The following is a 57,671-nucleotide window of genomic DNA, read 5'->3' as shown; positions in this document are numbered from 1 at the left end:
AACACTTGCTTAACAGAATCCAGTGGTGGAATTAATGAAAATACTGTTCGTAAATATGCAGAATGCGGTGTAGATTATATAAGTAGTGGAGCTTTGACTCATTCTGTATATAATCTTGATTTGAGTTTGAAAGCAATATAAATATATGTCTAAGGCAGTAGAGGAAAAACTTAAGAAGATTCCTGTAATAAATATTCTTGTCAAAATAGGGAAGAAAATAATTCTTCCAGGTTTTGAGGGACTGTCTATTTATGATTTGGTAGAAATTTATACCATAGGTATTGTCAAAGGAACATTTTCTGCCAGAGCGAGTTCAATATCGTGGAGCTTTTTTTTGTCACTTTTTCCCTTTTTACTATTTCTACTGAATTTGATTCCATATGTGCCTATTGATAAATTTCAGGAAAACTTTTTTCTGTTTATCAATGAAGCCTTACCAAAACAATCAGCCATTTTTTTTAAAGATATATTTAACGATATTTCATCAAACCCCAGAGGAGGATTATTATCCACTGCCTTTATTCTTTCAATATTTTTAATGACTAATGGTATTAATGCTGTTTTTTCTGGATTTGAATATTCTTACCACGTAACACTTAACAGAAACTTCGTAAAGCAGTATGTAGTTGCTTTGGGCGTTTCATTGATAGTGGCATTGTTGTTGCTTGTTACGGTTATAGGAACATTGTATTTTTCATATTTGGTAGATGATTTAAATAAAATGGGAATGGTTGATGATACTGTTTTTTGGTTGACATTAGGTAAATATGCTTTATTTGTCTTTATGATATTTGTTATTATTGCAACCTTATTTTATTTTGGCACTTCTGAAGGGAAACAAAATAAGTTCTTTTCGCCGGGAGCATTTATGACCACTTTTTTAATAGTGATTACAACATATTTATTTGGAATATATATAGATAACTTTTCTAATTATAATCAATTATATGGCTCTATTGGGGCCATGTTGATATTAATGTTATATATCTGGCTCAATGCTAATCTATTATTGTTAGGTTTTGAATTAAACGCCTCGCTGATTCAACTAAGAAAAATTTTTTAATTTATTTATTACATACACAAACACTTAATTTATTTAAAAATGAAAAAACTAAGCGTATTACTTTTTGCATTAATTACTATTATTTCTTCACAAGCTCAGACTAAAGTAGGAGATGCCGTATTACCGGACCAGGTAACATTTAACGGAGAGAGTTTGGTGATTAATGGAGCAGGAATGAGAGAAAAATTCTTTTTTGATATTTATGCAGGAGGATTATACCTTAAAAAGAAAAGCAAAGATGCAAAGGCAATTGCTAATGCGGATGAGACTATGGCTATAAAGTTGCATATTCAATCAGGAATGATGTCTAGAAGTAAAATGGCTGGAGCTTTAAGAGATGGTTTTAAAAAGGCTACTAATGGTAATACAGAACCATTACAAGATAGAATAGACAAGTTTATAGGATTCATAAAAGAGGAAATAGAAGTAGATCAGATCTATGACATTGTTTATGAAAAAGGAAAAGGTAGTGTGATCTATAAAGATGGAAAAGAAAAAGGTTACGTTAAGGGACTTGATTTCAAAAAAGCATTATTTAATATATGGCTGGGTACTAAACCTGCAGATAAGGGATTAAAAAATGAAATGTTAGGGATGAAATAGGATAAAAAGCATTATTTTTGCGATAAAGTACTGAATTTTAACATAATTACATTGTTTTTGCTATGCAAGCATAACAAAAAAAGTTTATATTTGCAGACCTTGGAGAAGATTTATTAACATCCCAAATAAAACCATTGTTATACGATGAGAAAAATTACTTTAGTACTAATTGCACTAATTTCATTTACAGCGGCAAACGCGCAAATCAGAGTCGGAAGTAAAGCCGTACTTCCTTATGAGCAGACTTTTGCAGAAACTGAACTAAAACTTAACGGAGCAGGATTAAGAGAAGTTCTTTGGATAGACTTATATGCAGGAGGACTTTATTTACAAGGAAAAAATAAAGATCCTAGAGCTATTCTAGATGCAGATGAAACAATGGCAATTAAATTAAATATTGTTTCAGGTTTTGTAACCCAGAAAAAGATGATAAAAGCTGTAGAAGATGGGTTTCAAAAAGCTACTTTTGGCAATACAAAAGCATTAGATGAAAGAATAAAAAAATTCATAGGATTCTTTTCAGAACCAATAGTTAAGAACGATATTTTTGATCTGGTTTATGTAAAAGATGTTGGGGTAAAAGCTTTTAAAAATGATAAAGAATTAGGCCTTATAAAAGGACGTGATTTTAAATATGCCTTGTTCAAAATTTGGTTAGGTGATGAGCCTGCAAGTGAAGCTTTAAAGAAAGGAATGCTAGGTTTACAATAAAACTAGTTTATATAAATATGATATCAAGAAGGCTATTTGATTTTTTTTCAGATAGCCTTTTTTGTTGGGCTTTATAAAATTACTTAATAATTAAAACTTTAAACACAAATCTTAATTAATATGAATCTTTTTAAAACACTTCTTTTTGCTTTAATTATAATAATGAGCTATAACATGAATGCTCAAGAACAGATTGTTGGTAATTGGAAAACCATAGATGATAATACCGGTAAACCAAGATCAATTGTAGAGATTTATAAAAAAGGAGATAAGCTATACGGAAAAATCACTCAAATACTCGATGAAGCAGAAAGAGGAAACCTTTGTGTAGAGTGTAAAGGAAAAGATTATAATCAACCAATTGAAGGAATGGTAATCCTTAAAGGATTAGAAAAAGATGGTGAGGAGTATGAAGACGGTACTATTATGGATCCTGAAAACGGAAAAACGTATCGTTGCAAAATCTGGATAGATGAAGATAACCCAAACGTACTAAATGTAAGGGGTTACATTGCATTTTTATACCGCACTCAGCAGTGGGTTAGAGAGTAATACTTAGGTTAAAATCAATAATTTAACATTTTATTAGGTTAGGTTTTAATTTATAATAGACTAAACCGCTGTAATTAATAAAATACCAAACCATGAAAAAAATTATTACCCTGACAGTTGTATTACTATTTAGTCTATCAGCAGTAGCTCAAGTAAGAATTGGAGATATTGTAGTACCGGACACCATAAATTTTGATGGAGAAGAGCTAAGCTTTAACGGCGGTGCTATGAGAAAAGTATTATCATTTAAAACATATTCTGGAGCATTATATACAAAACAGAAGTATTCAGATGATAGAAAAGTGTTAGATTCTGATGAGACTATGGCAATTAGATTAAATATTGCATCAAAAAAAGTTACTAATGAGAGAATGATTAAAGTATTTAGAAAAGGATTTGATGATGCAATGTTTGGTAATACCCAAACCCTTGATGCAAGAATCGATGATTTCTTAAAACTATTCTCTTCTCCAATGCAGTTAAATGATTTTTATGATTTAGTATATTTAAAAGGAAAAGGGGTAAAAACCTATAAAAACGGAAAAGAACTTGGGTTTATCGAAGGACGTGATTTTAAATATGCATTATTCAAAATTTGGTTAGGTAATGAACCTGCTTGTCAAATTATAAAAGGAGGAATGCTAGGAAGCAAAAAATAACAATTTGGATTTAGAATAAAAATATATAGTGAATAAGGCCCGACTAATTGATAGTCGGGTTTTTTTATTGCTAAACTCAAATAAAGTTCATGGTAATTAATCGATTGTAAACTTGTATTTTTGCTAGGGAAACTTAAATAATCTACTTTCTAGTATAAATCTGAATGTCATATTTTATAGATGTAATTCTTCCTATTCCTCTTGACAAAGAGTTTACCTATAGTGTCAATAAAAATGAAGCTGCATTTTTAAAACCTGGTATACGGGTAGCTGTCCAATTTGGTAAAAGTAAAATTTATGCAGCTTTGGTTGTTAAGGTACATCAGAACCCTCCTAGAATATACGAAGCCAAGGAAATAGAACACATACTGGACGAGTCACCGATCGTAACAGATCATCAACTACAACTGTGGTCATGGATAGCATCATATTATATGTGTACCAGAGGAGAGGTTATGCGTGCTGCCTTACCAAGTGCTTTTTTATTAGAAAGCGAAACAATTATAAATAAGAATGATAAGGTTACTATAGATGATTCTCTTCTTAAAGATGATGAATTTTTGATTTATGAAGCATTACAATATCAAAGCCTACTTCGTATTCAAGAAGTAATGGATATTGTGAGTAAGAAAAATGTACTTCCAGTAATTAAAAGACTAATTGAAAAAGAGGTAATTACCGTTCATGAAGAGATTTATGAACAGTATAAACCCAAGGTTGTTAGGTACGTACAACTACACCCTGAGTATCGATCAGAAGAAAAACTTCGTTCATTATTAGATGAGATGAATAGGGCACCCAAACAACGAGAGGTATTAATGCATTTGTTTACATTACAGGCGACTAGTTCTAAAGGAATAAAAGTAAGCGACCTTATTAAATCAGCAAATAGCACTGCAGCTGTAATAAAAGCACTTGTAAATAAAGATATATTACAGGAGTTTCACAAACAAACCGATCGAGTTCAATTTAAGGGTGAAGGAGATAATAATATAAAAGAACTAAATAAATATCAACTTCAGGCATTTAAAGAGATTAAAGAGACGTTTAATGATAAGAAAGCCTGTTTATTACACGGAGTAACATCTTCTGGTAAGACAGAAATATATGTAAGATTAATTGATGAAATTATTCAACAGAGAAAACAAGTTTTATATCTATTACCAGAAATTGCTTTAACGACCCAGTTAATTACCAGATTACAACAATATTTTGGAGAGAAACTAACTGTATATCATTCTAAATACTCTGTAAACGAGAGAGTAGAGGCCTGGAATAATGTGAAGAATAATGCAGAAAAGGCTCAAGTTATTATAGGTGCTAGGTCAGCCATATTTCTTCCTTTTACAGATTTAGGACTAATCATTGTGGATGAAGAACACGAAAGTACTTTTAAACAATACGATCCGGCTCCAAGATATCATGCAAGAGATACAGCGATTGTCTTAGCAAATATGTTTAATGCTAGAGTGGTATTGGGATCGGCTACTCCGGCAATTGAAACTTTTTATAATGCCAAACAAGAAAAATTTGGTTTAGTACAACTTACCAGAAGATATGGAGATGTATTAATGCCAGAGATCAATCTGGTAGATATAAAAACGAAGTATAAAAAGAAAGAAATGAATGGGCATTTTAGTGATACACTATTAAATGCCATTCAAGAAGCTTTAAAAGAAGGAGAGCAGGTAATTCTTTTTCAAAATAGAAGAGGATATTCTCCGGTTGTAGAATGTAATACTTGTGGACATTCACCTCAATGTCCTAATTGTGATGTAAGTCTCACATATCATAATCATCGCAATCAGTTACGTTGTCATTATTGTGGATATCATATGGCAATGTTGCAACAATGTATGGCCTGCAATAGTACAGAACTGTCAACCAAAGGTTTTGGAACCGAGCAAATAGAAAAAGAACTACAATCCATTTTTGTTGATCATAGTATAGGTAGAATGGATCAGGATACTACCCGAGGTAAGCACGGATACGAAAAAATCATTAATAGATTTGAAGAAGGAGAGATTGATATTTTGGTAGGGACTCAAATGCTTACAAAAGGACTTGATTTTAGAAACGTAAGTTTAGTAGGTATTATGAATGCTGATAACTTATTAAATTTCCCAGATTTTAGAGCTCATGAACGAAGTTTTCAGTTAATGCAGCAAGTAGCTGGAAGAGCTGGAAGAACCCGTAAGCGAGGTAAAGTTTTGATACAAACATATAATCCATATCATCAGATTTTGCAACAAGTATCTGTTAATGATTATGATGGAATGTTTAAGGATCAGATAGAAGAAAGACATCAATATAAATACCCACCTTTTTATAGAATTATAAAAATTACGGGTAGGCATAAAGATTATAATAAGGTAAATGAATCTATGATGTGGTTAGCAAAATCTTTGAGAAATGTTTTTAAAGAAAATGTGCTGGGACCAGAGTTCCCTCCAATTGCGAGAATAAGAAATCAATATCATAAAAATATCCTTATAAAAATTCCGCAAGGACAATCTCTTCAAAAAACAAAGGATGTTATAAAGAAGATAAATACTTCTTTTTCAGGAATTCGCGAGTTTTCTGGAGTGAGAATAGTTATTAATGTAGATAACTATTAAGGGATAAGTAGGTGTAATATAAAAGCAACAAATCCTACGAATGTAGGATCTGTTAGTATTTTAAAGTAATATATTATTCCTTATTAAAATAAGGGGCTGCGTTTAACTAGCCGTTTAGTGCTTCTATTAAAGAATGCTTTTTATGTCTACTTAGAGGTATTTTTTCGTCAGCAATTTCAATATTTCTACTATTGTAACGCTCTACCTTATCCAGATTAACGATATAGGATTTATGAATTCTTAAGAAACGATCGCTTGGCAATTCTGCTTCAAAAGATTTCATAGTTGCTAAAACGACAATAGGATCTCCGTCTTCCATGATTAGTTTTACATAATCACCAAGAGCTTCTACATATTTAAGTTGACTCAAAAATATTTTACGTTTTTTAAGATTACTCTTTACAAAGATATAATCATCATCTTCGATGGCCGCATGTTCAGAATTTAAACGAGACATACTTAATGCTTTCTCAACAGCTGCGTTAAAACGATCTTTTTTGAGAGGTTTTCTCAAATAATCTACAGCATCATAATCAAAAGCTTTGAAAGCATATTTAGTCTTTCCGGTCACAAAAATGATATGAGGCTTATTCTCCAGGTCATCTAAAAGATCAAAACCAGTGAGTATTGGCATTTCAATATCCAAAAATAATAAGTCTACTTGTGTGTCCAGTAAACCGTTTTTAGTTTCAATAGCATTATTCCACTCAGCTACTAATTCAAGAGAAGAGTGCTCATCTATTAATTTTACTATAGCTAATCTTTGGAGGCGGGAATCATCTACTACCGCACATTTTAATTGTGATTGTTCCACTTGCTTAGGTTAATATTCAATACAATATTACTGAATATATATTATTTCCGCAAACATTTTAAGCTTTTTATCGATAAAAAAGGTGTTTCATCGAAGTGGTTTTTATGTTTGAAAATCAAAAAAATAGTGTTACTTTTGCAGCCAAATTTAATTAAAAATAGATTTTTTATGAATCATTATGAAACTGTTTTCATCTTGAATCCCGTTTTATCTGAAGACCAGATAAAGGAAACAGTTAAGAAATACGAAGACATTCTTGTTTCTAACGGTGCCAAGATGATATCAAAAGAGGATTGGGGGCTTAAGAAGCTTGCATATGCAATCCAACACAAAAAAAGTGGTTTTTATCACTTATTTGAATACCAGGTACCTGGTGAGGCTATCAATGCATTAGAAGTTGAGTTCAGAAGAGATGAGCGAATAATGCGTTACCTTACTGTACGTCTTGATAAGCATGCAATTGCTTGGGCAGAGAAAAGAAGAAACAGAAACAAACAAAAAGCTTAATTATGTCATCTATAGAACAACAAGCTAAAGGAAAAAAAGATGGAGAGATCAGGTATCTTACTCCTCTTAATATAGATACTACAAAAAATAAGAAATATTGTCGTTTCAAAAAATCAGGAATCAAATATATAGATTATAAAGATCCAGATTTTTTAATGGCTTTTGTAAATGAGCAAGGTAAATTGTTACCTCGTCGTCTTACAGGAACTTCTTTAAAATATCAACGTAAAGTAAGTGTTGCTGTAAAAAGAGCTAGACACTTGGCATTAATGCCTTATGTTGGTGATTTATTAAAATAAAATTCGTCATAACATTATGGAACTTATATTAAGAAAAGACGTTGAGAATCTAGGATTTGAAAACGATGTGGTAGAAGTGAAGAATGGTTATGGACGTAACTATTTAATTCCTCACGGTTTTGCCGTGTTAGCAACACCATCTGCAAAGAAAGTATTAGCTGAAACTTTAAAACAACGTGCTTTTAAAGAAAAGAAAGAAATCGAAGATGCAGAGAAAATAGCTAAGAAAATTTTAGGATTAGAAATTAAAATTGCTGCAAAAGCAGGTGCTGGTAACAAATTATTTGGATCAGTATCTAATGCAGATGTTTCTGAAGCTTTAGCTAAAGAAGGAGTTGAATTAGAGAAAAAATTCATCACTGTTAGAGGTGGAACTATTAAGCGTTTAGGACAATATGAAGCATCTGTACGTCTTCATAGAGCAGTAATTACTGAACTTCCTTTTGAAGTAATTGCACAAGCTAAGTAATAAATGGGTTAATAACCATTTGATAATATTATAAAAAATCGCCCAATAGGGCGATTTTTTTTGCTTAACTTTTACGGTAATTCACACAAATTACTCTTAAAAATGAAAAAAAAACTTCTAACACTTATTTTTGTGGTGGTGACACTCGTTTCCTATTCTCAGGTCACCACATCCAATATTTCTGGAGTGGTATATGATAATGCTAATCAATTATTGCCAACTGCAAATATTACCGCAATACATTCTCCAACAGGAACCACTTATGGGGCAACAACCAATTTTGACGGACGCTTTGACCTTATCAATTTAAGGGTAGGAGGACCATATCGAATTACTGTCAGTTATGTAGGTTTTAAGAAAAAAGTATTTGATGATGTTTTTCTTCAATTAGGACAGACCTATAATTTAGATGTAATAATGGTAGAAGATGCTAATCAGCTAGAAGAAGTAGTAATTACTACAGGTAAAAATTCTACTTTTAGTAGTGAGCGTACAGGCGCAGAAACGAGTATAGGTAACAGAGAACTAAAATCGTTGCCAACAATTACCCGTTCTGCTGCGGATTTTTATCGCTTGGAGCCTACTGCGTCAAGTAATGGTTCTTTTGGAGGGAGAAATGATCAGTTTAATAATTTTAGTCTCGATGGTTCAATATTTAATAATCCTTTTGGGTTAGATGCAGCTACACCAGGAGGACAAACAAATGCGCAGCCAATATCATTGGATGCAATAGATCAAATTCAAGTATCAACAGCACCTTATGATGTAACGCAAGCTGGTTTTACAGGTGCTTCTGTAAATGCTGTTACAAAAAGTGGAACAAATCAATGGAAGGGTACAGTATATGGTTTTTATCGTAATGAAGATATGACTGGAGATAAAGTGGGTGATGATGATATTATAGTTCCTGATTTATCTCAAGCACAATATGGGCTTAGCATAGGCGGACCAATGATTAAGAACAAGCTATTTGTTTTTGGTAATTTTGAACGAGATGATCGAGAAGACCTTGGATCTAATTTTTTAGCTTCCAGACCAGGTTTAACAGGAGCTAATGTATCAAGAGTCTCTGCAGAAGATTTGGATTATGTTTCTGAACAATTAAGATTATTGGGATATGAAACAGGTCCTTATGAAGGATATACTCATATTACGGAATCAACAAAAGGAATATTAAAGTTAGATTGGAATATTAGCGATAATCACCGTTTGGCGTTGATTTATAATTTTTTAGATGCATCTAGAGATCTTCCTGCGAACCGTGAAGCAATCGGTCGTCGAGGTCCTGATCTTACGACTTTACAATTTAGAAATTCGGGATATAGGATTAATAATAAGATTAATTCATTTTTAGTAGAATTAAACTCAAATTTTGCAGGCAATATATCGAATAAATTTCAGGCAGGATATACCTTTTTTGACGATAGCAGAGATCCATTTTCTACTCCCGCACCACCAATTAATATTGCACAAGATGGAGTGCGATATATTGTGGCAGGTCATGAACCATTTTCTATAAATAATCGTTTGGAACAAAAAGTCTATCAAGTAACGAATAATTTAAATATCGTAACGGGTAATCATACGATTACACTTGGAGGAAGTTTTGAGCGCTTTGAATTTGATAACTCTTTTAATCTAGGTGTTTATACTTTTTTTAATGCAAATGGAGGAGTGGGTACTTTTGCTCCTGATTTTGTTAGTGTCAGAAACGACCCTTCGTTAACAGGCTTAAGTTTTGAAGAAGCAATTAATAGTGGGCTTATAGCGGCAGCACTGGCTAATGCTCAAAATGTTTTTGATACAAATAATGCAAATAATGGTTGGGCACTTGCAGAAACCAATGTTGGTCAATTAGCATTTTATGCGCAGGATAAATGGAAAATAGATGATAAATTTACTTTAACCTACGGTTTGCGTGTAGATCAACCGTTGTACTTTGATACAGAAGATAAAATTGCTGAAAATATTGAAAGAGCGGCAGGAGGAACCTTTCCTGATGGTAATTATCAGCCAGGGATTACTTATTTTGATGAAAACGGAACACCTATTAATTTAAATAGCCTTGATTTACCATCGAGAAAGTTGTTGGTTTCACCACGTTTAGGATTTAATTATGATATAAAAGGAGATAAGACATTACAAATACGTGGAGGAACAGGTATTTTTACAGGACGTTTGCCTTTTGTGTGGATTGGTAATCAGGTAGCAAATCCTAATTTTTTCTTCTATACTACTTCTGCTCCAGATTTTCAATTTCCTCAGGTTTGGAGAAATAGCTTAGGAGTGGATTATAAGTTTAAGAATGGAATTGTTGCTTCAACAGATCTTATTTATACAGAAGACATTAATGCGCAAATGGTACGTAATTATGGTTTGTCCAGACCTAGAGGGACTTTAAATGGTGCAGATAATCGACCTATTTATTTGGATTCAGATAGAGCGGTAAATGAATTTGGCGGTACAACGAATGCATATGTATTTACAAATACTAATGTTGGATATTCATTTAACTGGTCTTTTAAATTACAGAAAAGTTTTGATAATGGATTATATGCCAGTATTGCATATAATTTCCTCGAAGCAGAAGATGCTAGTTCTCTGGATGCAGAAATTTCTAGTGATGCTTATGATAGAAATCCTGCTTTTGGTAATGTAAACCAAGCGGTAAGTTCTTCTTCTCGTTATGGTGACAAGCATAGAATTGTTGGGCAGATTAATAAATCATTTAGTTATGGTAACCGTAAACAATGGAGGACTTCTTTGGGAGCTTTTTATGAATATGCGCAAGGAGGAAGGTTTTCATACACTTATTCTGGAGATATTAATAATGACGGTTCTGTGCTAAATGACCTGATATACATCCCCACAACACAAGAGTTGAATACTTATAATTTTACAGGAACAGCTATTGAACAAGAGGCGCAAAGAGCTGCTTTTGAGGTGTATATACGACAAGATGAATATCTTAGAGAGCGAAGAGGTGATTATGCAGAAAAATATGCTATCTTAAGCCCTTGGCGTGGTAGGTGGGATGTTAAGGTTTTACAAGATTATGATATACAGATAGGAGAGAGAACCAATACAATTCAATTAAGTATTGATGTTCTTAACTTTGGAAATCTAATTAACTCTGATTGGGGTGTTATAGAAATACCAGTAAACGATCAACCGGTTGGAGTGTCTTTTGATCCATCTGATACTAATAGAGAAAACCCTATTTATACTTTTGATACTTCTCAAACACAAACCTTTGCCAATGATTTTAGTTTAGAATCAAGATGGCAGGCTCAGGTTGGGTTACGATATATATTTAATTAAAAATTTAGGCTAATTCAAATATTTAATTTTACTTAAAAATCAGTTTTCGAATTTTTGAAAACTGATTTTTTTTATTTGTTGATCAACCTATAGATTAAAATTGCCGTTCTTTTGGTGAGTGCTTCAAATGTGGTAAGATCAAGGGTTTCTTTTGGAGTATGAGCTCCTTTTCCCATAGTTCCTAACCCATCGAGACAATCTACGTATTCAGCTACAAATGAAGTGTCTGCAGCACCTCTTTTTCCAGGATCATAAGCTTCTACTTCACCTTGTCCAAGATTATGACTTACTTCGTTTAATAACTGTAATAAATTATGATTGCCATCTGTAGGTTGCATAGCAGGATAGCTGTCTTTAAAGCTTATTTTAGCACTGGTATGTGGTAGATTATTTTGTGTAATCTTCCTCATTTTTTCTCGGGCATTTTCTTTTTGTTCTTCAGAGATAAATCGTAATCCTCCTTCAACGACTACAGTTTGAGAAACTACATTGCTTTTCCCAAAAGCTTCCCCTTTATTTAATTCACTATTGAGACTTACCTCTGTTCCTCCTAGAATCACTCCGGGATTAAAAGTTAAAAACTCCTCGCCTTTAACTGTGGTGTAAAATTCATTTAAGATCCTTGAAGCCTCAAAAATTGCTCCAGCACCTATTTTATTATTAAAAATACCAGACGAATGTGCTCTTTTTCCTTTTACTTCTAATTTCCACCCAGAGGAACCTCTTCTAGCTACTGTAGCATAATTAAAGCCAGTAGATGTTTCAAAACCAAGTGCAATATCACTTCGCTTAGCGGCATCAATTAAATCTTTTCTGCTAACTGATAAAGGTTTACCTGTACTTTCTTCATCGCCAGTAAATGCTACTATTATCTGGGCATTGTTTAGTAAATTATTTTCGTGCAAAGCCTTTAAGGCGTATAAAATAATGACATCTCCACCTTTCATATCATTCGTACCCGGTCCATAGGCGATATCTCCATCAACAGTGAATTTTTGAAAAGGGCTATCTTTTTCAAATACAGTATCTAAGTGTCCGATCAATAATAATTTTTTACCCTTTTTTCCTGTAGTTTCTGCAAATAAATGGCCAGCTCTATTGACTTCTGGAGGCATTTTGATCCAGTTAGTTTTAAAATCCAGCGCATCAAATTGTTCTTTAAATACCATTCCCACCTTTTTTACACCTTGATGATTCATGGTACCGCTATTAATATTGACTACTTTTTCCAGAAATTTAATAGCAGACGGATGATTGGCTTCAACAGACTTAATAATTTTCTTCTCCATTTTGGCTAATTTTTGAGAGTAAATAGACCTTGAGTTCAGTAAAGAGAGAATACATATAATCGAAATGAATACGTATTTTGAAACTTTCATAGTATGTAAAATTGATGTGTGAGTTGTTTAAAGATAAAGACTTTATGTTTTAGTAAGATCAGTTTGATAATAATAATTACTTTTGCATCCATTTTAATCGAAAATAAACTGAGATTTGAAATATCAGAGACTTACTAAAGAGCAATTAGAAGAATTACATCAGGAGTTTATTAATTTTTTAGCTACCCAATCTATTACTGCTAAAGAATGGGATGATATAAAGACAAATAAACCCGAAGTAGCAGAAGAGGAAATAGATATATTTAGTGATCTGGTATGGCAAAAAGTACTAGACGGAGCAAAATATCTGGAGCATTTTTCTAAGGATCAAATTCATCTTTTTGAATTAAAAGAAGATCAGATGCATCTTATTGCTGTTAAGGTAGAGAATGATACCATAGATATTACAACTCCTGAAGGTTATGATTGGTTACGAAACAATTTGATGGATGATCAAGTGGTTTTTTATAATGCATCAAAGGAGTACAGTGATGATCCTAACCTGGATAAATTCAAGTTAATTGCTCAAGGCGCCAATATTACCAAAGGAGATTTGTATCAATATTTTGAAAAACTGATGCAAAAATAATTTAGTTGTTGATTGATAATTCTTAAGAATTCTCACTATTACTTAATTACTCATATCTTAAAGACTCAATAGGGTCTTGTCTTGCAGCTTTAATTGCGGGATATAATCCGGATACTACGGCGGTCAAAAATGAGGTGCCAAAAGCAGCAAAAATAGCTAACCAAGGAATGTTAAATTGAAAACTAGAGATAGAAGCAGCAATACTCCCTACGAGAATACCTAGAATGATACCTACTAATCCTCCTATTTGACCAATAAGTACGGTTTCAAGAAAGAATTGACCAGAAATAGTATGTTTTTTTGCACCCAATGCCTTGCGAACACCTATCTCACGTGTTCGTTCTGTAACAGATACTAACATGATATTCATCAAAGCAATAGAAGAGCCAAAAATAGTTATAATGCTAATAATAATAGCTGCATAATATAGATAAGAAGTAATACTAGAAATACGGTTGATAAGATCATCACTGCGTTCTAATCCAAAATTGTTTTCTTCTACAGGACTTAACCCTCTAATATTTCTGAAAGTAATGATAGCTTCATCCTGAGCGCCTTCAAGATATTGTTTGTCATCAACCTTTACACTAATGTTATAGTTGATATTAGGTAATGTATAAATAGATCTTGCAACCTGTAAAGGTATCAATACTCTTAAATCCTGATTATTTCTAAAAGTAGCTCCTTTACTTTCAAGAACACCAATCACTTTAAACTTTACACCTCTTATACTGATTGTCTTGTCAACAGGATTTGTATTTTTAAAGATACTTTTCTTAAAATCTGAACCGATCAAGCAAACATTATTATTGTTTTGTATGTCAAAAAAGGTGAAGTTTCTTCCCTTATCAATTTCAGTTCCTGTATTTTCAAGGTAATTTTCGTTAACACCAAGAACGGCAACTTCAGGATCGGTTTTTTCGTTCTCGAATTTTACTTCTGCATTTCTGGTTCCGGTAAAGGATATTGATGTTTTAGAAAAAGGATAAACAAATTTATCTTTAAACTGTTTGACATTGCGATAATTGATAATTGGATTTATCTTTTCTCTATCACGACTATTTCTTGTGGCAAATTCGTAGCGTTGTATATTAAAAGTATTTGCCCCCATAGAAGCAAAATCTCCGGCTATTGTTTTTTCTAAAGCTCCTAAAAAAGTAAGTATCCCTACTAAAGCAGTAATACCAATAGCAATAATTAAAACGGTAAGAATGGTTCGTAATACCTGGCCTTTAATAGAATCCAAAGCAATTCGAATATTCTCTCTAAAAAGTGAAAACATAGTGAGTAAATTAACCGGTTTGTATGATAAGACTACAAAACCTCTTTAAAGTTACTCAAAAAACCAGATTTTTATGAAAAGAAATAAAACTCTTTGCCTTTTGAGACTTAAAATTTTAATCCTTTTTAAGATATTTACACCCTAATAAGTTTAAAGTTTCGGATTATAAGTCTGAAGCGTTAAAATTAATCTATAAATTAATTTAATGGCACAAAAACCTTCTATACCAAAAGGGACTCGAGACTTTTCGCCAATTGAAGTGGCAAAGAGAAGTTATATTATGAATACGATTAAAGAGCAGTTTCAGCTATTTGGTTTTCAACCTATCGAAACACCAAGTTTTGAGAATAGTGAAACACTAATGGGTAAGTATGGAGAAGAAGGAGATCGATTGATTTTTAAGATTCTTAATAGTGGAGATTATTTAAGTAAAGTAGAAGAATCACTTTATACAAGTAAAGATAGTACCAAGATTACAACTAAAATAAGCGAAAAAGCACTTAGATATGATCTTACGGTTCCTTTTGCTCGTTATGTGGTACAACATCAAAATGATATAGGATTTCCTTTTAAAAGATATCAGATTCAACCGGTATGGAGAGCAGATCGCCCTCAAAAAGGAAGATTCAGAGAGTTTTACCAATGTGATGCAGATGTAGTTGGAAGTAAATCATTATGGCAAGAAGTTGATTTTATACAGCTTTATGATAGTGTTTTTGATAAGCTAGGCTTAAAAGGAGTAACTATTAAGATGAATAACAGAAAAATCCTTTCTGGTATTGCAGAAGTTATTGGAGCTAGTGATAAGCTAATTGATTTTACCGTTGCTTTAGATAAATTAGATAAAATTGGAGAAGATGGAGTGAAAAAAGAAATGTTATCCAAAGGAATTTCTGAATCAGCTATCGAAAAAGTAAAACCATTATTTAGTTTTACGGGTACTACGGCAGAAAAGATAGGTAAGTTAAAAGAATTACTAAATACTTCAAAAGAAGGATTAGAAGGAATAGAAGAGCTACAATTTATAGTAGATAATATGGAGCATTTGCCATTAAAAACAGCTCAATTAGATCTGGATGTTACTTTGGCAAGAGGGTTAAATTATTATACTGGAGCAATCTTTGAAGTATCTGGACCAGATACTGTTAAGATGGGGTCGATTGGCGGTGGCGGTCGTTATGATGATCTTACCGGGATTTTTGGACTTAAAGATATAAGTGGTGTTGGAATATCATTTGGATTGGATAGAATTTATCTGGTGCTTGAAGAGTTGGATTTGTTTCCAGAAACAGTAGCGCCGTCAGTAAAAGCATTGTTTATAAATTTTGGAGAAACAGAAGCTTTATATTGTACAAAAGCGATTAGATCTCTTAGAAATGATGGAGTGATTGCAGAATTATATCCGGATAATGTAAAAATGGCTAAACAAATGAAATATGCGAATAGGAGAAATGTCCCATTTGTAGTACTAGCCGGAACCTCAGAAGTTGAGAATGAAATATTTACCGTAAAAGATATGATTTCTGGTACTCAAGAAGAAAAAAGCTATGAAGAATTGAAAACTCTTTTGCAATAATTTATTTTGGATTTAAAAGGGATTAAATTTTGTAGTTAAGAATAAAAAATATAGATTTAATCTTCTATACTGACTATTAAATTACCCTAAAAAAACAATTATGAAAAAAAGTATTTTGACAACCTTTTTGTGCTTTACGCTCTTATCAATGATTTCTTGTAAAAAAGATGCTAAGGTAGAACAACCAGAGGTAGAAGAAGTGGTTGAGGATGTTCCTAAAATAACTGAAACAACCGAAGAGGAACCTGTCAAAAAGGTGAAAAAAACTCCTAAAAAGAAACCTAAGAAAAAAGAATCTGATTTACCTCCAGGAACACCAACCTTTAGTGATGCAGCTGCTAAAAAATATGTTAGAGATTATGAAGCATATATAACTAAGTATAAAAAGGCAATTAAAGATGATGATATGGATGCTTTGCTTGAACTAGGAAAAGCAAGTAGTAGCCTTAATCAACAGTATAATTCTCTTATTTCTAAGCTCTCTGGTGAGGAAATAGAAAAGTTGAGTAAATACGTTCAGACCAAATCAAAACAAATTGGTGAATTAACTAAAGACATGTAATTAGATTAAAAACTAAAATATATAAAAAAAGACTGTTTAAAAAACAGTCTTTTTTTATGCTCTTTAAAGAAGGATTTTAGTCAACTTCCCCTATTTTTTAACCATTTATCGATTGTTTTATATAACAACTAGATTTATTTTATCTTTATCATAAATCCCCTTATAATGATCTACTTTGATAAAATAACATTGAACGATGTTTTTTGCCTGCTTTTTTTTCTATTGATTAATTCTTTTTTTGGGTATGCACAAACCGGTCCTGGAGGTGTAGGAGCTTCTGATGGAACATCATCTCTTGCGATATGGTTAAGGTCAGATGATGTTGATGCGGATGGAGGTATAGCTGATAACCCTATAAATGGAGCTGCAATATCCCAATGGTCAGACGCTAGTGGAAATAATAATAATTTTAATCAAACAGGAGCAAATCGACCAAGTTATAATACTACTGGGGCTTTTAATGCGGTTAATTTTAATTCTAGTTTGGCAACCCCTCAATTTATGAACGGTACAATTGCAGGATCTTTCTCTAATGCAAGTACGTATTTTGTTTTAAACCCTGTCAATACAGGGAATTCACATTCTCTATTTGATAATACAACAATTTCATTAAGAGTAGAGCAATGGTTTAATACCGGTAGAGTAGGGATAACTCGTTACGGAGTTGCAGATTATGCTACTACTATTGGCTCTCCATTTAATCAAAATTCTATAATATCATATCATAAAACAGGTGGCTCTGCTAATGTAGATGTAAGAGTAAATGGTGTCACTCAGGTTTTGAATATAGGTTCGGCAGCAGCAGGATTACCGTATGATAGAATAGGTAGGAATTCTACTGGCGCAGATGAAGCTAGTGGAGATTTCTTTGAAGTTATACTTTATAATAACAGTCTTAATACTGCACAGACTATAATTGTGGATAATTACCTGAGTGCCAAATATGCCAGTATTTCAATTCCTGTAAATGTTTATAATGAAGATGATGTAGCAGCAGGTAATTATGATTTTGATGTTGCTGGTATTGGTAGAATGAATGCAAGTAACCTTCATACAGACGCGCAAGGAACAGGAATTGTGAGAATACTTAATCCTGGAAATTTAAATAATAATGAATTTTTGATGTGGGGTCATGATAATGGAAGTTTACTGTTTAATAATTCAACAGATATCCCTGCTAAGATTGTTAATAGATTAGATAGAGTATGGAGAATAAGTGAAGTTAATACATCTGGAGCTGCAGTTGATGTCGGAAGTGTAGATGTTAGATTTGACCTTACCGGATTGGGAACGATTACGGCATCAGATTTAAGATTATTAGTGGATACCGATAATGATGGTGTTTTTAATGATGAAACTCCAATTATTAATGCTGTTTCATTAGGGAGTAATGTTTATGGTTTTATAGGAGTAACATCATTTTCTGATAATGTAAGATATACGTTGGCAATAGGAATGCGTACTGTAATTACGAATAGAAATATTACCTACAGAGTGGATAATTAAAAAACATTCAGCAATTAATTGCCTTTGCTTCCTAAGAATGATAATAAATATGAATAAAAACCTTTTACAAGAAATAATCTTAAAGAGAAAAATTTAAGTTGAGGAGGCTAAAGGGTTGAGTAAAAACAAAGAAAAAAGGTTGTCAAATGACAACCTTTTTTTGTAGCGAGAGGGGGGCACGATCCCCCGACCTCCGGGTTATGAATCCGACGCTCTAACCAGCTGAGCTACCTCGCCAAATCTTTTTTTATATACTAATAAATCATAATTTCAGATTTATTATCCAAAAGAAACATTGGTATCGTTCCTTAGGCGGGTGCAAATATAAAAACAAAATGGATTGACGCAAACAATATCGAAGAATTAATTTTTTTTTTAATTCCTTTTAAAGTCGATAATTAATCTATATATTGGCTTACCAACAATTATTAATATGTCAGATAAAACAAAATACGAACTTGAATTTGTGGTTCAATCTTCTCCACAGTTATTATATCAATATATATCTACTCCATCTGGACTTTCTGAATGGTTTGCCGATAATGTAAACTCCAGAGGAGAACTGTTTACATTTATCTGGGACGACTCAGAAGAGGATGCGAAGCTTTTAAGTAAAAAAAGCGGAGAAAGAATTAAATTCAGGTGGGTTGAAGATGAAGAAAACGGTAACGACTATTTTTTTGAATTACGTATACAAGTTGATGAAATTACAAAAGACGTTTCTTTAATGGTGACAGATTATTCTGAAGAGGATGAAATGGATGAAAATAAAATGCTTTGGGAAAATATGATTGGTAACCTGAAACATGTTTTAGGATCAGCATAATTCCTTTATTTATAATGTATATTTGTCCCTTTTAACGATAAAAGTTTTAAGGGTTTTTTTTATGATCAACATCAATGGAAATTTGATACAAAGTAATGATACAAAATCATTGCAAGAAAATAGGGGATATGCATACGGAGACGCTTTATTTGAGACTATAAGAGTTAATTCTGGAACTATACTTTTTTGGGAAGATCATTATTTTAGACTCATGGCTTCCATGAGGATTTTAAGAATGCAGATCCCAATGGGTTTTACACCTGAGTTTTTACAAAAGGAAATTCTGGATTTAATTACAGAATCAGGTTTGTTAAATGCTTCTGTACGAATCAAATTAATGGTAAATAGAGCTTCTGGTGGATTATATACACCCTCTAATAATGAGATAGAATATAATATTTCTATATCTAAACTATCATCAAATTTCTATACAGTTTCTGAGGATGCTTATGAGGTTACATTATTTAAAGATCATTATATAGCACCTGATCTTCTTAGTACATTAAAATCAAACAATAAAATTATTAATGTTTTAGGAGGAATCTTTGCAAAAGAGAACGGTTTTGAAAACTGTTTGCTTTTAAATACTAATAAAATGGTTGTCGAAGCTTTAAACGGCAACTTGTTTTTGATTAAAGGTAATGTTATTAAAACTCCTCCGTTAACAGATGGGTGTTTAAAAGGAGTGGTGAGAACCCAACTTCTCAGAATTTTGGATAAGTTACCAGAATATGAAGTAGAAGAAGCTTCTATATCTCCTTTTGAACTACAAAAAGCTGATGAATTATTTATTACCAATGTAGTAATGGGGATTAAACCGATTACAAAGTTTAGAAAAAAAGAATATAATAATACTATTTCAAAAAGATTATTAGGTATTCTTAATTCTAGGATTAGACTAGGGAATTAAGTAAGATTATTTTGAAAATGATAAAGAATGGGTAGGAGATATAACAATAATTAATTAAAGCTTGGATTTTCAGGAGCATTAGACCATAATAGATATTCACCACCTAATTCGATCATTTTTTCTTTCCAAAAAGTATCATATGATTTGATGAAAATATTCATTTTATAACTATTTTCAACAATTACCCATGAATTGGCTTCAAGTTCTTGGTTAAGTTGTTCGGCATCCCAACCAGAATATCCGAGAAAGAATCTAATTTCGCTTGGTGTGATTTTATTTTCAGTGATTAATTTTGACACAACGGTAAAATCACCACCCCAATAAATCCCACCGGCAATCTCAACACTATTAGGGATCAAATCTGGGATTTTATGAATGAAATATAGGTTATCCTGTTCTACAGGACCTCCGTTATAAATTTTAAATTCGCTTTCAATTTCTGGAACCAGATCAGAAAGAAAATACTCAAGAGGTTTATTCATTATAAAACCAATAGAACCCTGATCACTATGATCAGCTAGCAATACTACCGAACGATTAAAAGATACATCTCCTATGATCGATGGTTCTGCTATTAATAAATGTCCTTTGGATGGTTTTAGTGATATCATGCATTGGTTTTGGTTATCTTAAAGCTAAATAAATATTTCTAATAATCAAAGGAGTTGCCTTACTTTTGTAGATTTATCAAAAAAAAAGCCCCTATAAATAGGAGCTTTTTGAATAATATTGAATAACTGATTAGTTTACTGAACTTGATAAATCAGCACCAGCCTTAAACTTCACAACGTTTTTAGCAGCGATCTTAATAGTTTTACCAGTTTGAGGGTTTCTACCTTCTCTTGCAGCTCTTTTAGAAACTGACCAAGATCCGAATCCAACTAAAGAAACACGATCTCCTTTTTTAAGAGTACCTTCAACATTTCCAAGGAAAGATTCTAAGGCTTTTTTTGCCGCTGCTTTAGTAATTCCAGCGTCAGCTGCCATTGCATCGATTAATTCTGTTTTGTTCATAATTCTGTTTTTAAATTAATTGTTGGTTAAACCAATTTTTTGTTAAACGCTCTACAAATTTATACGGATTTATGATTCATGCAAGGATTAGCCCAGTAAATACGGGGTTTTGTTGATAACTCAACCCGATTGTTAATAAACCTAGTTGTTTTTGTAAGGATTCTTACTCTAGTATTCATGGGGTTTCAGACCATTTTTGCATCCTTGTAAAAGGTATACCCATTCAATAAGGATTTGGAATCCATAGCTTTTTTCCCCGGTAATTGTATCTTATCAATAATAATGTATCCTTTTTTAACTACTACTTTAATAACAGAATCTTCTACAATCACTTTACCAACAGTAAATTGATGCTCTTCTTCTTCAATTTGTGCTTGATATATTTTTACAGATTGTTCTTCTCCTTTATTGTGTAAAATACTCCAGGCAGCAGGGTAAGGACTCAATCCTCTTATTAAGTTATGAGTAGTTTTAATATCATCATCCCATTTAATTCTTGTATTTTCTCTATTAAGCTTGTAAGCCGTTTTAAAAGTGTCTTCTTTTGGCTGAGGTTTTAATTCTACAGTATCTTTTTCAATAGCTTTGATAGTTTTTACAACTAATTGGGCTCCCGATACCATTAATTTATCGTGTAATATTCCAGCAGTATCCTGATCACCTATTTCAATTTCTTCTTGAGAGATAATATGACCAGTATCTATTTTTTCATCAATAAAGAAAGTTGTTATCCCTGATTTTTTCTCTCCATTAATAATAGCCCAGTTTATTGGCGCCGCTCCTCGGTAATCAGGCAACAATGAAGCATGTAAATTAAATGTACCATATGCAGGCATATCCCAAACTACTTTTGGTAGCATTCTAAATGCTACAACGATATTAAGATTTGCTTCTAGTGTTTTAAGTTCCTTTATAAAATCAGGATCTTTTAAATTAGTAGGTTGTAAAATATTTAGATTTTTAGATAAAGCATACTCTTTAACCGCAGATGCTTTTAATTTTCTACCTCTTCCTGCTGGTCTATCCGGCGCAGTGATAACGCCAACTACATTATATCCGTTTTCGATAATGTTTTTTAGGGTGGCTACTGCAAAATCAGGAGTACCCATAAATAGGATTCTTAAATTTCTCATGGAGTATCTATACTAATTGATAGTTATTGTCGTGATTGATCTTGATGATCTTGTGTTCATTCATTTGTCTTAAAACTTCTAAGATAATTTGCTCTGGATATTCTAATTGACCGACTAAATCTCTTGAAGATAATTTTTTTCCTTGTAAAAGCCTAATAATATCTTGCTGTATATTTTTTAGATCTCTCTTTGTTTTTATTTCAATATTTGCAGAGCAGACGCTACATACACCACAATTATTAGTGTCTTTTTCTCCAAAATAATGTAATAACTGTCTACTCTTACATAGGCTGTTATTTTTAGTAAAAGAAATCATGGCTTTTACCTTATTGATTTTAGAAGCATTTTGTTCTATCAAGTGATGCTTTACTCTATTAATAGTTCGTTTATCTTCACGCGGAACCAAGAAAATAATTTCAGCATCAGATTGTTTATAGGTAAACTCTAATAATTCTGCATCTTTTAAATCATTTAGAACCTTTATTACTTCACTTTCCGAATTATTTACTTTAGAAGCAATCAATGATATGTTTATAGGTATTTCTTCATCAAAAACGCCGCCATAGGTTCTTAATATGGCTTTGGTGATCATTTCATAATGAGTATGTTTTTCTAAAAAATATAAAAGGTTATTACTGGTTGTAGTAATGTGAATACTACTTTTTTTAGTATATCGTTGTGTAAATCTAATTACACCACAACGATCCAGAAACAACAAGGCATTATATGTTATAAGTGTATGAAGGTTATATGTTTTACAAAATTGGTTAAAGTTAAATTCATGAACGGTTTGCTCTCCTTCACCATAAGAAATTTGGAAGTAATTAGATAGTTTTCTGTAAACTAACTTTAAAGCTTCTGTATCTGGTAAAACTTTTATAAATTGATTTTGTAATCGTTGGATATCATTTTCGTTCTTAATAAGAAAAGCATATGCTTTTTTACCATCACGTCCCGCTCTTCCGGCTTCCTGAAAATAACTTTCTATACTTTCTGGAAGGTTATAGTGTATAACAGTTCTTACATTTGATTTGTCAATGCCCATTCCAAAAGCACTGGTTGCTACCATGACTCTAACTTCTTCTTTTATCCATTGATCAAACCTTTTAATTTTTTCTTTAGAATCAACACCTCCATGATAATAAGTAGCAGTGTATCCTTGACTATTAATAGTGTCACTAATTTCTAAAGCAGATTTTCGATTTCTGACATAAATAATTGAGCTACCAGGATATTGATTCAGAATTTGACAAATTTTGTGGTTTTTATCAGATACGTGTTCTATATGATATCCAAGGCTTGATCTAAAAAATGATTGTCTATAAATTTTAGGTTGAAAAAGATCTAACTCTTTAACAATATCGTCCACAACTTCAGAAGTAGCAGAAGCAGTTAAAGCTACCATTGGAACAGTAGGATGTAGTTCTCTTATGATTCTTATTTTTTTATAAGAAGGCCTAAAATCGTTTCCCCATTGAGAAATACAATGAGCTTCATCTATGGCAACAAGATTGATATTCATCCGCTTTAAGCGTTCCTGAACAATATCTTGTTGTAATCGTTCTGGAGAAAGATAGAGAAATTTGTAATTACCATAAATACAATTGTCTAAAAGAGTATCTAATTCAGAATATTTGATTCCGCTAGGTAATGCAATAGCTTTAATTCCTTTGGCTTGTAGATGTTGTACTTGATCTTGCATCAAAGCAATTAAAGGAGAGATTACAATACATATTCCTTCTTTGACAATGCCAGGTATCTGGTAACAAAGAGATTTTCCTCCTCCAGTAGGTAAAAGGGCAAATGTATCATTACCTTCTAGAATAGAATGAATAATTTCTTCCTGAAGTGGTTTGAAACTATCATACTTCCAATACTGTTTTAATATGTCTAAAGGAGTAGTCATTCTGGTTATAAAAGGATATCCAAAATAAATTGAGTTCTGTCTTCAACAGTTCCAAAAGGAACTTCAATGCACTTATATCCTAAATCAGTATAAGTGCTTAGAAGATGATTATATATTTGTTTTGCTTGTTCAAAATTTTCATAACGTTCATTATCAGTGATATGAATATCTTTCCAAGGAGGTAATAAGAAAACATAGTCATAACGATGCGTCATACACGCCTTCTTAAAGTGATCAGGACTCTTTTCATTAGCATAATTCATATAAGCAATTACATCTGGAATGCCTCTATCAAGAAACACCCTGGTTTCGGTAGACACTTCTGCTTCAGAGAATTGCTTAATGCGCCCTTCTAGTAGGCGTTGACTAAATAAAGTAGGATCTTCTAGAAATAACTGCTCAACACCTTGTCTCTGTGCTTCCAGTGTTACTGCTCTTGATATTTCATGGAGACAAGTTTCTCCTATTTGTTCTAGACGATTTATGATGGTAGTTTTTCCAGTAGAAGGTCCGCCGGTAATAACAATTTTTTTCTTTGCCAAAGGAATTATTTTGCTGCAAATTTCGGAATTATTAAATGAATTTGAAAATACTATTAATTTAAGTATAAAGGTCTGTTAAATTTGGATCACCATAATTATATTTTAGTAACTTCATTAACGATTCATAGGCTAAAGGCTTATTTAGACTAGTTAAAGATTAATCACTAAAACAAAAACTCATGCCGGTTTATAATTTAAATGTAAATGGTCAGTCTCATTCGGTAGAGGCAGACGATGATACTCCTCTTTTATGGGTGCTTCGAGATCACCTGGATTTGGTTGGAACCAAATTTGGTTGTGGTATTGGGCAATGCGGAGCCTGTACTGTACACGTAGATGGAACCGCTACTAGAAGCTGTCTATTAACTGTTTCTGTAGCAAAAGACATGAAGATTACTACAATCGAAGGTTTATCAGAGGATGCTTCACATCCGGTACAACAAGCCTGGAAAGAAGTAGATGTACCTCAATGTGGATATTGCCAAGCGGGACAGATGATGTCTGCAGCTGCATTTCTGGATCAAAACTCTAACCCTAATAAATCAGAGATAAGGGATGCAATGAGTGGCAATATTTGTAGATGTGCTTCTTACAATAGGATTGAAAGAGCTGTTGAGATTGCAGCGAGTAAAATGAGTTAACCAATAAATTCTAAAAACATGAAAACTATTAAAACACCTTCTTTAAGTAGAAGGTCCTTTATAAAAACATCAACTTTAGCAGGTGGTGGTATGTTAATAGGATTTAACCTGTTTCAAGCCTGTAAACCAGAAGCTGCTCCTCCAGTTGATATTTCTCAGCTTAATTTTAATGATTTTAATGCCTTTATAAAAATAGCAGATAATGGCATGGTTACCATATTTTCTCCTAATCCCGAAATAGGACAAGGAGTTAAAACATCTATGCCAATGCTTATAGCAGAAGAACTTGATGTATCCTGGGATAATGTACATGTTGCCCAAGGAGCTTTGGATACTAAGAACTTTACTAGACAAGTTGCTGGAGGAAGTCAATCGTTGCGACAAGGGTGGGAACCTTTACGTCAGACTGGAGCTACCGCAAGACAAATGTTGATTAATGCTGCTGCTGCTAAATGGGGAGTGGATGCTTCAGAATGTAAAACAGATAATGGGGTTATTATCAATGCCGCTGGTGATAAGTTAGGGTATGGAGAAGTAGTTAAAGATGCCGCTATTCTGGAAGTTCCGGAAAATATAAAGTTAAAAGACCCAAAAGATTTTAAAATTATTGGTAAAGATGCTCGAAATGTTGATATAGACAATATTATAAGCGGTAAACCTCTTTATGGATTAGATTATAAAAAAGAAGGAATGCTAATTGCTTCTGTATTGCGTCCACCAGCATTTGGAAATAAATTAGTAGATTTTGATGCAGCTACTGCTAAAACGGTTACAGGTGTAGAAGATGTAATTCAATTTGGAGATAAAATTGCCGTATTAGCAAAAAATACCTGGGCTGCTAAAAAAGGTAAAAAAGCATTAAAAGCTAATTGGACTGAAGGCTCAAAGGCAGAAAGCACAGAAGAACACGATAAAATACTTACAGATCTTTTAAATGGTGATACATTCGATACACTTAGAACTGACGGAGATGTAAAAAAAGCTTTTGCAGAAGCCGATCAGGTTATAGAAAGAGTATATGAGTCTCCCTTTCTCCCTCATAATTGTATGGAACCTATGAACTTTTTTGCAGATGTTACTGATGATAAGGTTCGATTAGTTGGGCCAATTCAAACTCCTGCCAGGACTCAGCATATGGTTTCAGAGTTATTAAAAAGAGATAAAGAAGATATTTCTGTTGAAATGACAAGAATGGGTGGTGGTTTTGGTAGAAGATTATATGGAGATTTTGCAATGGAAGCTGCAGAAATTTCTAGTATTGTCAAAAAACCAGTAAAAGTGGTATATTCTCGAGAAGATGATATGAGTGCCGGAATCTATAGACCACCAATAAAATATAAGATTAGCGCGTCAATTAAAGATGGTAAAATAACTGGATATCATCTTAAAGAAGCCGCAGTCAATTCTAATATGTATGGATTGATTCCTAACTTCTTTCCTGCCGGTGCTATTGAAAACTATCAGGTGGATGTCGCAAAATATAATAGTAATATAACGACTGGTGCCTGGAGAGCTCCGTATACTAATTTCTTATCCTTTGCAGAGCAAAGTTTCTTTGATGAATTATCAGAAGTATTAGAAGTAGATCGTATACAATTACGTCTGGATCTTTTACAAAAAGTCAAAGGAATTACCGATGAACGAATACAATATTCTCCAGAGCGCTTGGAAAAAGTTATCAAAGTTGCAGTAGAGAAATCTGGATGGGGTAATGCTAAAGAAGGAGTTTACCAAGGATTTAGTGCTTATTATTGCCATAATACTCATGTTGCCGAAGTAGCAGATGTGGTATTAGAAAATGATCTTCCTGTTGTTAAAAAAGTTACTTGTGTTGTGGATTGCGGAATCGTAGTAAATCCACTAGGTGCCAAAAATCAAATCGAAGGCGGAGTAATCGATGGTGTTGGTCATGCGATGTATGGAGATTTTTCATTTAAGGACGGAATTCCTCAAGACACCAATTTTAACACCTATAAATTAATTAGAATTAACGAAACACCAATCGTAGAAACTCATTTTATAGAGAATAATATTGCTCCTACAGGACTAGGAGAACCAACATTGCCTCCAGCAGGAGCGGCAGTAGCAAACGCGATTAAAGCAGCAAAAGGCGTTAGATTATATAAACAACCTTTTGCTAAATATTTGAAAACTAAAGCACCGCTTGGATAATATATGACACATGAGTTTATAGAAATTATAGAGTCGTATCGTATTGCTAAACAGCAGGGAATACCTGCTGTTATGGTTACAGTGGTAGATGTAGAAGGATCTTCATACAGAAGAGCTGGAGTAAGGATGTTGATACTGCAAAACAATAAAATGATTGGTGCGGTTAGTGGAGGATGTGTAGAGAAAGAAGCATTAAGACAATCTCAGTCAGTATTTAAGACTGGTGCTCCCAAAATAATGACCTATGACGGAAAATATAGATTAGGATGTGAAGGAGTATTGTTTATGCTGATTGAACCATTTAAAATTTCTGATCAAGTAATAGAAACCATTCAACAACATTTTAGATCTAGAAAACCTTTTATACTTCAATCATATTATTCTAAAAAACTGAAGGAATATAATCAAATGGGGTCTGTAATTCAGTTAAGTGATAATCAGGAATTTTCTTTCTCAAAAGAAACTAATCTTGATGAATCGTTGGATTGTTTTATAAACGAAATGAAACCTAGTTTTAGACTTATTATTATAGGTGCAGAACATGATGCGGTAAAGCTTTGTCAATTAGCATCTCTATCTGGTTGGGAAGTTACAGTTGTAGGATCTTCAAAAGATCCGAAAAAACTGGAAGATTTTCCAGGAGCATATCAAATAATAAACACCTCTCCCGAAGAGATTGTTATAGACAATATTGATGAACAAACGGCTATAATATTGATGTCTCATAATTTTGCTAAAGACCTTTTATATCTTCAGGCAATAAAAGATGAAAAACCTGTATATATTGGTCTACTTGGACCAGCAAAAAGAAGAGAAAAATTATTAAATGCATTTATTGATTATTTTCCAGATGTTGATGATGTGTTTTTGGATTCAATTCATGGGCCAGCAGGACTCAATCTTGGAGCAGAAACGCCTCAGGAGATAGCGATATCAATTCTGGCAGAGATTCTTTCTGTAATACGATCTCAAAAACCAATACCTCTTCAGGAAAAGAAAGGAGCTATACACGATGATCCGAAAAGGAAAAATATAAATGTCATCTCAACAAACATCTAAAATAGCAATATTAATACTTGCAGCAGGGTCTTCTAGCAGGATGAAGCGACCTAAGCAGTTATTGCCCTGGAATCATAGTACAATGATAGCTAATGCCATTGAACAGGCTTTAGGTGTTACAGGTAATGAAGCAGTGTATTTGGTTTTAGGCGCTTATTTTGATGCTATATTTGAAGAAGTAAATCAATATCCGATTACAATATTAAAAAATGAAGACTGGCATTCTGGTATGGGATCTTCTATTAGTAATGGTGTAAAGGCTATATATGAATATGATTCTGGATATGAAGGAGTATTGATTATGTTGGCAGATCAACCACTCATAAGAACGGATGATTTAAATGATTTAATAAAGAAATCTGAAAACTATCCTACTAATATTATAGTATCCGATTTTGGTGATGTTATAGGTGTTCCTGCTATTTTTCCGAATCAATATTTTAATGACTTATTTAAATTGAAAGAAGATTATGGCGCGCGATATTTGATACGCAATCACAAAGATCAGGTAAAAACAGTAAAGCTTCTTAATAAAGGCCAAGATGTTGATACTATAGAAGAATATCAGGCATTACTTAAAAAAAGGTGAATAGAAACCACAAAGGAGGGTTATTTAATATAAGAAAGGATATTTCAATCAGAACCCTTATATTTGGCCTAAAAATTGCCCGAATATATTTATGCCAGATCCAGAAGAATTTTATAAGAAATTAAAAACACAATTAGCAGATACTGCATTATGGCCAAGTGCGTATCTGTATAAATTTATTGTACCTACCGATACAACAAAAATTAGACTGATAGAAACGATATTTGATAATCTTGGAGCGGTAATTGACACCAAGCAATCTAAAAATGGAAAATATACAAGTGTTTCTATTAATGTTAGAATGAAAAACCCAGATGAGGTAATTTCTAAATACAAAGAAGTTGCTGCTAAAGTAGAAGGAGTTATATCACTTTAGCATAAAGTTATTTAACTTCTAAAAATAATTGATACTTATTTTATTTTAGTATTTTGCAAAGCGAAATGACTTTTGCTACAAAGTGTTTAGGCAAATACTTCACTATTACATACAATTTATGGATATTAATAATTTAGAATATAATACTGAGCGTGAAAAGCTCATCATTCCAGAATATGGACGTCATTTACAGAAGATGATTAATCATACTGTTTCTATTGATGATAAAGAAGAAAGAAATAAAATTGCTAAATCAATTATAGCAGTTATGGGAAATTTGCAACCTCATTTAAGAGATGTTCCAGATTTTCAGCATAAATTATGGGATCAATTATTTATAATGAGTGATTTCAAATTAGATGTGGATACTCCATTTCCGGTTTTGACTAAAGAAAAACTAGAAGAACGTCCAGAACCGTTAGAATATCCTCAGAACTTTCCAAAATACCGTTTTTATGGAAATAACATTAAACGAATGATTGATGTTGCTAATAGTTGGGAAGATGGTGATTTGAAAAACGCACTTACCTTTACGATAGCAAATCATATGAAAAAGTGTTATCTAAACTGGAACAAAGATACTGTAGAAGACGAAGTGATTTTTGATCATTTGTTAGAATTGAGTGAAGGTAAAATTAACCTAAAAGGTATAAGCGAAGATCTTACAGATTCTTCAAACCTTATGAGAGGTAAGAAGAAAAAACATAATACCAGCGGTGGTAAAAAGAATTATAGAAATCGCGGTAAAAAGCGTTACTAAAACGTACCCAACTACCAAAATATTAACCAATAAACTACCAACATTAAATGAGTACATTTCAGATAGAAGGAGGGCATCAACTCAAAGGAGAAATAACTCCACAGGGTGCAAAAAATGAAGCCTTACAAATTCTTTGTGCTGTATTATTAACCCCTGATGAAGTAAAAATTTCTAATATACCTGATATTAGAGATGTTAATAAACTTATTGACATTCTTAGAAACTTAGGAGTTAAAGTTCAAAAACTAGGAAAAGGAGAATATTCCTTTAAAAGTGATGATTTAAACCTTGAGTATTTAGAAAGCGAGCAATTTAAGCAAGAAGGAAGTGGGTTAAGAGGATCTATTATGATTGTAGGACCTTTGTTAGGAAGATTTGGAAAAGGATATATACCACGCCCTGGAGGAGATAAGATCGGAAGAAGGAGATTAGATACTCATTTTGAAGGTTTTATTAATCTTGGAGCAGAGTTTAGATACAATAAAGAAGAACGCTTTTATGGAGTTGAAGCACCAGAAGGATTAACAGGAACATATATGCTTCTTGATGAGGCATCCGTTACCGGAACAGCTAACATAGTTATGGCTGCAGCTCTAGCCAAAGGAACAACTACAATTTATAATGCCGCTTGCGAACCATACTTACAGCAATTATGTAAGATGTTGAACGCTATGGGTGCCAAAATAAAAGGAGTAGGATCCAATTTGTTGACAATTGAAGGAGTTGAAGCATTAAAAGGTTGCGATCATAGAGTCTTACCAGATATGATAGAAATAGGATCATGGATTGGTCTGGCAGCTATGACCAAAAGTGAGATTACTATCAAAAATGTAAGTTGGGAGAATTTAGGATTAATTCCCAATACATTTAGAAAACTGGGGATAACTCTTGAAAGAGTAGGTGATGATATATATATTCCTGCTCATACAAATGGATATCAGATAGAAAGTTATATTGATGGATCATTTATGACCATTGCAGATGCACCTTGGCCAGGATTTACACCAGATTTATTAAGTATTGTTTTGGTTATAGCTACACAAGCAAGAGGTGAAGTTATGGTACATCAAAAAATGTTTGAAAGCAGGCTGTTTTTTGTAGATAAGCTTATTGATATGGGAGCTAAAATAATTTTATGTGACCCTCATAGAGCAACAATTATTGGTCATGACTTTAAATCTACCTTAAAGGCTACAACAATGGTATCTCCTGATATTAGAGCAGGTATATCGTTATTGATAGCAGCTTTAAGTGCCAAAGGAACATCTACTATTCATAATATCGAACAGATTGATCGTGGATATGAAAATATAGACGAAAGATTAAGAGCTATAGGAGCTAAAATAATTCGACAAGAATAGAAAACTTCTTAAGAAGAAGATCATAAAAAACAAAGAGAAACCTATTTTTAGGTTTCTCTTTGTTTTTTATGAATATAATCCCAAAATATTTCGTTCTTTAGTCAAAAATAGAAAACCTAACTTGGAAGATTTAAAACAAAAGATATTATCCTATACAGATGTCAGTAAAGCAGACATGGAGTTTGCTATTCAGTTTTATAAAAAAGAAACTTTTAAAAAAGGAACTTTATTATTAGAACCAGGACAATATATAGATACCTTTTATTTTATGAAACAAGGATGTGTTTCTTATTATACTGTTGAACAAGGTACTACTCAGGTCATGGAATTTTTTACCGAAGGTTATTTTTTTACTGACCTCTTTGCTTATATCCAGGAGATTCCTTCTGATGCTTATCTTGAGGTAACAGAAAACTCTGTAGTTTTTAGTATTTCTAAAAAAGATGTACAAAAAGTCTTTGATCATTCTCATAAACTTGAACGATTTGGCAGACTGTCAATGCAAAAAGCATTCATAGTTAATTTTCAAAGAATTAATCAAATAAGAAATCTGTCGAATCAAGAACGTTACATACGATTGTTAGAAAAACGTCCTTCATTATTTCAAAGAGTTCCTCAGTATCTCATCGCCTCATATTTAGGAATTACTCCTGTAGGTCTTTCAAAAATTCGAAAAAGACTAGCTCAAAAAGGATAAACCCTGCTGATACTTAATAAATTGTAGTCTCTATATATTCAGACCTTTTCAGGTTGGGGTTTCAAATCTTTTTTACACAAAGAAATGATAGTTCCTTAGCTAAAAGTTAATACTATCTAAAACTCTGTGTTTATTAAACAGGTTTAATGAGAATTTGTTAAATATTCACGAAATTTAATGAGTAATTCTGAATGAATTATTAAAAACTTTACACAATGGCAAAAGAATATTTAGATTTTGATACCCTGAAATATCTTTTATATGATGTATATCAATTAGAAGAAGTACTACAGCAAAACCGTTTTGCTGATCACGATAAAGAATCACTTGATTTGTTTTTAGATTCAGTTAAAGAATTTTCAGATCGAGAGCTGTTCCCTTATTTTAAAGAGATGGATGAGAATCCTGCATATTATAAAGATGGTACTGTCATCGTTCATAAACAGGTAGGTGTTATGATGAAGAAGGGTGGCGAAATGGGATTAATATCTGGAACTTTTGATTATGAAGCTGGAGGGCTCCAGCTACCAATGATGATTTATACAGCTTCTGCTTATATACAAGATGCTGCTAATAATCATTTACCGGGATATGTAGGGTTAACATTAGGTTCTGCAGAGCTGATTATCCATTTTGGAAATGATACTTTAAATAAAATTTACGTTCCTAAAATGCTTTCGGGAGAATGGGGAGGCACAATGTGTCTTACAGAACCACAAGCTGGTAGTTCGCTATCTGATGTGGTAACAAAAGCAATACCAACAGATGACGGATATTATAAAATTTCTGGACAAAAGATTTTTATTTCTGGAGGAGATCATCAATATGCTGATAATTTTGTACATCTTGTTTTAGCAAGAATAGAAGGAGCTCCGGCAGGAACTAAAGGAATTTCATTATTTGTAGTTCCCAAAAAAAGACCAGATGAAAATGGAAACTTATTACCTAATGACGTAACTACAGTAGCGGATTTTCAAAAAATGGGTCAACGAGGTTATTGCACTACGCATTTGGGCTTTGGAGATGTCGGTGACTGTCAGGGTTGGTTAGTAGGAGAAGCTCACCAAGGATTAAAATATATGTTCTTGATGATGAATGGTGCACGTATTGCGGTGGGTAGAGGAGCTGCTGCTATTACTATGGCTGCTTACCAGGCATCATTACAATATGCAAAAGAACGTCCTCAAGGCAGAAAACTAGCAAGTACAGGTAAAAAAGATCCAGAACAAGGACAAACGCTTATCATTAACCATCCTGATGTGCGCAGGATGCTTCTATTACAAAAAGTTATTGCAGAAGGTTCATTAGGTTTAGTACTATTAGCTTCTAAATATTATGATCTTAAAGAAACACTGGAAGACGAGAAGGACAAAGAAAAATATGCATTGTTATTAGAGTTAATCATACCCATGGTTAAAACGTATCCTTCTGATATGGGAGCTCATGCTGTTTCTAATGGTTTACAGGTATTAGGTGGTTATGGTTTCTGTTCCGACTTTATATTACAACAGTACCATAGAGATATTCGCATATTCCCGATATATGAAGGAACCACAGGGATTCAATCACAAGATCTATTAGGAAGAAAACTTCTGATGGAAAACGGTAAAGCATTAGAGCTATTATCAGCAGAAATAATGAGTACTATCCAGGAAGCTTCAAAATATGATGATTTAAGAATATATGCTGGTAAGTTGGGAGAGAAGCTGAAATTAACTCAAAAAGTTATTGGTTTTCTTGTGGGATTTGCGCAAAAGGGAGATTATGAACGATTTTTATCGGATGCAACTCCTTTTATGGAGTTTTTAAGTAATATCATAATTGCTTGGATATGGCTTGATATAGCAACAAACGCCAAAAATTCGATAGTTACTGGAGATAAAAAATATACCGAAGAGTTTTACGAAAGTAAAATCCATGCAATGAAATTTTACTATAAATATGAATTGCCTAAAACAGCAGGCTTATCTGAAACTCTTATGGATGAAGAAGTGCTTACAGTGGCTGGAGAAAAAGAAATTTTCAATTAGATATTTAAACATTATAACATAGTATTTAATAATGAATAGCATAAAACAATCATTTAATTTAGAAGGAAAAGTAGCTATTATAACAGGCTCAAGTAAAGGAATTGGTAAAGCAATTGCTTGGGGATTGGCAGAACATGGAGCCAAAGTAGTTATTAGTAGTCGTAATCAAGAAGCTGTTGATGAAGTTGCTACCGAATTTAAAAATGCAGGATTAGTTGCTGTTGGTATTGCTTGTCATATAGGAAAACCAGAGCAGCGTAAGCATTTAATAGATAAAACAATCGAACACTATGGTGGTATAGATATTTTAGTTAACAATGCTGCCATTAATCCTATTTATGGACCTATTGAAAATGCAGAAGAAAGTGTTTTTGATAAAATTATGGATGTGAATGTAAAAGCTCCCTGGATATTGTCTAATCTAGCTCTTACTTCGATGCAAGAAAGAGGCGGGGGAAGTATTATTAATATAGCCTCTGTTGAAGCATTAACTCCTGGTTTCGGACTTGGATTATATAGCACTAGTAAAGCCGCGTTACTTATGCTAACCAAAAATCAAGCAAAAGAATGGGGTAAATATGGTATCCGAGCAAATGTATTGTGTCCGGGATTGATCAAAACAAAATTTAGCGCAGCATTATGGCAAAATGAGCAACTACTTCAAAAAATAGAAAAAACAATACCAAGTGCCCGAATGGGAATGCCTGATGAAATGGCCGGTATTGTTTGTTTGTTGGCTTCAGATGCAGGGGCTTACATGACAGGAGGAGTTTATAATGCAGATGGAGGATATATGATTGCAGGATAAATAAAAGTATTACTCATGATGAGTTTATATATAAAAATAACGAAATGAATTTCGATTACTCAGAAAAAGTTAATTCTCTTAGAGATCAACTTAACACTTTCTTTGATAAGTATATTCTACCTGTAGAAGAAGAAGTAGATGCTTTTAATTACCACCCGAATAACCGATGGAAACGTTGGCCAGGAATAGAGGAGCTTAAGGAAAAAGCAAAAGAAGCAGGGTTGTGGAATCTTTTTTTACCCAAAACTTATGGAGATTTAAGCCCAGGATTAACGAATCTAGAATATGCACCGTTAGCAGAAATTATGGGGCGTGTTTTATGGTCTTCAGAAATTTTTAACTGCAATGCTCCTGATACGGGTAATATGGAGGTACTTGCCAAATATGGATCTTCTATGCAACAAGAACAGTGGTTGCAACCGTTAATGAATGGGACTATTAGATCTGCTTTTCTAATGACAGAACCTCAGGTTGCTTCTTCAGATGCAACTAATATTGAAACATCTATTACCAGAGATGGAGATCACTATATCATTAACGGAAGAAAATGGTGGTCATCTGGAGCCATGGATCCTAATTGTAAGATAGCCATTGTTATGGGAAAAACAGATCCCAATGCCTCAAGACATCAACAACAGAGTATGATTTTGGTTCCGATGGATACTCCAGGACTACAAATAGTACGGCCTTTATCTGTTTTTGGATTTTATGATTCTCCAGAAGGTCACGCAGAGATAATATTAGACAATGTCAGAGTTCCTAAAGAGAATTTGATTTTAGGGGAAGGAAGAGGTTTTGAAGTCGCTCAAGGACGATTAGGACCAGGAAGAATTCATCATTGTATGCGCCTGATAGGAATGGCACAGAGAGCACTTGAGTTAATGTCGCAAAGAGCTTCAGAGAGAATTGCTTTTGGAAAAACATTTAAAGATTATAGTAGCATTCGCCAAGAAATAGCGCAATCACAATGTGATATAGAACAAGCACGACTATTAACACTTTCTGCCGCAGATAAAATGGACAAGTTTGGTAATAAAGAATCAAAAGATTTGATAGCTATGATAAAAGTTGTGGCTCCTAATATGGCACTTAAAGTAATTGATAGGGCAATGCAAATTCACGGAGGAAAAGGAGTTGGACCTGACACACCATTAGCTCATTTTTTTGTTGCAGCTAGAATGCTTCGTTTGGCTGATGGCCCTGATGAGGTACATATGTATCAATTAGGTAAAAGTGTAATTAACAAATACTCAAAATAAATAATAGCAATTCATCGCAATAATGCAAAACGTACGAAAAGGAGAAGAACTAAACGAAAAAACTATAAAAACCTTTCTTTATCAGAAAGAACTGATTAATAGTGCGCAGAGTGACTGGACAGTTACACAGTTTACTCATGGGTATTCTAATTTGACATATTTATTACAAATTGAGAACAAAGAATATGTTTTACGTCGCCCTCCTTTTGGCGCCGTAAAAAGAGGTCATGATATGAGTCGTGAGTTTAAGGTGCAGTCGGGTATACAGAAAGTATTTTCAAAAGTACCCAAGATGTATGCATTTACCGATGATGAAAGTATTTTGGGTTGCCCGTTTTATATCATGGAGAAAATTGAAGGAATTATTCTTAATAGTAAAGAAGCTAAAAAAAGAGATATTCCAGAAAATGATTTTAGAACAATTGCCGATTCCTGGATGAATACGTTTGTTGAACTCCATAACATAGATTATAAGTCTATTGGCTTAGAAAGTTTAGGAAAGCCAGAAGGGTATGTAGAACGACAAGTTTTTAATTGGGGAAAACAATATTTAAAAGCAGCTACTGATGATGTTCCTGCAGCAAAGAAGGTAATGTCTTGGATGGAAGATCATCAACCAACAGAGTATAAACATAGCTTGATACACAACGATTTTAAATATGACAATGTTGTATTTAGGGATACTACCTGGAATGATGTTAACGCTGTATTAGATTGGGAGATGGCTACACTCGGGGATCCTTTGATGGATCTTGGTACTTCATTAGGGTATTGGACGATGAGTAGTGATAATCCTTTTGTTCAACAAGGAATTCCATCACCAACTATTATGAAAGGAAATCCAAGTAGAAGTGAAATTGTAGAATTATATGCTAAAAAAACAGGAGAAGCTGTAAATCATCTGATATTTTATTATGCTTTCGGACTTTTTAAAATAGCAGTGATAGCACAGCAGATATATTACAGATACAATAAAGGATTGACCACAGATCCGCGTTTTGCGCAATTAAACAAGGCTGCAGAACTATTATGTAATCTGGCATTACAAGCGATTCAAAAAAAGAAAATAGATTAAGTAGAATTATTGTGCTCATTTTTATGAAGTCCAATTAAAGAGAAATAAAAATATATTAGAAATGGATTATTTAGCTTTGACATATTACTACGATTATGAGACTGAAGAGATTCAGGAGCTTATCCACGAATTTAAAACAGATGATTTAGGACCTAAACAGAAAGCAAAAGAGCTGTATCTTAAAATTAGAGATACCTGGCGATATGATCCTTATCATATTAGCTTGTCCAGAGAAGGGTATAAAGCAAGTACAGTTGCCAGAAAAACAAGCGGTCATTGTCTTGATAAATCGATCTTACTTATAGCTTGTCTTCGCGCTTTAAAAATACCTGCGAGAATTCATCTGGCAAAAGTGAAAAATCATATTGGAGTAGAAAGATTGATAGAAAAATTTGGAACAAATGAATTAACTCCACACGGAATGGTAAATATTTACCTTGACGGAAAGTGGCTTAAGGCTTCTCCTGCTTTTAATGCAGCCTTATGTGAGAAATGTAATGTAGCGCCATTAGATTTTGATGGAGAAACAGATTCTGTTTTTCAAGAATATAATAATTCTGGGAATGTTTTTATGGAATATATAGAGGATTATGGGCATTTTGAAGATGTTCCGTTAGAGTTCATTTTTAATAACATGAAAGAACATTATCCAGGGATCGTAGAAAAATACAGTGGATCTGCAGAGATTAAGCTTTAGCATAAAATGAATCCTATAATAATTAGACATAATATCCTATGAGCACTACATACAAGAATGTGATCCCAGAACAATTTCAGAGTTTTATGGAATTATCAATAGAAGGATCTTTTCAAATGATTAATCTATTAAAATTTAAAGATAAAGTTGAAGAAACAGGAACATCTGGTGAAGAAGCCTATGCAGAATATATGAAAGCTGTTATGCCATTTTTTCTGGCTTCTAAAGCCAGAATCATATATAACGGAAAACCTGTGTTTAACCTTATAGGCCCTTCGGATACCATAGAATGGCATAAAGTTTTGATTGTAGAGTATGCTAGTAAAGAAGATTTTTTGGGTATGATAACTAAAGAGGGGTATCCTGCAGAAATGCGTAGTCGCGCTCTGGAAGATTCTAGATTGGTATTATCCACTAATGCATAGAAAAGACGAGAATAGATAAGTTTTTACAAAAAAATAAAGATGCAAGTACAAGATAAAGTAGTTATTGTAACGGGAGCTGGATCTGGAATAGGAGCGGCTTCAGCAAAACATTTTGCAAAATATGATGCTAAAGTAATAGTATCTGATATCAGTGAAGAGAAAGCACAAAAAACAGTAAATGAAATTAACAATAATAGAGGAGAGGCAGTTGCAATTGTAGCTGACGTGGCTAAGTTTGAAGATGTAGAAAACCTAATTAAAAGTACAGTAGATCAATTTGGACATTTAGATGTAATTGTAAACAATGCAGGTATTGGTCCTAAACATATGATCAGAACAGCAGATTATACATTAGAGGATTGGGATAATGTTATAGCAGTAAATCAAACAGGTGTATTCTATTGTATGAAATTAGCATTAAAACAAATGGCTAAACAAGGATACGGAAATATTGTAAATATAGCTTCTTTGGCTGGTCTAAAAGCATCTATGAATAATCTATCTTATTGTGCTAGTAAATTTGCAGTAGTAGGAATGACGAAATCAGCAGCGTTAGAATATGCTACAAAAAATATTAGAATCAATGCGGTTTGTCCAGGTTATACAGAGTCTGCTTTATTAGATAAACTATTAGCCGTAAGATCAGATATGGATGATAGGTTAAAAAGTGTAATACCTATGAAAAGATACGGACAGGCAGAAGAGATTGCAGAAGCAGTAGTTTGGTTAGCTTCAGATAACACTCGATTTATTACAGGACAAACAATTACCCTAGACGGAGGCACATCATTATAAATAAATTCACACAAAGAACTAGACATGAACAAACAATTAATTTTTAAGAAACGACCAGTAGGAATTCCGGAAGCAGATACCTGGGAACTACAGTCAAACCCTATACCAGAACCCAAAGAAGGAGAAGTTCTTATTCAACAACATTATATATCTCTGGATCCAGCAATGCGTGGTTGGATGAATGCCGGAAAATCGTATATCGCACCAGTAGAAATAAATGATGTAATGCGAGCAGGATCTATTGGTAAAGTAATTAAAGCTAATAATCACCCTAAATTTAAAGAAGGAGATTATCTGACTGGTTGGGGAGGAGTACAACAATACAGTGTTACTGATGGAACTAATTGGTATCAGGTAGACCCTAATTTAGCTCCTTTACCTATGTATATAGGTACTTTGGGAATGCCTGGGATGACTGCATATTTTGGGATTTTAGAAGTAGGTAAAATTAAAGAAGGTGATGTCGTATTGGTATCTGGAGCTGCAGGCGCAGTAGGTAGTATTGTAGGGCAGATTGCAAAAATCAAAGGATGTAGAGTCATAGGTATTGCAGGAGGTGATAAAAAATGTAAATATATTGTAGATGAACTAGGATTTGATGGTGCTATCGATTATAAATCAGAAGATATAAACGCTGCTATTAAAAGAGAATGCCCAAAAGGTATTGATGTATATTTTGATAATGTAGGAGGCGAAATTCTTGATGCTGCCCTTGCACGATTACGTATGCATGCCCGAATAGTAATTTGTGGAGCTATCTCTCAATACAATAATAAAATTGCTGTTAAAGGTCCTGCAAATTATTTATCTCTTTTAGTTAATAGAGCAACAATGCAAGGAATGGTGGTGATGGATTATGCAAAAGATTATACAAAAGCAGCTATGGAAATGGGAGGATGGATGATGCAAGGAAAACTTAAAAGTAAAGAGGATGTTTATACCGGAATAGAAAATTTTCATGAGACTTTTTTACGTTTGTTTTCTGGTGATAAAATGGGAAAACTAGTGTTAAAAGTCATTGAATAGTATGAAAGCAATCGTATGTAAACAATTTGGACCACCTTCTGATTTATCATTAGAAAATATAAAAACTCCAAAACCTAAAGAAGGAGAAGTTGTTGTTGAGGTAAAGGCTTGCGGAGTAAATTTTCCTGATACATTAATTATTCAGGGATTGTATCAGTTTAAACCAGAGTTACCTTTTACTCCAGGAAGCGATATTGCTGGAATCGTAAAAGAAGTTGGTGCAGGAGTTACTCATTTGCAAGTAGGAGATGAAGTCTTTGGTTTTGTAATGCATGGCGGATATGCAGAAGAGGTTATAGTACCAGGAAATGCCTGTTTTAAAAAACCTCCAATGATGGATTTTCCGGTTGCAGCAAGTTTTATGATGGCATATGGTACATCATATCATGCATTAAAAGATAGAGCAAATCTTAAAGAAGAAGAAACATTATTAGTTTTGGGTGCTTCTGGAGGAGTCGGATTAGCAGCTGTAGAATTAGGAAAATTAATGGGTGCTCGTGTTATTGCCGCCGCTTCATCTGATGAAAAACTTCAGTTATGCAAAGAGTACGGCGCAGATGAGGTGATTAATTATACACAAGAAGATCTTAAACTAAGAATTAAAGAAATTACAAAAGGTAAAGGTGTAGATGTAGTTTATGATCCTGTAGGAGGTAGTTATTCTGAACCAGCTATTCGCGGAATGGCTTGGGAAGGACGTTATCTTGTGGTGGGGTTTGCTGCGGGCGATATTCCTAAAATACCTTTAAACCTAGCTTTATTAAAAGGTTGTGCTATTGTAGGAGTTTTTTGGGGGAGTTTTGCCATGAAAACACCTAAAAAAAATATGCAGAACACCCTAGAGCTAATGCAATGGTATGGAGAAGGCAAACTAAAGCCGCATATTCATAAAATATATCCTCTAGAAAAAGCCGCTGAAGCTTTAGAAGAAATGATAGAACGAAAAGTAAGAGGTAAAGTGGTTATTCAATGTTCTTGATCAATTTTACGAAGAATTTAAAAATAGAAAAATAAAGAAGTTAATTAATAGAATATGAGGCTAAAGGATAGGGTTGCTATTATAACAGGAGGTGCCAGAGGAATTGGCAAAGCAATTTCAGAATTGTTTGCCCGAGAAGGAGCAAAAATTATCATATGGGATCTGTTACCAGAAGGAGAAGAAACTGCAAATTCAATTGTTCAAAATGGATATAATGCAGAATTTATTAATATTTCCGTAACTGATAAATCTGCCATAGAAATTGAAGCCAAAAGAATTTTTAATACTTATGGTAAAATAGATATTCTTATTAATAATGCAGGGATAACCAAGGATCGTACTTTACATAAAATGAGTGAAGCTGAATGGGATGCGGTAATTGATGTAAATCTTAAAGGTGTTTTTTTATGTACCCAAGTAGTTTCTCATTACATGAAAGAAGCTGGATATGGGCGTATAGTTTCTGCAGCTTCTAATGTAGGGTTACGAGGTAACTTTGGACAAACGAATTATGCTGCTACAAAAGCAGGTGTGATAGCAATGTCAAAAACCTGGACTGTTGAGTTGGGTAAATATGGTATTACTGCAAACGCACTGGCACCTGGTTTTACACTTACAGAAATGACAGATCAAATACCTAAAGAACATCTGGACGGAATTAAATCACAGATACCTCTTAAAAAAGCGGCCACTCCTTTGGATATAGCTTACGGATATTTGTATTTGGCGTCTGATGAAGCATCTTATGTCTCTGGTATATGTTTAACAATTGATGGAGGAGTTTCAAGATAGAAGAGTAGTAGTGATCTAAGTGTTTTTTTGCTAAAATATGCTAGTTCTCATTTTTATGAGCCTTTGCTTTTCGTTCCTTATCAGCTTTATAGGTTCCATAAATCGTAAATGCCACACCTAACCCCAAAGCTATATATTGAAGCGTCTTGTTGCTTTCAAATATAGTCATCCCAAATATGGAGAAAAGCATTCCTATAGAAGCTATTATTGTTCCAGAATCTTTTTTTTCTGACATTATTTTTTGTTCTTTAATATATAAGTAATCTTTTATTATGTTTTGTTACAAGAGTTGCTTTCAATTTGTTAAAAAAGAGAGAAAAGAAAATTAAAAGTAAACGCCTTATTTCATTGGAGAGTTAACGTAAATTAAAATCATATGGAAAAATTGACTTGCAAGAATTTTGAAGAATTTAAAACTTTTGAAGGAAAATCTCTACCAACAGGAGATTGGATAGTAGTAACTCAAAAAATGATTAATGCTTTTGCAGAAGCAACACAGGACTTTCAATGGATTCATGTAGATGTTGAAAAAGCAAAAATACATTCGCCCTTTAAAAAGCCTATTGCACATGGATTTATGTCAGTTTCTTTATTATCAAAGATGTTGATGGATCTTATGGATATAGAAAGCTTTGCGATGGGAGTTAATTATGGTTTGAACACTGTTAGGTTTCCGCACCCAGTACCGGTAGATAGCCGTCTTAGACTACATAGTAGTATTACTAGAATTGAAGAATATGCAGAAAACGGCCTTAAAATAACGTGGGATTGTACTATAGAAATTGAAAATGTAGAAAAACCAGCTTGTGTGGCGGAGTTTGTTTCTTTAATGTTTGAAAATTGAATATTAACTATCATCGGTTTCTATTTCTTCTCCTTTGATATTTAATTGCTTACCCATAAAATATAGCCCATTCATATCTGGATCATAGTACACTTCTGAGACACCATCAGAATCCTCTATTGGTTTGCCTTTTTCATCATAATATTTCATACTACTGATTAGCCCAGATGATGCACGGGTGTATTCATATTCAGCAATACCTTGATAATTGGCAATAAGAGAGTTATCGGTATCATACAAGCTTTCTTTGATGAGTAATTGTGAGTCATCCTGTTGATATACAACTTTGTAATATCCATCCGGACCCAGAACAGGTCTTTTTTTGTTATCAAAATATTCATAACTGCTTACATAACCAGCGTTATTAAGTGTTCTTTTTTGAGATGAAATCCCCAGCCTGTTATTCACAGGAAGGTTGTAATGATCATAATTTTGATAACCTATATAACGCTGATATTTATCATATAAGTGCTCTATTGAATTTACACCGTTATTATTAACTGTTCTTTGGTTTAGAGCATTAAAAAAGGTTTCTCTAATTTTTTTACCGTATTCATTATAAATATATTTTGTTATTGCTACTCCACTCAGTCCTCTATTTCTAGCATTGTACTCCTTAAAAACTGTTTCTTGCTCTGCATCATTATAATAAAACTTTGTTTTAAAAACACCATCCATTTGTGCTGGATTCATATGCTTATCATAATTTGTTTTCTCTACCAAAAGGTTATTATGATACTTATATAAATTATAGGTAATATTTTGATTGCCATTTGCGAGTTTGTCATTTACGGTATAGAAGGTAGTTTTGATCTTATTTCCTCTTTCATCATAATTCCAACGAATGATAGCAACATCTTGATTAAAAGGTTTTGGATTCCCAAATGAGTCAAAAGAACTTTGTTGAATGTTATTTCCTTTATCGTCATATTGATAGGTAAAAACCTCTACACCATCTTCTGAAGTGGTTGCACAATTCTCATAGTCATAATAAGCTTGACGAATTATATTTCCTTTTTTATCATGATGTATTTTTACTATCCCAACACCATAATCATCATTATAGACTGTGTTATAAGCGTCAATATTGTACCGATAATATATGGAATCATTAAGGTGAACAAAAGAATAGGCTCCTCTTTTATCATCATCAAAGGCTAATACATAATCTCGGAGATACTTTGCTCTAAATTTCACCCTGTTTTTTGAATCGTAGTCTATAATCTCTTGAAAGTAATCATTATACCCTAAAACAGGTAATTCTTTTGCGTTGTACCTTTTTACACTTGTGATATTGTCGTTGAGGTCGTAAGCGTATTTGTAAATACAAATTCCGTTGTTGTTTTCTGTTTGATCATTACTCTCGTTAAGATTAGTGAACTTTATTAGGTTACCTCTTTCGTCATAAACAAAATGTTTATTGTATTCATTTACGTGAGTAGCAAAATCTCCACTTTTATCATATAACCGAGCTCTTTTTAATTTATGGAAATCATCATAGACATAATCGTATACTGATACATAATCTTTATCATTTATTGGATTATTGAGCGAATCAAAAGAAACTATTTTAATAGCTCTTCCTTGATCATCAAATTTCCTTCTTTCATGATGTGCTCCATCATTATTAGGAGTTGGGTTACCTTTCAAATCATAATACGTAGAATATTTAGTTTTTGATTTAGGATCATATTTCCAAACTATAGTATGTACCAATCCAGATGTTGCAGGTTTTTCTTCTTGATTAAAAAAAGAAATAGTCATATTACGATGCTTCCAAGTAGTCTTGGAGATGCATCTATTTAAACTGGTATTATAACTTTTATCTGAGTTATAATAATGAACTTCTGTCTGGTTACTTGAAGGTTTTATGATTTTGGTAATAGCAGTTCTAAAATACCCGCCATTTGTCAATTCTCCGTTTTTATAGAATTCTATAATTACTTCGTTATCCTTTTTAAGGACTTGGTAACATGAACCATTCTTGCTATCTATTTTACTAGTAGGGTATGAGGTTAAAATCTTGTGGTCCTGAGTATAGTATAAATGTTTAAAGTACGTTGTCTTTTCACCAGTATAATTATAATAACTATAAATATCTGGATTTGAATAATATGCTGTATGCCTGAGGAGATCATCTATTTTGAGCTCCCAATAGCGTTGTTTTTGATAATCTATATTATGATCAGAATCTTCATCATACTCATTCTGCATAAGATTTCTTTTTCGCTCATACTTTTCATACAAATTTCGAAGCTCAAACTTATTTATTTTATTGATTCCCTTTTTTACAACCTCTTTACGTAACAATCTCGCATGATATTCTGTAATATTAAAATGATATTGTTCGTGTTTAAGCAATTGACTATCTGGAAGAGAGTCATTGACCCATTCAGATTGGTTAGGATCCATGAAAGCATATACTTTTGAATCGTCTTTAGTGATGCGTTTTGGGTAATATATATCAGAATATACTGCAGCATCATACGATCCTTCAATTTTGTGAACAGGTTGAAAATCATTCCAATCCAGAGAACGATCAGACCAGGAAATAGATTCTTTTAGTATAACTCTATTGATATATCCAAAAGTAATTATGATTCCAAGTAGTAATAAAGAGATATATGAATAATACCTAGGTTTCATATTCTACTGCTTCCTTTTTTTTGTTAAAACATAATCGATAGATAGTATAAGGAATATAGGTAATACCCATAACTAGAGCCAGCATAAATACTTCAAAGAAAATATTTTCAATTTTGAAATCAACATTATTAAAAGTATAAGTATATAACCTTACCCCGATAAATAATAAAAAAGAATAGGTTAATCTGTGTCTAAATAAATACTGGGATAGGTTAGGTAGTGCTTGCCTTTTGTGGCTTAATAATAAAAGCACAAAATAACAGGGTAAGATAGAAAAAACTATAAGTGAATATCGTAATGGATCAAATGTCATATAATGAATGCATAGTGTAATAAAAAAGATATTGAATAGTACAAAACATACGATCTCATTTATGATTTCAGGATTGTTCTTCCCTAAAGGTAATTCTGTTTTTAAAGCAAATGGTTTATTTTCGGTTAAAGTAATATCAACCTCTTTAGGGTTTTGCCCATATCTATTAGATCCATAATTACCTTCTGAAAAAAGCATTACTAAACCATAAAATGGGATTAACTGATAAAAACCACTATTACCCATATCATGACAACGTTTAGTTCCTTGTGCAAACAAAAACCAATATCCAGCAATAATCATTAGAAATAATAAAAAACCAACTCCTTCGATAATATCAACCATTAATGCTGACATAAAAAAAGTGGACATAAAGATGATATAACTTAGGCCATATTCAAGCCGACGAATCCTTCCAGAAAAGGAAAACGGGTTTTTAAACATAATTTGTGGGGCGTAGGTTAATAGTAATAAGCGAATATAAAGTTTTTTACAGGAACATAAAATTGATGATATGGATTTTAACTTTTGATTTTTATTGAATGTAAAGAACGATTTTTATTATCCTTGTCCTCACCTTGACTTCTTTTAAGATTTTTTCAAAAAGAAGGATATTTTCCTCTCTGTCTTGTAATATTTTGCTGGTATTTAGGAGAATCGTCTAATTCGTTTGAAATACCAATTCAAGAGTTGAAATATTAGTTTTTGATAATTTTTTGTGCTCTTTTCAAGTTTTCTTGATATCGTTTCAAACTTTTGCTTGAGTTTTTTTCTGCAAGTAAAACAGCATAAGAATAACTTTCAGCCGCTTTTTTGTAATTTCCACAAATTTCATATCCTTCTCCCAAACTATCCCATGCGTTAGCTGAGTCAGGATGATTCTTAGTATTTTCTTTAAAAAAGTCTAAAGCAAACTCGCATTCTTCTTCTTCCAGAAAATCATACCCCGTACGATTAAGACTCGATTCTGTAGGGTAAAAAGAAGTGAATAAAGCTGTTTTTAAACTATCTGCTTTGCTTTTTTGCCCATCTTTTAGGTATAAATACATAATACCTGTAATTGAGTTTTCTGAGGGTAATACTTTATAGCCACATAATTTTGATAATTTATCAAAGTAGGCGTTTAGAGCAGAAATACCACCTTCTTTTTCAAATTGAGATAAAGAACCTCTATCAGGATATCCTCCTAATCGATATTTATCCTCTAGTTGATGTGCAGTTAAATATACTTGATGTATAACTTCTTGATCTTTTAATGGATGTACATTTGCTAGAAAGATGATTGTTGTACCATCATCAAACAAGTTTATAGAAGAATTGAATCCTGGTAATGTTCCTCCGTGTGTATAAACTTGAATGTTTGTATTTCGCTCTACCAAATCATCCCAATTTCTGTACCAACCATAACAATATCCACTTTTATTAGTAGTAAGCATTTTTTTAGTCAATTCTGGAGATAGTAATTTATGAGATTTAATAGCTTCACTCCAGATATATAAATCTTCAACAGTAGAATGCATTCCACCAGTCGAATATTTATTAGACTGATCTCTAAAAGGAGCATTTTTAAATTTCCCACCTTGTTTAGTAAACAACCAATCAATTCCTTCTAGCTCTTGAAATACATATCCTTTTGCTACTTCATTTTTTATAAAATCATTGCTTCCGTAGCCAGTGTTTTTTAGGCCTAATGGTTGGATAATTGAAGACTGTAGGAGTTGATTATAGGTTTTTCCAGAAACCTCTTCTAGAATAGCACCCAAAAGAATGTATCCTAAACTGCTGTAGTAGTATGTGGCTCCGGGTTTATAAGCTAATTTGGTTTTACCAATTAATGTTGCAAAGTCTTGAGGGGTATATTTTTTCACAAAAAATGAAGAAGCATTTAGTCCTATTTTTTGGAGTCCTTCATAATGTGGTAATCCAGAAGTATGAGAAAGTAATTGATGAATGGTTATTTGATCTCCTAATTCTTTTGAAAAATAGGGTAGGTGTTTGGATATGGTATCTTCTAGGCTTAATATTCCTTTTTCTACTTGTTGCATTACTAGCATAGCAGTAAACTGTTTGGTAACCGATGCAATGCTAAATTTAGTATCAGTAGTATTAGAAATCTTATTTTCTTTATCTGCATATCCGTATGCTTTTTTAAAGATTACTTTACCATCTTTAGCAACCAAAACAGCTCCGCTAAAAGGGCTTTTAATTTTTTTACGTTGCCCATTTGTTTCATATGCAATTAATAAATCGTCTAGGGATTCTGGACGTTGATTACAGGAAACAAGTATGATTAGAAAAGGAAGTAAATAGAAGAGTTTTGCAAGTGGTTTTTTCATCTTATGTTGTATTATTTGTTTCTGACAAATGTAGATGTCAGATGATGATTTCCTTGCGTCAATACGGTGACATTCTTGCGTCACACTGCAATATTCAAAGCTTAAAACAGGTTGGGGACAAATGACAAAACAGTAGTTTTCTTTTTGTTAAGCTGCGTTGTGGTTTTTAAAGTAATAGCAATATTTATAAAAGAAGAGATGAGATAAGCTAAGGGGCTAAGAAATTTGCCCATACCAACATTATTAGTAAATATTTTGAGTAGGATAGGTATTGAAAAGAATACGATAAATGTTAATATAGCCCACAGGATTTGCAAGCTTACTATTTTGCCTCCGATAATGTTTAACTGTTGTAGTTTTTTATTTCTTTTCCAGATAATAATCGGAAAAATAATATTACTCAATGGTAAAATAATTAAACCTAATGTAGAAAGATTCATGCGCTTAAGAATAGCTATTTCATCTATTAATTTTAGATTATTAGAATTGTCCGAAATTAGTTCATTAGCTGTTAAATCCAATGATTCTGCAATAGTTTTAAGGGTAAAAGGTCTAGGGTTTACAGTACCTTTTTCAATTCTTTGTATAGTGCGTAGTGATACATTAGAGATTTCTGCAAGAGATTCTTGTGATAGCCCTTTGTTTTTTCGTTCTCTACTGATCTTCTCTCCAAGACTTACAGAAAGTTTATCTATAGACATACCCTGTATTTTAATGGTTAGGTTTTAAGGTTTGATCTCCATCATCAGGTTTCTGAATTTGGAAATGCAAATCTATAAGTTTTTGGCTAATATAAAACTATACTTTTTTATAAGGGATAGTAAAGTAAAATGTTGAACCATTTGATTTATTACTTTTTACCCAAATTGATCCACCTAACATCTCAACATATGCTTTTGCAATGGATAATCCAATACCGGCACCTTCCATTGCATATCGATCTTCGATATCAGCTTGTACAAACCTATCAAAAATCGCTTTATGTCTATTTTTTGGGATACCCATTCCAGAATCCTTAACATAAAACTCCAGAAATTTGCCATTTTTTTTATATCCAAAAGAAATAGCACCTTCTTTGGTGTATTTAACGGCATTTTTAACCAGGTTGGTAAGGATTGCATTGAACTTTTCTTTATCCGTTTGAATCATTGCATCCTCTGAGGATAAAGCGTTGTTAAATGAAAGCTGAAGATTTTTACGATCAACTTCGGGTTTAAAAAACCTATATAAGTATTCAGTTTGTTCATTGATATCAACATCAGAGGTATATACTTTAACCTGATCTGCTTCAATTTTAGAAATATCAATAATATCTCTAATGATATTAAGCATACGATGCCCACTTTCTTCTATTAGATTTAGATATAACTCATGTTCATCACCAGTAAGTCTAGGTTCTTTAAGAAGTTCTGCAAAGCCTAATATACCATTCATCGGAGTCCTGATTTCGTGGCTCATATTAGCTAAAAAGGCAGATTTTAAACGATCACTTTCTTCTGCTTTTTCCTTGGTTTTATTCAGTTCAATTTCATACAATTTAATCTCTGTAATATCTGTAATTGTTCCAACATATCCGATAATTTGATTATTCTCATTATACTCAGGTATTGCTTGCCCTAATACCCATTTTATAGAGCCATCAGCACGTTTAAATCGATATTCGGCATGAGATGATTCTTTTTTCCCAGCAGCGTCATACCAACCTTGTTTTAGTTTGTTTCTATCTTCGGGGTGAACAGCTCTAAGCCATCCGTCGTTTATAGCTTCATCCTGTGATATTCCAGAAATAGAGCACCATTTTGAATTAACAAAAGTGGTTTTTCCATCGGCACGAGTCATAAAAATCCCCACCGGAACAATATCGGTAAGAGTATGATATCTGCTTTCACTGAGTTGTATAGCTTTTTCAGCTTTTTCAAATTTTTGTTTATAAGTTAATGAATGATAAATATCCTTAAAAGAGACATAACCAGCTACGTAAACATCTTTTTCGATGTATTTAAGATAAATTGTGAAAAATATGCTGTAAAAAATAGCTACAGAAATCTTTGCAATCAGACCAGAGTATAGAATTTGTTCCAGATTTTCAAAATACCAAAATGAACCAAGAGAGAAACAAACAGCATCAAAACTTAATACCGAAACCATAGTTATAGATATCCGTAAAAACAGGTTTGAAGTAAATTTTGAAATGAATTCAAAAATGAAAATAATCAATATAGAATCAATAAATAATATTGCTGTTCCTACAAAAAGAACAAATACATTGGTGTAAAAGAACTCTGTAGATATATCAAAAGGGTTATAGGTAAAAGATCCTTCGATATTTAATCTGAAAGAAATCAGTAAAAATGATAGTATGATGTTGGCAATAACAAGAGCATAGATTAGTCTGCGAGCCGTCTCAGCATCTTCTTTAATGTATATGAGTAATACTACAAACAAAGAGGCAGAGAACAGGACAGAGGAGCCTGGTGAAATAAGTATGTTCTCTGATATTTGAAAATATACTGTACTTGCCAAAAATACTTGCATAAACTGAAATAATCCTAGCACAGTAAAAAGTAATCCCATACCCATCACCGTTCTAAGGCGAAATAAGGATAATATCAACGAAGCTACAATAAGGCCTTGTAGAAAGAAAATGGATATTTGATACATGTTAATTGTTTCCATACACCTTTTTGTAAGCGGAATTGAATTATTTTGGGTCTTTGCTTAAGCGATTAGTAATATTAATAGTATTTAAGCCTTAAGAAGCTACAAATGTAATTAGTTTTTGTATGCGGGAAAAATCCCTATGGTTTTATGTTGTATTTGTTTGGTTACATAATTCAATAATAACAAATATAATTTAAAACATGATCTCTTCTAACTCAAGATTATAATCATGTTGTAAATCACTATGTAAGTTTTTTAACTTTTTTTGGATTGTATTGATCTCTCTATTATAGATGTTTTGTAAAACTGTACTCTCTTGAATAGGAGGTGTAATGTTTTTAAATTTTTTACAAAAATGAAGTAGGAGTTCTACTTCAGTTTCTGTCTTTTTAGAATATCGAATATATTTTTTTATGATCCTTAAGATCTTACGAATACTTTTTTTGATGTAATAATAGGATGAGAAGTTAATGGTTTCAAAATGACTATCAATTTCATTCTTTATGTTTTCTATATAACTATCTTCCTGATCTGATTCGAATAACAAATAAGTTAATAACTCTTTATTTTCGGTCTTAAATTTGGATAAACGGAGACATAACTCTATGATTTCATCAGGAGAACGATGATAAAGCTCTGTTTTAATTTCTTTTACAGTTGCAGTTTTCATACGTGCAATTTAGGTAAAAGATTAAACAGGTTTTTGTTGTAATGAATAATATCGTTTTGAACTTTTCTATTCTTTGGGTTTTGATAGAGAATAATGAATCAACTTATAGGTATTCCTGGAGTTATTAACAATTGCTAATACTAATTGAAATAAACTCTATTTCAATTGGAGTTATTTTTTAGCTTATTCGATGTTTTTAACATGAATGATTGGCTTTTAAACAGTTAATAAACATGTAATACACAGTTTTCTTTGAGTTTTGATAAGGGGGTACCCTGCCAACTTATTGATATTGTTAGAGTTGTTAACAATCATTAATACTAATTAAATGAACTTTATTTTAATTAGAATTAATTTTTAGTTTATTCAATGTTTTTAACAATAATAGTTGGCTTTTGAACAAATAATAAACATTTAATACACAGTTTTCGTTTAATGTTGTTAATAGTTTAGGTTATCAGTAATTAAAAGAAAGCACAATCAAGAATCCTCTTTGGGCAAGAGTTGAAATTAATTTTAAGACCATCTTTATAGTTTTAAGAGATATTCTTAGTTCTTCTGCTGAGTTTTAATGCTGGATAAGATAGGTATAGACAAAAAAGGATATAGCTGCTAAGGTTGCACTTAAAAAGAAAAGAGGTATTGCTTTTGGGTTTTTATCTTTTTTGGCTGTAATAATCCTAAATACTTCTAACAGCTTCTGTTTTTCTAGAAAAAGAAGTACAATAAGTATGATTAAGAAAAGAATAGCGTTTATTGTTGCTCCCTGTTGTACTCCATAAAAGATATCAAACAACACAATATTAGACATTATCGGAAGAAGGAGTAATATACCCATAATTTTGGTTCGAGGGAATAATAGCAAAAGAGCTCCGGTTACTTGTAAGATTCCAATAATAATTGGTAATCCAGTAGAATATCCAAAAAAAGCCCACATCAATTCCATACCCGTTAATTCATTTACGGGAGTGTCAGGTAGATTTCCTCCTGATCCAAATTGTAAGGGTTTTGCTGCTCCATATACAAATATGAAAAAAGCGACGAAGTATCGAATGGTACTTTCAAAGATGGCTCGAATAGTCATAATAAACGATTTATATGTATTTGACGATTTTAAACAGATATTGTTACGTCCTGAAATTTGCGATAAAAAAAACACGTTTTAAAACGTGTTTTATACGGGTCTCAATTTCTAAATAAATCAGATATGAAATGATTGTTTCAAAATAATTTCGACTTGAGATGTTGGTTATTTGTTATGCTTTAATTATTTTGTTATCAATTATTTATACTTATTTATATAAAGTTTTGATTAAGATATAGTATTATCTATTTTTTAAAGCGTTTATTGCTTCAATAAATTGTGTTTTAATGTTTTCTTTCTTAAAATGAATTCCTTTGTTTACAATCATTTCACCATAAGAAATGGTTGCTAATTGCATTGTAGGATCAGAAGAGTATACAATTGTAGAAGTAAGATTCTGTAAAGAAGAAGTTGCTAATAAGGGAGCTGAAGCATCAAAGATACTTGCATTTAAAGGTTTGCCTACTTCAAAAAAGTCTTTGCTATAATTGTTGTTCATAGCTTTTTGACCCATTAGTGTTGCCATAGTGATAGCATACATTCCACTATCCGTTTGATCTTGAGAAAAATATGTATTTCGTTTATGTGATGTAAGACGCTGTCCGTAATCAAGAATTCTTAATTCTTCAAGAGGATTTAATCCAACATGACTATCTGTTCCGATACTCCATTTGCCATTTGCAGCCTGGTATTTTCTCAAAGGAAATATACCATCGCCGAGATTACCTTCTGTACTTGGACAAATCACTACATTGGCCTGTGTTTTTGCAAGTTCTAATGTTTCTTGATCGGTAAGATGAGTTGCATGAACCAATTGAAATCTTTCATTGAGTTCTATGTTTTCAAGTAACCATTCTACAGGTCTTTTGTTTAAGTACTTTATAGAATCTTCGATTTCTTTTAACTGTTCTGAAACATGGATGTGAAACGGAATGTTTTGCGGTCCTGATTCTGCAATTTTTGCAATATCAGAAGGTTCTACACCTCGCATAGAGTGAATACCAATCCCGATATTTGCATTTTTATAATTTTTGCAAGCATTTTCGCTGGCTTCAAGTAATTTTAAATATTCATCAATAGTAGGAGAGATGAATCTTCTTTGTTTTTCTGTTGGAGCAACCCCAAAACCTCCTTTTTGATAAAATATCGGAATTAAAGTGATACCAATACCAGCTGTTTTTGCAGCGTTTACCAATCGGCCTCCCATTTCAGCCAGGTCTGTATAAGGTTTTCCGTTCTTGTCATGGTGCACATAATGAAATTCAGCTACATTGGTATATCCATGACGTGCCATTTCTGAATATAGCATCGTAGCTATAGCCTCCATCTGATCCGGATTCATACTTAACGCTAATTGATACATGGCTTTTCTCCATCCCCAAAAATCATCTGGATTTGAAGTTCCTTCATGTTGCTCAGCTAGACCTGCCATAGCATATTGAAATGCATGAGAATGAGCGTTTTGAAAACCAGGAACTGCATAACCAGAAATAATATCTTTTTGAGTATCTTCTTTGAATGGAGATATGTTGGTGATTATTCCATTATCGTCTACTGTTATTGAGATGTTTTCAGTCCAACCTGTTTTTTGTAAAACTCCCTTTAAATGATATGTTTTCATCAGTGTATATATAGGTTTAGATGCTGGTTATTGTTTCTATCAAGCCTTCCATGGTTGTCTGTAAAATTGCTTTTACTTCTTTTGCTCTTTCTTTGTTGTAAGTGAGTTCATTGTCATCCATATACAAGATTTTATTCATTTCTAACTGAAGTGTATGGACGTTGTTATCTGGATTACCAAAATGACGAGTGATGTGACCGCCTTTAAAAGGGGAGTTGTGATTGATGTTGTATTTTCCGGATTGTAAATTTGTTAGAGCGGTATTTATTAATTCAGGATGAGCAGTGTTTTGATCGTTGTTTCCTAAGATCATATCAGGAAAAACATCTTTTTGGATTGTGCTCACTCGGTGACGTATCGAATGAGCATCCCATAATAATACTTTGCCAAACTGTCTTTTTCGTTCTTCTAATAGTTGTTTTATTTTCCTGTGATAGGGTTGGTAGTATAGTTCTAACCTTCGTTCTATTTCCTTGGGAGTTGGTTTTAGTTCAGAAGATTTATAGATATTGTTTCCAAAAAAATCTGTAGTAGGTGTCATTGCAGTGATAATCCTGTTATCATCGTATAATGGAATACATTCTGGATCACGATTAAGATCAACTACCCATCTACTATAGTTTGCTTTAATTACAGTAATTCCTAATGAAGGGGCAAAATCATATAGTTTATGAACAAACCAATCAGTGTCATCCAGATATTTTCGTTTTCTTTTTTTATAATATCTTTTTATTTCTGAAGGGAATTTTGTTCCAGAATGAGGGATACTAATAATGATTGGAACTGGATCTTTTTTTGGCTCTTTAATTTTGAATAAACTCACAACTATAAATTTTTATAAGTAATTGATTGTTAACTATACTAGATTCTTTACTTAAAGTGCTTTTATAATGTTGTTGATAAAAAACACTAATTGATTAGACTTCTGTTTTAAAGCAAATTATCTAATAGGTTGTCTTCTACAATATTGGGTAACGTTACTTTGAGGTTTGGAGTTCTTTCCATTTCACGTTTAATAGCAAATAATGCTTCTTTATTTCTTGCCCAACTTCTTCGGGAAATACCATTATTCACATCATAAAATAACATCTTTTGTAATCTTTCAGAAGCCTCAGAAGATCCATCTAATAATAATCCAAAACCTCCATTGATTACTTCTCCCCAGCCGACTCCACCACCGTTATGGATAGAAACCCAGGTAGCTCCTCTAAAACTATCACCAATCACATTATGGATTGCCATATCTGCTGTAAAGCGACTACCATCATAAATGTTACTGGTTTCGCGATATGGAGAGTCAGTACCACTTACATCATGATGATCTCTTCCTAATACCACAGGTGCAGTAATTTCACCGCTCTGAATAGCTTTATTAAACGCTTCAGCAATTTTTATTCTTCCTTCGGCGTCTGCATACAATATTCTGGCTTGAGACCCTACAACAAGCTTATTTTGCTTAGCTTCTTCTATCCAGGTAATGTTATCCTGCATTTGTTGTTGTATTTCTTTTGGAGATACTTCTTTGATAGATTTCATAATAGATGCAGCGATCTGATCGGTTTTATCCAAATCTTCTGGTTTACCAGATGTACATACCCATCTAAAAGGTCCAAAACCATAATCAAAACACATAGGCCCCAAAATATCCTGAACATAAGAAGGGTACTTGAAATCAATGCCATTCTCGGCCATAACATCTGCGCCTGCTCTGGAAGCTTCTAGTAAAAAGGCATTTCCGTAATCAAAGAAATATGTTCCTCTTTCGGTATGTTTGTTTATTGCCGCAGCGTGTCGTTGTAATGATTCTTGTACTTTTAGTTTAAAGTTTTCAGGATCATTGCTTATCATCATATTAGCTTCTTCATAACTTATTCCTACTGGATAATATCCACCAGACCAGGGGTTATGTAATGAAGTTTGGTCAGATCCTAAAGTAATATGGATATTCTTCTCATAAAAATGCTCCCAAACATCTACAATATTACCTTGGTATGCTATGGATACGGTTTCTTCATTATCAATAGCCTTTTGTGTTCTTTGTGAGAGATCGTTTAAATCATCAAGAATCTCATCAACCCAACCTTGTTCGTGTCTTTTTTGAGCAGCATGAGGATTGACTTCTGCACAAATCGTAATACATCCTGCAATATTACCTGCTTTGGGTTGTGCACCACTCATTCCTCCAAGGCCAGCGGTCAGAAATATTTTTCCAGCAGGAGTTTCTCCTGATTTTATGGTTTTCCTAAAAGCATTCATTACTGTGATTGTAGTCCCATGAACAATACCTTGTGGGCCAATATACATATAGCTTCCTGCGGTCATTTGTCCATATTGCGTGACTCCCAGAGCATTAAATTTTTCCCAATCGTCTGGTTGCGAATAGTTGGGTATCATCATCCCGTTGGTCACGATTACTCGAGGAGCGTTTTTTGATGAAGGAAATAAACCCATAGGATGCCCTGAATACATATGAAGAGTTTGCTCATCTGTCATGGTAGCCAGGTACTGCATCGTTAATAAATATTGTGCCCAGTTTTGAAAAACAGCTCCGTTACCACCATAAGTTATTAACTCGTATGGGTGTTGAGCCACTGCAGGATCCAGGTTATTTTGAATCATTAACATAATTCCTGCAGCTTGATTTGTTTTGGCAGGATATTCCTCGATACTGCGAGCATACATAGTATATTCTGGCATGAATCGATACATGTAGATTCTTCCGTATTCTTCAAGCTCTTCAAAAAACTCTATTGCTAATTCCTGATGCCAATCTTTAGGAAAATAACGTAACGCATTTCTAACAGCAAGCTTCTTTTCTTCTGTAGTAAGTATTTGTTTACGTTTTGGAGCTCTACTAAAATCTGGGTCAAATGATTTCTTTTGTGGTAAGGTTGTAGGAATTCCTTGTAATATTGATTGCTTAAATGTCATATGTATCTCTTTTTAATTCTTATAGATATTAAAGAATTGATAACCTGTTTTTTAATATTCTGTATTGATCAAATTACCTCGTTTCCATACTTGTTTAGGAGTTAGCTTTCCCTGATGATAAAATATTTCATTAAAATTCTCAGTTTGGAAGAGGTTAAAATCTGCAAGCTTTCCTGGTAATAG

Annotated in this window: 56 protein-coding genes and 1 tRNA gene (2 of these 57 running past the window's edge); 36 read left to right on the top strand and 21 right to left on the bottom strand. The window is 32.9% G+C overall.

Annotated features, from left to right (window positions below):
- From nadC to priA, 7 genes are all read left to right on the top strand, one after another.
- Window positions 1-141 carry the end of a carboxylating nicotinate-nucleotide diphosphorylase gene (nadC, locus tag U0D62_RS12245; RefSeq protein WP_322287579.1) on the top strand. 717 nt of this gene lie to the left of the window's left edge, so the window shows 141 of its 858 coding nt (coding positions 718-858); its start codon lies off the left edge, out of view; its stop codon occupies window positions 139-141.
- 4 nt (window positions 142-145) lie between these two features.
- Entirely contained in the window at window positions 146-1,063 is a 918-nt protein-coding gene (locus tag U0D62_RS12240) for a YihY/virulence factor BrkB family protein (protein ID WP_322287578.1), read from the top strand.
- 39 nt (window positions 1,064-1,102) lie between these two features.
- Complete coding sequence (locus tag U0D62_RS12235) at window positions 1,103-1,666, top strand: chalcone isomerase family protein (protein ID WP_322287577.1); 564 nt, start codon at window positions 1,103-1,105, stop codon at window positions 1,664-1,666.
- Between the two features lie 144 nt (window positions 1,667-1,810).
- A complete protein-coding gene (locus U0D62_RS12230) occupies window positions 1,811-2,377 on the top strand; it encodes a chalcone isomerase family protein (protein ID WP_322287576.1) in 567 nt (188 codons plus the stop codon).
- A 120-nt stretch (window positions 2,378-2,497) separates the two neighbouring features.
- A complete protein-coding gene (locus U0D62_RS12225; protein ID WP_322287575.1) occupies window positions 2,498-2,929 on the top strand; it encodes a DUF2147 domain-containing protein in 432 nt (143 codons plus the stop codon).
- A gap of 92 nt (window positions 2,930-3,021) precedes the next feature.
- Window positions 3,022-3,588, top strand: coding sequence for a chalcone isomerase family protein (locus tag U0D62_RS12220; RefSeq protein ID WP_322287574.1), 567 nt, complete (start codon window positions 3,022-3,024; stop codon window positions 3,586-3,588).
- A 164-nt stretch (window positions 3,589-3,752) separates the two neighbouring features.
- Window positions 3,753-6,206 carry a replication restart helicase PriA gene (gene priA / locus U0D62_RS12215; protein WP_322287573.1) on the top strand — a complete coding sequence of 818 codons (2,454 nt, stop codon included), beginning with the start codon at window positions 3,753-3,755 and terminating at the stop codon, window positions 6,204-6,206.
- A gap of 106 nt (window positions 6,207-6,312) precedes the next feature.
- Here priA and U0D62_RS12210 read toward each other — a convergent pair whose 3' ends face one another.
- Complete coding sequence (locus tag U0D62_RS12210; protein ID WP_322287572.1) at window positions 6,313-7,020, bottom strand: LytR/AlgR family response regulator transcription factor; 708 nt, start codon at window positions 7,018-7,020, stop codon at window positions 6,313-6,315.
- 168 nt (window positions 7,021-7,188) lie between these two features.
- On the opposite strand from U0D62_RS12210, the gene rpsF reads away from it, so the two are divergent.
- The 4 genes from rpsF to U0D62_RS12190 all read left to right on the top strand — a co-directional run bounded on the left by rpsF (window position 7,189) and on the right by U0D62_RS12190 (window position 11,616).
- Window positions 7,189-7,527: a 30S ribosomal protein S6 gene (gene rpsF, locus U0D62_RS12205; RefSeq protein WP_322287571.1), complete on the top strand. Its 339-nt coding sequence runs from the start codon at window positions 7,189-7,191 to the stop codon at window positions 7,525-7,527.
- Entirely contained in the window at window positions 7,527-7,826 is a 300-nt protein-coding gene (gene rpsR / locus U0D62_RS12200; RefSeq protein WP_201918229.1) for a 30S ribosomal protein S18, read from the top strand. Before rpsF ends, rpsR begins: the two co-directional genes overlap by 1 nt.
- Before the next feature lie 16 nt (window positions 7,827-7,842).
- Complete coding sequence (rplI, locus tag U0D62_RS12195) at window positions 7,843-8,295, top strand: 50S ribosomal protein L9 (RefSeq protein WP_322287570.1); 453 nt, start codon at window positions 7,843-7,845, stop codon at window positions 8,293-8,295.
- 102 nt (window positions 8,296-8,397) lie between these two features.
- Window positions 8,398-11,616, top strand: coding sequence for a TonB-dependent receptor (locus U0D62_RS12190; RefSeq protein ID WP_322287569.1), 3,219 nt, complete (start codon window positions 8,398-8,400; stop codon window positions 11,614-11,616).
- 71 nt (window positions 11,617-11,687) lie between these two features.
- Here the strand turns inward: U0D62_RS12190 and U0D62_RS12185 are convergent, their stop codons facing one another.
- A complete protein-coding gene (locus tag U0D62_RS12185) occupies window positions 11,688-12,905 on the bottom strand; it encodes a M20/M25/M40 family metallo-hydrolase (protein ID WP_322287568.1) in 1,218 nt (405 codons plus the stop codon).
- Window positions 12,906-13,110: 205 nt separating this feature from the next.
- Here U0D62_RS12185 and U0D62_RS12180 point away from each other — a divergent pair, with 205 nt between their 5' ends.
- Window positions 13,111-13,584 (top strand): DUF6495 family protein, encoded by a 474-nt coding sequence (locus U0D62_RS12180; RefSeq protein ID WP_322287567.1) that lies wholly within the window; start codon window positions 13,111-13,113, stop codon window positions 13,582-13,584.
- 46 nt (window positions 13,585-13,630) lie between these two features.
- Here U0D62_RS12180 and U0D62_RS12175 read toward each other — a convergent pair whose 3' ends face one another.
- A complete protein-coding gene (locus U0D62_RS12175) occupies window positions 13,631-14,866 on the bottom strand; it encodes an ABC transporter permease (RefSeq protein ID WP_322287566.1) in 1,236 nt (411 codons plus the stop codon).
- Window positions 14,867-15,071: 205 nt separating this feature from the next.
- Here U0D62_RS12175 and hisS point away from each other — a divergent pair, with 205 nt between their 5' ends.
- The 3 genes from hisS to U0D62_RS12160 all read left to right on the top strand — a co-directional run bounded on the left by hisS (window position 15,072) and on the right by U0D62_RS12160 (window position 18,510).
- Entirely contained in the window at window positions 15,072-16,442 is a 1,371-nt protein-coding gene (hisS, locus tag U0D62_RS12170; protein ID WP_322287565.1) for a histidine--tRNA ligase, read from the top strand.
- Between the two features lie 100 nt (window positions 16,443-16,542).
- Window positions 16,543-17,004, top strand: a complete 462-nt coding sequence (locus U0D62_RS12165; RefSeq protein ID WP_322287564.1) for a hypothetical protein — start codon at window positions 16,543-16,545, stop codon at window positions 17,002-17,004.
- Window positions 17,005-17,169: 165 nt separating this feature from the next.
- The gene (locus U0D62_RS12160) at window positions 17,170-18,510 is read left to right on the top strand and encodes a hypothetical protein (RefSeq protein WP_322287563.1); all 1,341 of its coding nucleotides are present in this window, start codon (window positions 17,170-17,172) and stop codon (window positions 18,508-18,510) included.
- A gap of 163 nt (window positions 18,511-18,673) precedes the next feature.
- Here the strand turns inward: U0D62_RS12160 and U0D62_RS12155 are convergent.
- Window positions 18,674-18,747: transfer RNA gene (locus tag U0D62_RS12155), tRNA-Met, on the bottom strand.
- Between the two features lie 196 nt (window positions 18,748-18,943).
- Between U0D62_RS12155 and U0D62_RS12150 the strand changes: the two genes are divergently transcribed.
- Together U0D62_RS12150 and U0D62_RS12145 are read left to right on the top strand one after the other, a co-directional pair.
- Window positions 18,944-19,336 carry an START-like domain-containing protein gene (locus tag U0D62_RS12150; RefSeq protein WP_322287562.1) on the top strand — a complete coding sequence of 131 codons (393 nt, stop codon included), beginning with the start codon at window positions 18,944-18,946 and terminating at the stop codon, window positions 19,334-19,336.
- 61 nt (window positions 19,337-19,397) lie between these two features.
- A complete protein-coding gene (locus U0D62_RS12145) occupies window positions 19,398-20,246 on the top strand; it encodes an aminotransferase class IV (protein ID WP_322287561.1) in 849 nt (282 codons plus the stop codon).
- A gap of 50 nt (window positions 20,247-20,296) precedes the next feature.
- On the opposite strand, the gene U0D62_RS12140 is transcribed toward U0D62_RS12145, so the two are convergent.
- The 5 genes from U0D62_RS12140 to U0D62_RS12120 all read right to left on the bottom strand — a co-directional run bounded on the left by U0D62_RS12140 (window position 20,297) and on the right by U0D62_RS12120 (window position 24,841).
- Window positions 20,297-20,857: a YqgE/AlgH family protein gene (locus tag U0D62_RS12140; RefSeq protein ID WP_322287560.1), complete on the bottom strand. Its 561-nt coding sequence runs from the start codon at window positions 20,855-20,857 to the stop codon at window positions 20,297-20,299.
- Window positions 20,858-20,987: 130 nt separating this feature from the next.
- Window positions 20,988-21,260 (bottom strand): HU family DNA-binding protein, encoded by a 273-nt coding sequence (locus tag U0D62_RS12135; protein ID WP_322287559.1) that lies wholly within the window; start codon window positions 21,258-21,260, stop codon window positions 20,988-20,990.
- 185 nt (window positions 21,261-21,445) lie between these two features.
- Window positions 21,446-22,393, bottom strand: a complete 948-nt coding sequence (gene fmt / locus U0D62_RS12130) for a methionyl-tRNA formyltransferase (protein ID WP_322287558.1) — start codon at window positions 22,391-22,393, stop codon at window positions 21,446-21,448.
- A 7-nt stretch (window positions 22,394-22,400) separates the two neighbouring features.
- On the bottom strand, window positions 22,401-24,299 hold the full coding sequence (locus U0D62_RS12125) for a RecQ family ATP-dependent DNA helicase (protein WP_322287557.1): 1,899 nt from the start codon (window positions 24,297-24,299) through the stop codon (window positions 22,401-22,403).
- 5 nt (window positions 24,300-24,304) lie between these two features.
- On the bottom strand, window positions 24,305-24,841 hold the full coding sequence (locus U0D62_RS12120; RefSeq protein ID WP_322287556.1) for an AAA family ATPase: 537 nt from the start codon (window positions 24,839-24,841) through the stop codon (window positions 24,305-24,307).
- Between the two features lie 179 nt (window positions 24,842-25,020).
- On the opposite strand from U0D62_RS12120, the gene U0D62_RS12115 reads away from it, so the two are divergent.
- From U0D62_RS12115 to fabG, 18 genes are all read left to right on the top strand, one after another.
- Window positions 25,021-25,482: a (2Fe-2S)-binding protein gene (locus U0D62_RS12115; RefSeq protein WP_322287555.1), complete on the top strand. Its 462-nt coding sequence runs from the start codon at window positions 25,021-25,023 to the stop codon at window positions 25,480-25,482.
- 18 nt (window positions 25,483-25,500) lie between these two features.
- Window positions 25,501-27,654, top strand: a complete 2,154-nt coding sequence (locus U0D62_RS12110; protein WP_322287554.1) for a xanthine dehydrogenase family protein molybdopterin-binding subunit — start codon at window positions 25,501-25,503, stop codon at window positions 27,652-27,654.
- 3 nt (window positions 27,655-27,657) lie between these two features.
- A complete protein-coding gene (locus U0D62_RS12105) occupies window positions 27,658-28,713 on the top strand; it encodes an XdhC family protein (protein WP_322287553.1) in 1,056 nt (351 codons plus the stop codon).
- Window positions 28,691-29,302 (top strand): nucleotidyltransferase family protein, encoded by a 612-nt coding sequence (locus tag U0D62_RS12100; RefSeq protein ID WP_322287552.1) that lies wholly within the window; start codon window positions 28,691-28,693, stop codon window positions 29,300-29,302. Before U0D62_RS12105 ends, U0D62_RS12100 begins: the two co-directional genes overlap by 23 nt.
- A 91-nt stretch (window positions 29,303-29,393) precedes the next feature.
- A complete protein-coding gene (locus tag U0D62_RS12095; protein ID WP_322287551.1) occupies window positions 29,394-29,678 on the top strand; it encodes a DUF493 family protein in 285 nt (94 codons plus the stop codon).
- A gap of 118 nt (window positions 29,679-29,796) precedes the next feature.
- Window positions 29,797-30,438, top strand: coding sequence for a DUF4290 domain-containing protein (locus U0D62_RS12090; protein WP_322287550.1), 642 nt, complete (start codon window positions 29,797-29,799; stop codon window positions 30,436-30,438).
- A gap of 47 nt (window positions 30,439-30,485) precedes the next feature.
- Complete coding sequence (murA, locus tag U0D62_RS12085; RefSeq protein ID WP_322287549.1) at window positions 30,486-31,799, top strand: UDP-N-acetylglucosamine 1-carboxyvinyltransferase; 1,314 nt, start codon at window positions 30,486-30,488, stop codon at window positions 31,797-31,799.
- Between the two features lie 121 nt (window positions 31,800-31,920).
- Window positions 31,921-32,496, top strand: coding sequence for a Crp/Fnr family transcriptional regulator (locus U0D62_RS12080; RefSeq protein WP_322287548.1), 576 nt, complete (start codon window positions 31,921-31,923; stop codon window positions 32,494-32,496).
- A 215-nt stretch (window positions 32,497-32,711) separates the two neighbouring features.
- Window positions 32,712-34,526: an acyl-CoA dehydrogenase gene (locus U0D62_RS12075; protein WP_322287547.1), complete on the top strand. Its 1,815-nt coding sequence runs from the start codon at window positions 32,712-32,714 to the stop codon at window positions 34,524-34,526.
- 31 nt (window positions 34,527-34,557) lie between these two features.
- Window positions 34,558-35,334: an SDR family NAD(P)-dependent oxidoreductase gene (locus tag U0D62_RS12070; protein ID WP_322287546.1), complete on the top strand. Its 777-nt coding sequence runs from the start codon at window positions 34,558-34,560 to the stop codon at window positions 35,332-35,334.
- Between the two features lie 44 nt (window positions 35,335-35,378).
- Entirely contained in the window at window positions 35,379-36,593 is a 1,215-nt protein-coding gene (locus tag U0D62_RS12065; RefSeq protein WP_322287545.1) for an acyl-CoA dehydrogenase family protein, read from the top strand.
- A 22-nt stretch (window positions 36,594-36,615) separates the two neighbouring features.
- Window positions 36,616-37,668, top strand: coding sequence for a phosphotransferase family protein (locus U0D62_RS12060; protein WP_322287544.1), 1,053 nt, complete (start codon window positions 36,616-36,618; stop codon window positions 37,666-37,668).
- 61 nt (window positions 37,669-37,729) lie between these two features.
- Entirely contained in the window at window positions 37,730-38,365 is a 636-nt protein-coding gene (locus tag U0D62_RS12055; RefSeq protein ID WP_322287543.1) for a transglutaminase-like domain-containing protein, read from the top strand.
- A gap of 38 nt (window positions 38,366-38,403) precedes the next feature.
- Window positions 38,404-38,790 carry a DUF1330 domain-containing protein gene (locus tag U0D62_RS12050; RefSeq protein WP_322287542.1) on the top strand — a complete coding sequence of 129 codons (387 nt, stop codon included), beginning with the start codon at window positions 38,404-38,406 and terminating at the stop codon, window positions 38,788-38,790.
- Between the two features lie 39 nt (window positions 38,791-38,829).
- Window positions 38,830-39,585 (top strand): SDR family NAD(P)-dependent oxidoreductase, encoded by a 756-nt coding sequence (locus U0D62_RS12045; RefSeq protein ID WP_322287541.1) that lies wholly within the window; start codon window positions 38,830-38,832, stop codon window positions 39,583-39,585.
- A gap of 24 nt (window positions 39,586-39,609) precedes the next feature.
- Window positions 39,610-40,611 carry an NADP-dependent oxidoreductase gene (locus U0D62_RS12040; protein WP_322287540.1) on the top strand — a complete coding sequence of 334 codons (1,002 nt, stop codon included), beginning with the start codon at window positions 39,610-39,612 and terminating at the stop codon, window positions 40,609-40,611.
- A gap of 1 nt (window position 40,612) precedes the next feature.
- Window positions 40,613-41,590: an NADPH:quinone oxidoreductase family protein gene (locus U0D62_RS12035; RefSeq protein WP_322287539.1), complete on the top strand. Its 978-nt coding sequence runs from the start codon at window positions 40,613-40,615 to the stop codon at window positions 41,588-41,590.
- A gap of 54 nt (window positions 41,591-41,644) precedes the next feature.
- A complete protein-coding gene (gene fabG, locus U0D62_RS12030) occupies window positions 41,645-42,382 on the top strand; it encodes a 3-oxoacyl-ACP reductase FabG (RefSeq protein ID WP_322287538.1) in 738 nt (245 codons plus the stop codon).
- A 40-nt stretch (window positions 42,383-42,422) separates the two neighbouring features.
- On the opposite strand, the gene U0D62_RS12025 is transcribed toward fabG, so the two are convergent.
- Entirely contained in the window at window positions 42,423-42,617 is a 195-nt protein-coding gene (locus tag U0D62_RS12025; protein WP_322287537.1) for a hypothetical protein, read from the bottom strand.
- 141 nt (window positions 42,618-42,758) lie between these two features.
- Between U0D62_RS12025 and U0D62_RS12020 the strand changes: the two genes are divergently transcribed.
- Window positions 42,759-43,226, top strand: coding sequence for a MaoC family dehydratase (locus tag U0D62_RS12020; RefSeq protein ID WP_322287536.1), 468 nt, complete (start codon window positions 42,759-42,761; stop codon window positions 43,224-43,226).
- 3 nt (window positions 43,227-43,229) lie between these two features.
- Here the strand turns inward: U0D62_RS12020 and U0D62_RS12015 are convergent, their stop codons facing one another.
- From U0D62_RS12015 to hutI, 11 genes are all read right to left on the bottom strand, one after another.
- Window positions 43,230-45,872, bottom strand: a complete 2,643-nt coding sequence (locus U0D62_RS12015) for a hypothetical protein (RefSeq protein WP_322287535.1) — start codon at window positions 45,870-45,872, stop codon at window positions 43,230-43,232.
- Complete coding sequence (locus tag U0D62_RS12010; RefSeq protein WP_322287534.1) at window positions 45,862-46,629, bottom strand: DUF805 domain-containing protein; 768 nt, start codon at window positions 46,627-46,629, stop codon at window positions 45,862-45,864. Before U0D62_RS12010 ends, U0D62_RS12015 begins: the two co-directional genes overlap by 11 nt.
- A gap of 254 nt (window positions 46,630-46,883) precedes the next feature.
- Complete coding sequence (locus U0D62_RS12005) at window positions 46,884-48,521, bottom strand: serine hydrolase domain-containing protein (protein WP_322287533.1); 1,638 nt, start codon at window positions 48,519-48,521, stop codon at window positions 46,884-46,886.
- Between the two features lie 101 nt (window positions 48,522-48,622).
- The gene (locus U0D62_RS12000) at window positions 48,623-49,222 is read right to left on the bottom strand and encodes a helix-turn-helix domain-containing protein (protein WP_322287532.1); all 600 of its coding nucleotides are present in this window, start codon (window positions 49,220-49,222) and stop codon (window positions 48,623-48,625) included.
- 97 nt (window positions 49,223-49,319) lie between these two features.
- Window positions 49,320-51,197 (bottom strand): ATP-binding protein, encoded by a 1,878-nt coding sequence (locus U0D62_RS11995; RefSeq protein WP_322287531.1) that lies wholly within the window; start codon window positions 51,195-51,197, stop codon window positions 49,320-49,322.
- A 178-nt stretch (window positions 51,198-51,375) separates the two neighbouring features.
- Window positions 51,376-51,852, bottom strand: coding sequence for a hypothetical protein (locus tag U0D62_RS11990; RefSeq protein ID WP_322287530.1), 477 nt, complete (start codon window positions 51,850-51,852; stop codon window positions 51,376-51,378).
- A 568-nt stretch (window positions 51,853-52,420) separates the two neighbouring features.
- Window positions 52,421-52,936: a DoxX family protein gene (locus U0D62_RS11985; protein WP_322287529.1), complete on the bottom strand. Its 516-nt coding sequence runs from the start codon at window positions 52,934-52,936 to the stop codon at window positions 52,421-52,423.
- Window positions 52,937-53,177: 241 nt separating this feature from the next.
- Window positions 53,178-54,557, bottom strand: a complete 1,380-nt coding sequence (hutF, locus tag U0D62_RS11980; RefSeq protein WP_322287528.1) for a formimidoylglutamate deiminase — start codon at window positions 54,555-54,557, stop codon at window positions 53,178-53,180.
- Window positions 54,558-54,573: 16 nt separating this feature from the next.
- A complete protein-coding gene (locus U0D62_RS11975; RefSeq protein WP_322287527.1) occupies window positions 54,574-55,380 on the bottom strand; it encodes an N-formylglutamate amidohydrolase in 807 nt (268 codons plus the stop codon).
- Between the two features lie 107 nt (window positions 55,381-55,487).
- Entirely contained in the window at window positions 55,488-57,488 is a 2,001-nt protein-coding gene (locus tag U0D62_RS11970; protein WP_322287526.1) for a urocanate hydratase, read from the bottom strand.
- A 51-nt stretch (window positions 57,489-57,539) separates the two neighbouring features.
- Window positions 57,540-57,671, bottom strand: the 3' end of a protein-coding gene (gene hutI / locus U0D62_RS11965) for an imidazolonepropionase (RefSeq protein WP_322287525.1). 1,119 nt of this gene lie beyond the right edge of the window; 132 of the gene's 1,251 nt are visible here — the last part of the coding sequence; its start codon lies beyond the right edge, outside the window — the gene reads right to left on this strand; it ends in the stop codon at window positions 57,540-57,542.

This window comes from Aquimarina callyspongiae, assembly GCF_034322225.1.
GTDB lineage: Bacteria > Bacteroidota > Bacteroidia > Flavobacteriales > Flavobacteriaceae > Aquimarina.
Note: the sequence above shows the minus strand (reverse complement) of the source record. Positions and strands in the feature narration are given on the sequence as shown.

Bases quoted from the DNA above. Each gene is read 5' to 3' on its own strand.
- U0D62_RS12160 (WP_322287563.1), top strand. From the start codon at position 17,170: ATGATCTACTTTGATAAAATAACATTGAACGATGTTTTTTGCCTGCTT.
- U0D62_RS12165 (WP_322287564.1), top strand. From the start codon at position 16,543: ATGAAAAAAAGTATTTTGACAACCTTTTTGTGCTTTACGCTCTTATCA.
- murA (WP_322287549.1), top strand. From the start codon at position 30,486: ATGAGTACATTTCAGATAGAAGGAGGGCATCAACTCAAAGGAGAAATA.
- U0D62_RS12135 (WP_322287559.1), bottom strand. From the start codon at position 21,260: ATGAACAAAACAGAATTAATCGATGCAATGGCAGCTGACGCTGGAATT.
- U0D62_RS12110 (WP_322287554.1), top strand. From the start codon at position 25,501: ATGAAAACTATTAAAACACCTTCTTTAAGTAGAAGGTCCTTTATAAAA.
- U0D62_RS12060 (WP_322287544.1), top strand. From the start codon at position 36,616: ATGCAAAACGTACGAAAAGGAGAAGAACTAAACGAAAAAACTATAAAA.
- rplI (WP_322287570.1), top strand. From the start codon at position 7,843: ATGGAACTTATATTAAGAAAAGACGTTGAGAATCTAGGATTTGAAAAC.
- U0D62_RS12225 (WP_322287575.1), top strand. From the start codon at position 2,498: ATGAATCTTTTTAAAACACTTCTTTTTGCTTTAATTATAATAATGAGC.
- hisS (WP_322287565.1), top strand. From the start codon at position 15,072: ATGGCACAAAAACCTTCTATACCAAAAGGGACTCGAGACTTTTCGCCA.
- U0D62_RS12190 (WP_322287569.1), top strand. From the start codon at position 8,398: ATGAAAAAAAAACTTCTAACACTTATTTTTGTGGTGGTGACACTCGTT.
- U0D62_RS12115 (WP_322287555.1), top strand. From the start codon at position 25,021: ATGCCGGTTTATAATTTAAATGTAAATGGTCAGTCTCATTCGGTAGAG.
- U0D62_RS12015 (WP_322287535.1), bottom strand. From the start codon at position 45,872: ATGAAACCTAGGTATTATTCATATATCTCTTTATTACTACTTGGAATC.
- U0D62_RS12075 (WP_322287547.1), top strand. From the start codon at position 32,712: ATGGCAAAAGAATATTTAGATTTTGATACCCTGAAATATCTTTTATAT.
- U0D62_RS12235 (WP_322287577.1), top strand. From the start codon at position 1,103: ATGAAAAAACTAAGCGTATTACTTTTTGCATTAATTACTATTATTTCT.
- U0D62_RS12145 (WP_322287561.1), top strand. From the start codon at position 19,398: ATGATCAACATCAATGGAAATTTGATACAAAGTAATGATACAAAATCA.
- U0D62_RS12230 (WP_322287576.1), top strand. From the start codon at position 1,811: ATGAGAAAAATTACTTTAGTACTAATTGCACTAATTTCATTTACAGCG.
- U0D62_RS12070 (WP_322287546.1), top strand. From the start codon at position 34,558: ATGAATAGCATAAAACAATCATTTAATTTAGAAGGAAAAGTAGCTATT.
- U0D62_RS12140 (WP_322287560.1), bottom strand. From the start codon at position 20,857: ATGATATCACTAAAACCATCCAAAGGACATTTATTAATAGCAGAACCA.
- rpsF (WP_322287571.1), top strand. From the start codon at position 7,189: ATGAATCATTATGAAACTGTTTTCATCTTGAATCCCGTTTTATCTGAA.
- U0D62_RS12090 (WP_322287550.1), top strand. From the start codon at position 29,797: ATGGATATTAATAATTTAGAATATAATACTGAGCGTGAAAAGCTCATC.
- U0D62_RS11985 (WP_322287529.1), bottom strand. From the start codon at position 52,936: ATGACTATTCGAGCCATCTTTGAAAGTACCATTCGATACTTCGTCGCT.
- U0D62_RS12095 (WP_322287551.1), top strand. From the start codon at position 29,394: ATGCCAGATCCAGAAGAATTTTATAAGAAATTAAAAACACAATTAGCA.
- U0D62_RS12220 (WP_322287574.1), top strand. From the start codon at position 3,022: ATGAAAAAAATTATTACCCTGACAGTTGTATTACTATTTAGTCTATCA.
- U0D62_RS12150 (WP_322287562.1), top strand. From the start codon at position 18,944: ATGTCAGATAAAACAAAATACGAACTTGAATTTGTGGTTCAATCTTCT.
- U0D62_RS12045 (WP_322287541.1), top strand. From the start codon at position 38,830: ATGCAAGTACAAGATAAAGTAGTTATTGTAACGGGAGCTGGATCTGGA.
- U0D62_RS12035 (WP_322287539.1), top strand. From the start codon at position 40,613: ATGAAAGCAATCGTATGTAAACAATTTGGACCACCTTCTGATTTATCA.
- U0D62_RS11995 (WP_322287531.1), bottom strand. From the start codon at position 51,197: ATGGAAACAATTAACATGTATCAAATATCCATTTTCTTTCTACAAGGC.
- U0D62_RS12105 (WP_322287553.1), top strand. From the start codon at position 27,658: ATGACACATGAGTTTATAGAAATTATAGAGTCGTATCGTATTGCTAAA.
- U0D62_RS12000 (WP_322287532.1), bottom strand. From the start codon at position 49,222: ATGTCTATAGATAAACTTTCTGTAAGTCTTGGAGAGAAGATCAGTAGA.
- U0D62_RS12065 (WP_322287545.1), top strand. From the start codon at position 35,379: ATGAATTTCGATTACTCAGAAAAAGTTAATTCTCTTAGAGATCAACTT.
- U0D62_RS12185 (WP_322287568.1), bottom strand. From the start codon at position 12,905: ATGGAGAAGAAAATTATTAAGTCTGTTGAAGCCAATCATCCGTCTGCT.
- U0D62_RS12005 (WP_322287533.1), bottom strand. From the start codon at position 48,521: ATGAAAAAACCACTTGCAAAACTCTTCTATTTACTTCCTTTTCTAATC.
- U0D62_RS12175 (WP_322287566.1), bottom strand. From the start codon at position 14,866: ATGTTTTCACTTTTTAGAGAGAATATTCGAATTGCTTTGGATTCTATT.
- U0D62_RS12020 (WP_322287536.1), top strand. From the start codon at position 42,759: ATGGAAAAATTGACTTGCAAGAATTTTGAAGAATTTAAAACTTTTGAA.
- U0D62_RS12055 (WP_322287543.1), top strand. From the start codon at position 37,730: ATGGATTATTTAGCTTTGACATATTACTACGATTATGAGACTGAAGAG.
- U0D62_RS12240 (WP_322287578.1), top strand. From the start codon at position 146: ATGTCTAAGGCAGTAGAGGAAAAACTTAAGAAGATTCCTGTAATAAAT.
- U0D62_RS11970 (WP_322287526.1), bottom strand. From the start codon at position 57,488: ATGACATTTAAGCAATCAATATTACAAGGAATTCCTACAACCTTACCA.
- hutF (WP_322287528.1), bottom strand. From the start codon at position 54,557: ATGAAAACATATCATTTAAAGGGAGTTTTACAAAAAACAGGTTGGACT.
- U0D62_RS12040 (WP_322287540.1), top strand. From the start codon at position 39,610: ATGAACAAACAATTAATTTTTAAGAAACGACCAGTAGGAATTCCGGAA.
- U0D62_RS12010 (WP_322287534.1), bottom strand. From the start codon at position 46,629: ATGTTTAAAAACCCGTTTTCCTTTTCTGGAAGGATTCGTCGGCTTGAA.
- fabG (WP_322287538.1), top strand. From the start codon at position 41,645: ATGAGGCTAAAGGATAGGGTTGCTATTATAACAGGAGGTGCCAGAGGA.
- fmt (WP_322287558.1), bottom strand. From the start codon at position 22,393: ATGAGAAATTTAAGAATCCTATTTATGGGTACTCCTGATTTTGCAGTA.
- priA (WP_322287573.1), top strand. From the start codon at position 3,753: ATGTCATATTTTATAGATGTAATTCTTCCTATTCCTCTTGACAAAGAG.
- U0D62_RS12100 (WP_322287552.1), top strand. From the start codon at position 28,691: ATGTCATCTCAACAAACATCTAAAATAGCAATATTAATACTTGCAGCA.
- U0D62_RS12125 (WP_322287557.1), bottom strand. From the start codon at position 24,299: ATGACTACTCCTTTAGACATATTAAAACAGTATTGGAAGTATGATAGT.
- U0D62_RS12050 (WP_322287542.1), top strand. From the start codon at position 38,404: ATGAGCACTACATACAAGAATGTGATCCCAGAACAATTTCAGAGTTTT.
- U0D62_RS12025 (WP_322287537.1), bottom strand. From the start codon at position 42,617: ATGTCAGAAAAAAAAGATTCTGGAACAATAATAGCTTCTATAGGAATG.
- U0D62_RS11990 (WP_322287530.1), bottom strand. From the start codon at position 51,852: ATGAAAACTGCAACTGTAAAAGAAATTAAAACAGAGCTTTATCATCGT.